Consider the following 56588-nt stretch of genomic DNA (forward strand, 5'->3'; position numbering starts at 1 on the left):
CCAAGTTCGAAGCCGAAGCCTACATCCTGACCAAGGAAGAAGGCGGTCGTCACACCCCGTTCTTTGCGAACTACCGTCCGCAGTTCTACTTCCGGACCACTGACGTCACCGGCACCGTGACCCTGGCGGCTGGCACCGAGATGGTTATGCCTGGCGACAACGTCGGCTTCACCGTCGAGCTGATCGCCCCGATCGCGATGGAAGATGGCCTGCGTTTCGCCATCCGCGAAGGCGGCCGCACCGTCGGCGCCGGCGTCGTGTCGAAAATCATCGAGTAGGGCGCGCTTGTCGCACCTGGTTGCGTCAGGCGATTTTCCACAGGAAAATCTGCCGAGACCAACACGGTGAAGAAATCAATAAAGGCCGTCCCAAACCGGGGCGGCCTTTTACGTTGGGAATTTCTGTCAGCGATACTGCGCTGGTTGATTATAATTTGGATGTCCTTTTGCGCCGCGCGCTCATCGCTCGCCCGTCCCGTATGCTTAGCGCCATCAATAGTAGGTTGGTTGCCCCAGCAATCAGCTCGATGACTTGCACGACATAAAAACTGGTATCGAATGAGCCCGCATTTGCTTTTGCGCTAAGATAAAAAGCAGCGGGCACCAGGATCAGGAGACCATTCGCAGCAATAATCGGCATCCGCTTCTTTTTGGCAATTGCTTGTGCGTCCTTTCGCCGTCGTCCCAATGACATGCCTGACGCACCTACAATCGCCATCGCCGGTACGAGAATAAGAAGACCGCTAAGGATCATGGATTTGACGGCTGCGACAGTCGCGTGGGTCTCAAACAGCTCGCTGTATAGGGTGGAAGTCCAGAATATGAGGATCGTCAAAAATCCAACTACTCCGGCTATTGGGTGGATGGTTCTCAACATGGTGCTGCTCCGGGTATCGAATTAGGCGACACAGTGGTTTTCGACGGCAAGCTTTCGAAAAAGATGGGGCCGTGCCACAGCGCTTTCAGGGTAATCGGTTATCCGTCGCTGGAACTCGGGGTGCGCAAAGGCGTCGCGAAAGCTTTTGACGTCCTGCCAGATCGCATAGTTCACGAACGTCGAACTTCCTGCGACGCCCTTATGAAGTTGGGTCGAGATATATCCCGGCTGGGATTTCATGAAGTCTGCATCATGCGCCCAGGCCTTTAGCAGAGCTTTTTCGTCTTTCGTTTCCACCGTAAACAGATTGATTAGCACAACCGGACCTTCTTCGGTCTGCATCTGGTCCGCGAGCGTGGTGATTGCATCCAGCTCTTCGATCTTAGCCATTACGTGTCCTTTCAGATAAAATAAGATAGCAAGCTATGTAATATTGCATAGCTTGCTATTCAAGTGTAATTTTTGGACATGAAATTCGAAAAAGACGACTCGGCCGGTTATCTGGTCAATCACATGGCGCGATTGTTTGCGAAAGAACTGCAGCACCGTATCGTACCTCTTGGCATCGTTATCGGCCAATTCCCTATCTTGCTGGAGCTTTGGATTAAGGATGGCGTTTCGCAGAAGGATTTGCTGAACAAGCTCGATGTCGAACAAGCGACATTGGCTAACACGCTCAACCGTATGGAACGTGATGGCCTGATCAAGCGAATGAAGAACCCTTCTGACGCCAGGGCTCAATTAATCTGGTTGACCGATAAGGCCACCGCACTTCGAGATGACGCTTATAGCTCTGCCCACAAAGTGAACGCCGAAGCACTGCATGTATTGAGCGAGACCGAACGCGCGCAATTCATGGACTATATGCGCCGTGTCATTAGCGGCTTGCGCTCACCATAACGCGCTTTGTTTTAACCACGCTTTGTGAGGTAAGTGGTTTTCCACTCTCGAGTTGGTAAACGCATCTATTCGGATTCGGGTGCCCAAGGCTTTCGACCCACCATCCGGTCCGCCTCGGCGGTGATGTCGTTCATGTGTTGCTCAAGGTTTAACCGCAACGCTTCAATCTGCTCTTCTGTTGCTTTTCGCGGGACGGTTTCGGTCCATTCACGGCACAAGAACACGCCTTCGTTGCGCCAGGGGCGTGGCATCAACAGGCGGTCCCAGGTACCAGCCTCACGACCGTGCCGGGTTGAATAGGTGATGCCAAAGACCCGTTTACCCGAAGTGCGCGCCCAGACCAGAGGAACGGTTGAAGACACCCGCTCGGGGCCGCGCGGACCGTCCGCCGCGATACCGATCGAAATGCCTTGTTTCATCTTGCCCAAAACCTCGCGTGACAGCGTAACATGACGTTTTCGGCTGGTCATTGCGATGGTATCCATACCGAACAGCTTTTGCACGCGCCCCACCATGCTGCCCGCACGTGCGGCCGAGGTGATCGAGCAGATGCGCCCTTTGTCCAACGGAAAGAAATAGGGCGATTGAGCCAAGCGCTGATGCCATAAAACAACGATGACCGGTTCGCCCTGTTCTACCAGCTTATCAAGTTCCTCATAGCCGATGCGTTGCCAGCGTGTGCCGCGGTGGGCCAGCCGGATATAGTTTGCAATGCGCCGGGCGAGCCAGTTCAACACGGCTTCGCTGTCGGCGATTTTCTTGCGGATGCTCAAGGGAGGTGTCCTTCTGCTGGCCGAGCCTTGTCTTAAAGAACTGCGCGTCAGGTGCAACTTTTTTGTCAAACGGCAAACTGTCGGAGAATGTGAAAAAGCCCCTTGAGTCCGCCGCGTCACTGGCATATCTGATGGCGAACCATAGGGGTATAGCTCAGTTGGTAGAGCGACGGTCTCCAAAACCGTAGGTCGCGGGTTCGAACCCTGCTGCCCCTGCCATTAAAATCAACCACTTAGATGCAGATATACTTGCCAACGCAAAAATTTTGTGCGGTTTTTGGTGCGTTATTCTAAAAAGTCCAGAACCTGATTCCATTGTGTTCAGACGCATGAAACGGTTTGCAGCTTGGGTACGCTGTTCTTCCGGCGCTAGTTGAGTATTGACACAAATAGAATCATCTAGTGCGTGAGCACAGGTATCTCGGCTTGCTTTCAAGATCCCTTACCTATCAGCAGCAGTATAACGAAACGCGAGCGACACAACAGCGTAGGCCTTAGCCACCTGGCGCTTCAGCATTGCCGCCAGTTTCTTCAGTAAATTGGGGCCATTGATATCGGGTGGTGCATCCAGATCGGCGGCAGTCAGATCACTACACCTGTTGGCTGCGAACTGTCTGGTCTCTGATTTTAGATATTTAGCGGTAAACGCCAGCTCGACCGCTTCGCTGGTTAGTTCTTGGCTGTCGCCGCCAGCATCTTCAACAGTGCGTTTCGGCGATGGATAATTTCTTGGTTGCTCTGGTGAATCTGTTCCTGTCCCGCGGTGATCGCCAAGAGTAGATCCCGAAGCGGGGTCTCGCTCGATTGCGAGATATGGATTTGTGTTGGATCTGAGGTCATGCAAATTCTCCCTTGTTTCCTCAATGAATGCGGCCACGTCTGCGGCACAAATTTCTAGTGTTCGATTGCAATTGTGGTCCTTTAGATCACCGGGCAATTCCAGACTGATGCGGCTGCGGCCTCGGCCTTCCGTGATTGCGTCTCGCAGCTCCAAACCTTCGCGGTCGTTCAGCTCCGCCAGTTTCTTAGGCTGCTGCTCGCGGTCCAGCTTGGCAATCTCTTTGAGCTGATGTCTGAGCTTGGGCAGATCGAAGCCGTTTCGCTTCGCTTGTTGGTGCTTATTCTGGTTGAAAGATGACCAGCTCACAGCCGTCATCTCGGCCACGCGGTCGGCGTAGTCATGGCGGCCGAGTTCACGCAGGCGTTTCTGGGCAAAATTGTCATGTCTTCCGCTAATCAGTTTGTGGCCGAATTCGAGTTCCAGAAAACGACAAACGGCCTCGTCCCTGCATTTAGACTGGAAAAGCTTATAGCTTTCGCCTGTCTTTGAATCTGCCGCTGGCCTGACGAGGTGATAGTGTTTCTGGATCGAGCGATCACCGCGTTTGCTTTCATGCATTGAAAGCGTTTCAGGATCGGCGGGGTTGTACCCAAATTCTGAGCGGATCGCCTTCAAGGTTTGTTTAAGCTCGCCGGGGGTCAGTTCTTTGCCGGGGCTGATGATCGTTTGAGAAAGGCCAGATTTTCGGCCTTTGAGCTGGGCGAATTGATCGGCCACCATGAGCTGAGCGTTGTTGTCCTTCAGGACAAGCACAACCTCATTGTCACCATGACTGACTGCTTAGCCGGTGAACCGACAAGGAGGCCGTTGCGGATGATCTGGCGAATGCTCTCCGTGGATATGGTGACCTGCACAATCTGCCTTGGCCGCTTGAAGAATGTAAGCCGAGTACAGAATCCGAAAGGTTTGAGCACCAGGATCTCAGTTGATTGAGCGCACAGTGTTATCAAGAATGAACGGCCTATTTTTGGATTAAGCCCATGAAGCGACCTTTGGCGCTGGATGTAGCGAATGACGACGAAGAGCCCATTTACGACATCAAAGCCTGACCACTTGTTGTAGCTTGCGATTAGCCGTGGTGATAGCGTGCGTCAAGAAATTGGACGTTAATCACGTGCGAAAACGGTGACTTATGATGAACCTATTTGATGAATTGCTTCCGGGTCGGCAGGTAACTCAGGTCTGCTTCGTCCACGATTATCTACAGGTTGTCTTTGGTGATATGTGCCTGATAATAAATAACAACTACGAGTTTATCGGAGCTGAGGGCAAAGACTTCATCGATGAAACAGTTGAAAAGACCCAAACTTCTGACGTTGCCTTCATTCTAGTTTTTTCAGGTGGTCGAAAGCTGAAGGTGGGCATTGCAGATGAAGATTACCACAGTCCAGAAGCAATGGTTCTTTCGTCGGACCAAATCCCCATGATTGTTTGGAACTGACGTCTTCTTTGTCCGCTCCAAGGACTTCCAAAGCTCAGTAATGCAAGTCCGGTTTGGTGCTATTGCAGGATGTCGGGTTGCGAGTGTTAAAGGTGGGGCATTCCCGCCTGCCTTATCGTCGTCGGGACGCTGGCGCTTGAACCAGTTCTGTCGCGCCATAAGTTGCCTGGGCTGGCTTTGCTGGGCGACGCCTCGTACGCATTGTACCTTAGCCGTTTGATGGTGATCGGGTCGTCGACCCAGGTATTGGATGGCATCCCTGATCGCGAAAACTGGCTTATGCTACTAGCCGTCTTCGTCATCTGTCAGGTGGTGGCTGTAGCGATCTACCTGATCTACGAAAAGCCGCTGCATCGGTGGGTGAAGGCTCGCAGGCGAAGCGCAGCTGCAGGTGGCTGACTGGCCTCTTAGTCAGGAGCGGCAAACCCATGGCGATTGTCGAGCGGTATCCTAGCCGCAGCGCCCATGACATCATGGCCCGTTTCGATCATTCGTCAGGAATTTCGATATCGAAATTAAAATCGGTGAGTCGAGTTAAATTCGGGGCTGAGGTTAGAGGGGCTGGCCGAGGGGGTTGTAACCAGCCCCTCTCGGGGATTTACGGTTCGAGAATAACGTTCCGTTGAAATCACTTTAGAGTTTCCACCGGTCTAGCGAAATTGGGGGAATCCCTTAACAGAGGTTTTTTTGGGACGCCGAAGTTCGTTTCAAAAACGAAAACAGTGAATTTCCCAATGAATCGTGGACACAATTTTGCCACAATGTCACTCTGACTTGGTGGGCGGCACGCCTTTATTTTAGCACATACTGGTTTTCAACTGGTTTTTAGAGGGGGTTACGAGTGCGCCGTGTCGCCCCACGAATCCCTTCCATTGTTGATTTGTTTCCCCGGCCGACGGCCGAATCCCATCTTTGCGCGGTGTGTTTTTGCCTATTTGCCTTAGTTTCGAGCGCTTCCGCTCTTTCAGTTCAGTGCTGCAACTGGGGTCAATTTCCCGTTTCTTGAAGGCGTCCTGTAACACTCAAACCACTTGACGTTCCAAGCAAGAAAGAAAAAGCTTGCCATGCAGTCGGCCTATGCACCAGTTGCTTCGTCAAAGCGGCTATTGCTAAACGGCTTTTACCGGAGACTGGCCTGCTCCGGCCAGGGACGGTAAGCCAGAGTCGGATGGGGACAGTGGGGGAAATGACGGAGATCGGCGTATTCTTAGAGAAGCTGGGGTTGGCGAAGTACGCGCCCGTTTTCTCGTCAAATGAAGTAACACTGTCCGATCTTGCACTTTTGTCCGAACACGATCTGATTGATATGGGTTTGCCTTTGGGACCAAGGCGACGACTGATGTCGGCCTTGGTCGATGCAGGAACCGCAGCCCCTGTGATCGGGCAAGGCAAGATCGTTGCCGAACGGCGGCAGTTGACGGTTATGTTCGTAGACCTGGTCGGATCTACCCCCATGTCCGAACGACTGGATCCCGAAGACTTGGGAGAGCTGGTCCGCCGGTTCAAGGAAACCTGTACCACCGCTGTCGCGCGGTACGGAGGTCATGTCGCCAGTTTCATGGGTGATGGGGCAATGATCTATTTCGGGTATCCTCATGCACTGGAAGACGCGGCCTCGCGCGCCATAAATGCGGGTCTGGAGATTTTGGACGGGCTAAAGCGCATCGAAGGGCAGGAAACTCTGCGCGTTCGGATTGGGGTGTCAACGGGGCTTGTGGTTGTAGGGACCATCCACGGCGAAGGGTTGAAAGAACATGACGTAGTCATGGGACGTACGCCCAATCTGGCCGCTCGGCTGCAGGCGCTGGCCGAGCCGGATACCCTGATCATCAGCCCCTCGACCCGAAGGTTGGTCGGCAATGCCTTTGAATTGGAAGACAAGGGACATTTCGCCCTTAAAGGTTTTTCCGAAAAGATCCAGGCGTGGACGGTCACCGGGCAGGCTCGCATTGAACGGCGTTTCGACATCATGCCCGATGCGGGCGCTGGTCGCCTTGTGGGCCGCCATTCCGAGTTTCAGGAACTATGCGACAAATGGAACGAGGCCAGTCAAGGTACCGGGCAATCTGTACTGATCTCTGGCGAGGCCGGTATCGGAAAGTCGCGTCTGATTGAAGGGCTCAGTCAGAAGTTGCAGGGGCAGGGCATTATTAGGCTGAACTTGCAATGCTCTCCTCTGCACGCCAACAGCGCATTGTTCCCCATTATTCAGCATCTGGAACGTACAGCTGGATTTGCTCCGGAAGACAGCGATGAGGAAAAGCTGACCAAGCTGACCCATATTCTGCAGGATCACCCGCCCGAGCATCTGCGTCTGATTGCCGATCTGCTGAGTGTCGAGGCGGACAGCACATTGGGGCCATTGGATTTGCCACCTCAGGTCAAACTTGAGAAGACTCTCGAGGCGGTAAAAGAACAACTGGCCGCTTTGGCGCGGAACAAGCCGGTTCTGGTGCTATTTGAAGACATTCACTGGGTCGACCCGACGACCTTGTCACTGACCAATCGGGTGATCGAATACATCCGGGACCTGCCGGTCCTGATCATCGTGACCGCCAGATCGGGGTTTGATCCGGGTTGGAGACATCATCACAACACGTTGCATATTCCGCTCAGGCGTTTAGCCAACCGGGATGTGGCCGAGATCGTCGCTGATGTAGCAGGTGGGAACTCGGTTCCAGCGCCAGTATGCGAGCTTATCGCGGCGAAGACCGACGGTATTCCGCTCTATGTGCAAGAGGTAACGCGCGCCCTGTTGGAATCGGGACAGCTGCAGCTGACAGACGAAGGCTATGCCCTCACCGGGCCCCTGCCATCGTTGTCGGTGCCTAACACACTCAAGGATTCGCTGATGGAGCGTCTGGACCGGTTGGGCATGGCCAAGGAAGTGGCGCAGACCGGGGCCGTGTTCGGGCGTCAGTTTTCGTTGGCACTGGTAGCGTCGGTATCGATTCTCTCACCCGCTGTGTTGCAGGCAGGGCTGGATCAGTTGTCTTCAGCGGGACTTATTCTCGAGGCGCCGAACGCAGGCGAAGGTGAGTTTATGTTCCGCCATGCGCTGATCCGCGATATGGCCTATGACAGTCTATTGCGAACCGAGCGTCAGGTTATGCACGACCGGGCAGCGGGTGCGCTGCTGGAAAACCAGCCGCAAATGGCGCAGACACAGCCTGAGGTTCTGGCGCAGCATTACACTTTGGCCAACCGCAAGGCCGAGGCTGTCGAACACTGGCAGAACGCCGGGCGACGTGCGATTGAACGTTCGGCCCTGAAAGAAGCACTGACGCATTTGTCCAAAGCACTGGACCAAGTGGCGGACTTGCCGAAAAGCCAGGAACGGGACCTGCGAGAAATCGACATTCAGATCCTTCGCGCTGGCATTTTGCGATCCACAAGTGGGATCCCAGGCGACGCCACCGGCGAAGCCTATAGCCGCCTGCGAGAGTTGTGTTATCGCGCCAACGAAACCGAGAGGCTGTTTCCGGTTCTGAACGGGCTTTACGCCTTCCATCTGGTTCGGGCCGAATACCGTTTGGCACAGGACGTGGCCACTCAAATCCTCGACCTCGCGGCGGATAGCGGCAGGACCGAGCATCAGATGGTTGGGCACCGCGCTATGGGGGCTGTTCAATTGCACCTGGGCAACCTGCCCGAAGCACAGGGGCATTTGGAACAAGCTTGGGCGATGTACGATTTTGATCAGCACGGCCAACTCGCCTATGTCTATGGCACGGACCACTCGGCTATCACATCGGCGTTTTTGGGGACATGTTACTGCCTGATGGGGCGGCAGGAAGAAGCCCTGAGTATCCAGCGCACGGCACTGGGGTCGGCGAAAGAGCTCAATCACGCCCACAGTATTGCGCAGACTCTGGTCTATATGTGCAAAGTCCATATGCTGTCCCGCGATACTCCGGCATTACGAAGGGATATCGAAGCCTTGGTTGAAATTGTGCAACAACATTCGTTGCCCTTGATGGCGACAATTGCGCGTTTTTGGGCCAGCTGGGCTGATGCAGCGACTGAACCCAACACCGAGAGCATTGAAAAGCTGCGCAAGGCGGCCAACGACTGGTGGTCTGTTGGGGCCGGGAATTACAAAAATTTCTTTCTGTCCCTCATTGCTGAATTACAGGTACAGGTCGGAGACTACGACGCTGCGCGGCAATCCCTGCATCAGGCGGGGCGTTTTCTGGTTGAGACCGAAGAGAAATGGGCAGAGGCAGAATATTTACGCATACAGGCCAAGTTAGCCGCTAATACAGGCGATGACCCGGAACCATTGTTGCTGCGTGCGATCGAAACAGCCCGAAAGCAGGGCGCGCATTTGTACGAGTTGCGTTCCGTCATCGCGCTGGCGCAATGGCGCCGAGACAACGATGTACCTGTCGGGGATGCCCTGAGTTCGGTTCTGACGCAGTTCGGGCAGGATGACGAGATACCCGATCTGAAGGAAGCGCGTTTGTTTCTGGAAACAATGACTTGACCGCATGAGCCGATTACTGCCAGCTTGGCTGCGGGCGGATATGGGCTGACAACTGGAAGTTGCCTTCAAAGCGCAGTTTCAGACCTTTCCGCGCATATGCCGTATCCGCATTTGAGGAGCGCCCATGCGCAAGATCAGCAAGACCCTTTTATCCAAAGACCGCATCGCCCACAGCCGCTCGGATCTAGCGCTTCAACGCTATCACCCGATCAAACCGAAACAGATTCGCAACTTTGAAAAAGGACTGATAGGTTCGGTCGTTTTGCCGACAGATCCTGATTACAACAACGATCGACAGGTTTGGAACCCGGCTTTTCAGGACTATCCCGAAATCATCGTCTACGCCGAAACCATCGAAGATGTACGCGCCAGCCTGGCCTTTGCGCGTCAGCATGATCTGTGGGTGGTTGCACGGTCCGGCCGACACAGTACGGCAGGGTATTCCGTCAACAACGCAATGGTTCTCGACACCAGCAGGATGCGCTATGTGACCGTCGACCCGGATGTGCCGATGGCCTATGTAGGGCCGGGCACACCGTTCAAGATGCTGAACTCGATCCTCAACTCCTATCACCTTCACGTGCCGGGTGGGGCCTGTCAGGACGTTTGTGTAGCCGGTTTCATGATGGGCGGTGGGTACGGTTTCACCTCGCGCCTGTTCGGAATGGCGTGTGACAACGTCTTGGGTGTAACCGTGATGCTGTGGGACGGCAGCATTGTCATTGCAGATGAAGAGACGAACCCGGATCTGTTTTGGGCGATCCGCGGCGGGACCGGCAATAATTTCGGCGTCTTGCTCGAAGTGCGCTACAAGCTTCAGAGGCTATACAAGGTCTGGGGATTCCACATCAAATGGCCGCTGAAAAAGGCGGCAAAGGCGTTGGAGTTCCTACAGGCCAACTATATGAGAGACGGTATCTCCGATAAGTTCGGCGCCTATATTTTTCTTGCATATCAGGGGGATGAAAAGGTCCTGCTGGTCTCTGGGCTGTATCACGGCAAGAAAAAAGACGGGATGGAAGTGATCCAGCCGTTGCTGGACAAACCCATCGGCGGTCTGCTGGAGAACCAGAAGGCCGGAACCTATCAGGAAATCAATTCGTGGCTATATGACGAAAAATACGACATCCCCGTGGTCCCCGATCAGGCCCGCGAGGACAAGCAGGCGGGCTACATTGATCGTCAGCTGAACCAGGCAGAATGGCAATTGGTCGTGGATTACCTCGACAGTACGCCCAACGCTTATGGTGCGGTAGCCATCGAGCCTTATGGCGGTGCGATCAACCAAGTGCCGGTTGGCAAGGACGGGAATGCCTTCATTCACCGCAATGCTTCGATGAATTTCTACGTTGATGTGTTCTGGCTGTCCGAAGAGGAAAAAGAAGTCGTTGTACCGTGGCTAGATGGGTTTATGAAATTGATGACCGACGAAGGGTTCTTTAACGGTCATTCTTATCAAAACTATCCGCGCCGGACACAGCTGAACTATCGCTGGCTGTACTGGGGCGATAACTTCAATTCACTGCTTTTCGTGAAGAAAAAATTCGATCCACACAACTTCTTCCACTATCAGCAGAGCATTTCTCCGGTCCCCAAGGACGCGCCGCGGGACATTATCCGGGACAAATCCAGGTCGTTCTTCAAGGACAAGAAAATCACTTACGAATTTTTTTCCAAGCCCTGAGCAAAGGGACAGCCAACGTCGAATTGGGGAGGGCCCAGCATGGACACGATTCAGGAGATCTTTTTTCTGCCACCCATGGCGGTCGCCCGGTTGGGGCCTGGAGAAACGCCGCTGGAAAGCTATGAGTGGCAGCAGGACATGGACGCGCATGGCAATAACAAGACAGTCATCCGGTCGAACGTGACATTGCGTGAGAATGAGGATGGCAGCGTCTCGGCTTATCTGCCCGATCCGAATTCAATCCGGTTTCGTGACGAAGGTGGCGCGCTGCGCCCTGTCGCGCCCTTCTTTGAGTTGTGGGCCCGAATGCATGACGCGGAAACCGGAGAAGAATACGAAACCCCTGTCACTCTGGACTTTTTGGATGGACAGGGTCTGTCTCTGCAGCATGTCCGGTATACCGTCGCGGTCGGCAACCAGAAGGCTGAACGCCGGACCGGAGACGCCGCCTGCGGATTCCGCGCGCGGGTCGAGATTGCTGGTAAGGATTTCACGCCCAAACCCCTGCTGGCTTTCAGCCCTCATACATCGGAACAGCAACCGATGGTGTATGAACACAACCCGATCCCGTTGGGATCTGTGCGTGTGATCCACCCGGTACGCGGCTATGACAAGCCGGTCCAAGATCAGCCCGTGGACCGAAGTATCCTGCGTCTGCGCTTTACCCCGCCAAAGGGAGAAGTCTATGGACCACCGGACGCTGCTTATGGCCCGGCAACGCTGGCGGTGCCAGGGTACGAGAACGACCCTCCGAAATCCGAATACGGGCGTATCCATGAAATTGTTCCCGAACAGAACCGGATTCTAAATCCGGATACCCCATGGTCGAAATGGATTATGATGAGCGGGACATCGGATGACCCCGAACCGCATGACAGCTATGACGGTGCACGCGTCGGTAATGATCAGTCTTGGGGCGTGGCTGATGATACCAGCGACGGTATCATCGAGGCCACACTGTCTGTTCGCGGTGAGCGTCTGACGGCGCGGGCAAACATAATGACCGGGCCACCTGATTTTGCGCCTGATTGCCGGCCTTTCTACAGCCTCGAAGACGATCTGGCCGATCGCGATCTTTCCTTGGTGTCAGTAACCAATGGCAATTACCTGCAGGCCAAGGCTGAAGTCGTCGACATTTTCCGCCGCGCATTCGAGACCAACAGCCTGATCAATCTCGACGATATCCGTGCACAGGGTCTGAAAGACAATGCCAAGCTTCAGGCGAAGACGAAGATACAGCCGACAGAGGGCCTACCTTCGACGGATGCAGCTTCGATGACAGAAGAAGACGCCCGCCCGCCGGACAAGATTCCCGACCTGATCCGACCGCAGCCTGTTTCCGCGTTTTCAGTTTCCGTTCCGAATGAGCGGCTGCCTTATACGGTGGCGACCAAATTCGTCCATGAACAGCTGATTGACGAGGAAAACCTGCTGGATTTCCTGCGCCGCCGCCCGGATTTCGTGAAAACTCTGCTACGTCCGCCTTATGGCATTCTGACACAGCTTGAAACCGATCCGAACCCGGATCAGACACCGAACCCGGATTTCCGTGATCCGCGGATCGTGCGTGACATGATGCATGACGCCCGGATGCCGCCCTATATGCGCGATTCCAACTATTACCCGCTATCTCTATCGAGACGGCAGTATCATCTGGTGATCTCGTTCATCGACTATCTCGTGTCGCAGTTGTCCTCTCAGAAAACGGAGGTCACTGATGTCTGATCGCCCTGATCAAATCCGCATTAAACCGCGCAACCTGACCGCACGAGCGGCATACAAAGTGCCTGGCAACCCTGACAACACGCGCATGGACGGATCAGTAGGCAACTGTTTCCCCGGTCTGGAGATGGACGTCCGAAACCTCGACCGGCGGTTTTTTCCCGGTCTGGTATTCAATGCGGTCAGAGTGCCTCTGAGCCCGGTGCCCGAGGCGCCGAAGAACACCCAAGGCTTCCATCTGGTTTTTGTCGATTATTTCTATGATCCGATGTTGCCTGACGATAGCCCTGAAGATTGGGTGCAAACCCTGTTGGCTGACTACAGCGGCGCTGTTGGTGAAAGGCTCAGCCAGGGCCGATGGTTTCTGGCCTGGGTGGAGCAGGGTGGCAAACGGATCCGTTTCACTGACGACGCGGGTGCGCCCTATGATGGGCTGATGGTGTGGCGTTTCATCCGCAGTCTGGAATGTGGCGACGATAGCCCGGTGACTATTGCGCTGGAGCGCCGCAATCACGAAGGCATCGTCGATGCGAAACAGGTGATCTTGCACGGCTATCGCCGCCAGTACCGAACCGATGCGGGCGTATTCAGCAATGCTTACGATCCCGGAGAGTTGACGCAAAGCCTGTGCAACCCGTGGTCCCATGATTTTCGCGACTGTGGTTGCCACTACTGGCCCTCGAACCACCCAGATGTGGTCATGGCCGAAGTACCGCACGATGCCGCGCTGCCCACCGGGCAATCCGACAATCCAATCGCTGCTGAAACATACTTGGACTGGCTGCGTTCAGACAAATCGCCATCCGGAAATGTGGCTGCGATGAATACTGTGGAACAGAACCGCCCCTATCAGATCGACCACTATCAGGTGAACCAGATGTGGAGCGAACTTCCCATCGTCGTGGAAGGCCGTGAAACCGGTGAGGTCTACGAAGTTGATCCGGAATTGCCCGATGTTGACCCCTATGGTTCGACCGACGACATGATCAAGGATCTGCAAGAGCGGCTGGCGCCGATGGAGATGACGCTGAGCTTGCAATATCTTTATGCCTATTTTTCGCTGGCCGATCCCGAGATGGTGGATACCAGACGTTGGCCGACACTGAAGGACGACTTGATCTTTGCACGCCGCGCGTTAGTGGAAGTCGCGATAGGAGAGATGACCCATATGCGCTTGGCCAACCAGTTGCTATGGGAGCTGCAAGGCGACGCGTACAAGCCTGTCTTGACCCCTGCCAAAACGTTGCGGTTTGGGCCGGGTTACGGAAAGGTCTACCCCCGTTCGTTGCGACCTCTGACACAGGAGGCAATCGACGATTTCATCGAAATCGAACGCCCCGGCGGATATATCGACCGCGCTTATGCGCAATGTGTGAAAACGTTGGAACAGAAAACTTTCACCGACCGTCGTCTCTATGCTCTGGCCGTGCGGATCGACAGTGATGGCGACGAGCATTTTCTGCGTTTCCGCCAAATGAAAGAGGTTCTTGCCAAATACGATATCGGGCAGGGTACGCCTGCTTATCTGCGTCCGATTCAGGTGGGCACAGAGACGCAGGCCAAGGACGCGCTTGCGCAGTTTGAACAGGTCAAAGATGGCCTGCGCAATGCCTATACTCTGGAGGCCCGGGAACAATACGAGCAAGCACAGGACTACATCCAACAAGTGCGCGACATCATGAAACTGCTCCGTGTCGAAGGCGAAAAGCTGGCCGCCGAAGGGATCGGTATCCCGTTCTGGCCGGAGGATTGAGTTTGATCCCGCCCAAGGCGCAAGTGCATTTCTTTGAATCCGACCACGGCCACCACGTGCTGGCCGTGGATGGGTCGCGGGTTTTTGACGTGCCACCTGGTACTGCAGAGCGGTTTGCGGCGTCCGATGCCGCCGCTCAGCGCGACTACCTCGCGTCGTTGGGCTTAGACAATGTTCCCTTTATCGACGACAAACCACCCGAAGACATGCCTGTGCGATCTCTGTCTTTGGCCGTGGCGCAGAAATGCAATCTGGCCTGCACCTATTGCTATGCCTCGGGCGGAGAGTTCGGAGGCTCCGCGCGGAACATGGAATGGGAAGTCGCCAAAGAGTCCGTTGATCGTTTGATATCGGAGGCCGAACCGGGTGTGCGCATCAATCTGGCCTATCTCGGTGGAGAACCGCTGATCAATCGCGACCTGATCCGCCAGGCAACTGAATATGCGGCGAACCGCGCTCAGGCGCACGGGTTGCAGGTTGGGTTTTCGGTCACCACCAACGGTACTTTGCTGCAGCCCGAGGATGCCGAATTCTTTGAAACGTATGGGTTTGCAGTCACGATCAGCCTGGACGGGGTAGGGGCAACGCATGACAAGCTGCGACCCAATCGTGGAGGGCGCGGTAGCTATGAAGCGATCCTGAAAAGATTAGTGCCGCTGTTGGCGCGGCAGCGTAAAATGCAAGTGGGGGCTCGTGTGACCGTGACCCCACAGAACATGAATCTACCGGAAACGCTGGAACAGTTTGTAGACATGGGGTTTCATTCCGTGGGGTTCTCTCCGATGCTTGCTTCGCCGAATGGCCGTCATGAGCTAAACCGAGCCGATCTGGACGACATGCTGGCGCAGATGATCCTTTGCGGACAAGCGTTTGAGGCCGCGGTGATCCAAGGCCGACGCTACCCATTCTCGAACATGTCCGCCGCGATGCAAGAAATTCACCGGGGCACGCACCGCCCGTATGCCTGTGGCGCGGGAGCCGGGTATTTCGGCGTCTCCGCCGAAGGTGGACTATTCGCCTGCCACCGCTTTGTCGAGGATGAGGCCGGCGCCATGGGGGATGTTTTCAGTGGCCCGGATCTGCGTCGGGATCATTGGTTGAAAGATCGGCACGTGCATGGTCAATCCCCCTGCAACATGTGTTGGGCGCGCTACCTGTGCGGCGGCGGATGCCATCACGAAGTCATTCACCGTGGCCGTCCGGCCTGTGATTACATTCGCGGCTGGCTGCATTACTGCCTGCAAGCTTATGTCCGTCTGTCCGAAGCGCGGCCGGATTACTTTGGTGAAGCGGCAATGGCCGCAACTGCCTGATCGATGCCTAAAGATATCGAAACTGAAATCTGCGTAATTGGCGGTGGCCCGGCCGGGTCGGCGCTTGCCCTTCGGTTGGCTCAGCTTGGTCGGCAGGTTTGTCTATTGGAACGAGCAACCTTTCCACGCGCCCATGTGGGAGAGTCCCTGCCCTCCTCGATCTGGCCGGTTCTGCATCTTTTGGGTTTGTCAGACAAAGTTGAACAGGCAGGGTTTCTGAGATCAACCGGGTCAATTCTTCATTGGGGCGGCGAATTTGATCGTCGTGGACCGGCCGCTGATCGGGCCGGGTTGTTAGTCGACCGTGGTCAATTCGATGCACTGGTTCTTGATGCCGCGCGCGCCGCTGGGGTGAGTGTGCTGAACGCCGCCCGAGGGTATCGGCCTCGGCGTCTAGAGACTGGATGGGAAATTCCGGTGCACTTATCAGAAAGCGTGCTGCGCGTCCGCGCTCGGGTCTTGGTGGATGCGGCCGGTCGGCATGCGGGTTTGGGGCGCAAGTTTCGGCCAGCGTCGCAGCCACTGCTGGCGCTTTTTGCTTATTGGCAAGCGCCCCGGGGATTTGGTGCGCAGGCACGGGTCGAGGCTGGTGCCAGACACTGGTATTGGGGGGCAATGCTGCCCGGCGAATCTGTGAATGCAATGGTCTTTGTTGATCCTGCCGATTGCAAGGGCCTGTCTCCGGCAGATCGCCGCGATCTTTACCTGAACCTTCTTGCGCAATCGACATTGCTGTCGCCCTGTCTGGAACAGCGACGTATCGGACCCGTCCGACGCAGCGACGCCACCAGTCAGGTCGAAATTACACCTCCTGCGCCTGACTTGATCCGGGTAGGAGAAGCAAGTTTCTCGGTCGACCCGTTGTCGTCACAAGGTGTGCAAATGGCCATGGGGCAGGCGGTCCAAGCCGCTGCGGTCGTGAACACTGTTCTGACACGCCCTGAACACACCGAACTGGCGCTGTCGTTTTATCGTGACCGACAGACCGAAAGGGTTCAGGCCCACGCCACGCTGGCAGCTGAATACTACGCCCGCCAAAACCTTGTTTCCCCCGCCAATTTTTGGTCAATGCGCGCCGACCCGATGGCATGGATGTCGCGGGTACTGGACGAACCGGAGATGGCGGACATACCAGAGGGGATACCCCTGCAGATGTCGCCAGATGCCAGAGTTTCCGTGTCAGGACTTCAGACCGCTACCCATATAGAACCTTCAGCCGTTCTCCGGCACCCAACCTTGCAGCGCCCGGTGGCTAATCTTGAAGGTACTCCGCTGGTTCCGTTGATACGGCAACTTGATTGCCCGCTAACCGCGGCTGGTATTCTTGAACTGTGGTCAAATAGCCTGGGCGCGGACCACGCAAGGCGAATTCTGCAGTGGCTCTGGCAAAACCGGATTCTGATCGGGTAATCCCGGTTTCCTCTGCCGTGCGTATGCCCTAATGTCCCCGCACGTCGCCAACAGCCGAAAAGAGGTCACATGTCGCGTTTCGATGGGTATTTCCTGCGGCAATTGCTGGTTCTGTTCGGCTTCTTTACCCTTGTTCTCGTCGGGGTTTTCTGGATCACCCGCTCGGTCAGCTTGTTTGACAGTGTGATCAGCGGCGGGCAGTCTGCGATGGTGTTCTTGGAGTTCACTGCCCTGACCCTTCCTACATTGATCCGAACGGTGATGCCCATGGCGATTTTCGCCGCCGCGGTTTACGCCACCAATCGCCTGAGTCGTGAAAGCGAGATGACTGTGATGCTGGCCACCGGCTCCAGTCCCTGGCGGCTTTCTCGTGCAGTCGTGCTGTTTGGTGTGATTGCGGGTCTGATGATGGCTGTTATCAGCGTTTTTCTACGTCCAGCGTCAATCGAGCAGTTGGAACAGCGGCAGGCCGAGGTCGCCGGTGATGTGACCGCGCAACTTCTCAACGAAGGTGAATTCATGCACCCTGCAGAAGGCGTGACAGTTTACATCGGTCGGGTTGATTTGGACGGCACATTGCATGAAGTGTTTGTTTCCGACAGCCGGGACGCCAAGAACCCAGTCAGTTATTCCAGTACAACGGCTTACCTCGTCAACGACGACACGGGAATTCACCTCGTGATGGTAGACGGCATTGCGCTCAGGCTGAATGCCGAGGGCAAAACGTTGTCCTCAACCTTATTTGACGATGCTTCCTACAACATCACGGAATTGACCAGAAAATCCGAAATGGGTCAGCGCAGTATTGGGGCAATTTCAACAGTTGATCTGATCAAGAACCGCGAAGTTGTCTCTGTAACCGATGGGCACAGTCAGGGACGTTTGATCGAAGAGCTGCATCAACGTTTTTCCTGGGTTGCCATTTGTATCGCTGTGGCGTTGGTCGGGTATGCCACTTTGACATTAGGCAGTTTCTCCCGTTTTGGGCTTTGGCCGCAGATACTGGGCGCGTTCATGATCCTGGTTCTGCTGGAAGGTGTGCGGGGCTTGATCTCGCCGGTTGTGATCGAAGATCCGGATACGTGGATACTGCTGTATTTGCCGGCGATCATGGGCATCCTGGTCTCGTGCCTGTTCCTGTTGTTGGCAGGACGTCCACTGCTGCGCGCTCGGCCCAAAGGTGTAAACGGCACGGTTTCTGCAACTTAACCTGATCCTCGTAGGTCAATCAGGCAACCAAGCACATCGTCAAAGGCTGTGCTGTCCCTGCGGGCGACCAGATACAGCGGCAACATCAAATCTACGGCCCCGGCAACAAGCGACAGTTCACCTGCGGACAGCTGATCCTGAATAACATATTGCGGGAAGTACCCGGATCCTCCTCGCTGCAAGACATAACGCAGGGCCATCATGCAATTTCCCAGAAAAATCGTTTGCCCCGAAGCCTGTCGCGCGGTCGAGCGCACGTGGTCCTGATAAACCTCTCCCAATTCGAGGTTCACGAAGACCGGATCTTCCCCTGTGTCTGGGGTTTCAACCAGCAAAAGGCGTTCTGGAGTCAGTTCGTGAAGCGATACACGCGGGTCCGATGGCTTTTCGTGGGTCAGTGCCGCATCCAGAACATGGGTTGCGACGGCCTCGACCATATTCAGGTCATGGTCGTAATTGAGCGTTAGCAATAGCTGGCCAAGGCGCTGCTCGTACAAGACTGCCAAATCAACCAAAAGCGGGTCCCAGACACTCAGTTGCGCCCCAAGGCGCAACGCGACCCGGTTCTGCGATTGCGCCGGTAAATCGCGGGACGCAAAGGACCAGAGCGACAGCATCTCTTCAGCATATGGTCGGAACTGTCGCCCAAAATCCGTCAATCTCGTGCCCCCTGCGCCGCGGGTAAACAAGGGTTTGCCAGTTTCTTCTTCAATCAGACGTATGCGGGCGCTGACGGCAGTTTGGGTCACATTCAGTTTTCGGGCCGCGGCGTGGAACCCGCCCAACTCGGCGACGCTGAGAAATGTTTCGAGTGCTTTGATCTGCATGATGAAAGTAATTTTTGATCAGAGTGATAAAATCAATTTATTTTTTTACTCGCTGTGGATTTGGTAGGCTGTGTGCAGGTCATTAACCAAAGGACGCGCCATGCTGGACAAGAGCCACAAACCCACCTGGACCAGTTTCGAAAACGCCACCAAAGAAGATTTTCTGGCGGTGATGGACTACGAGGACGCTTATAACGCGGCTCTACCGGATCGTATTCTGGACGCTATCCGTTCGCTGGATGAAGAATGGACGCCATATCCGATCAACCGATATCAGCACTGTCTGCAGGCCGCGACACGCGCGTATGAGGACGGTGCAGATGAGGAGATTGTGATCGCGGCCCTCGTGCACGACGTGGGCGATATCCTGTCTCCGTACAACCACGGTGAGTTGTCGGCAGCCATGATGAAACCCTATGTCAGCGAGCGCACTTACTGGATTCTGAAGCACCACTGTGTGTTTCAGGGGTACTATTACAATCACTTCCTGGGAGGCGATAGCAATGCGCGCGACAAGTATCGCGACAGTCCCTATTGGGAAGATTGCCGGTATTTTTGCCACGAGTATGATCAATGCGCTTTTGATCCGGAATACCCGACCAAGCCGCTCGAATTCTTCGAACCCATGTTGCGCCGAATTCTAGACAAGAGCGAAGGCCACATGGAACTGAACGAAACTGCAGATGATGGTAATACAGACTAATGGAGGTTTAGGGCGGGCCGATTTGGCCCGCCTTACCCATATGCCTTTTCAGCAGCTTGCCATCAGGCGATAGACGATCTGGGCCGCGGTAAAATCCCAGGCGGCATTGCCGTCCGGTGCCAGTTCAACGACGTCGAATCCAACACATTTGCGGCCCTTGAGCGCGTGCTCGACCAGCCGAAGTGCTTGGTAGTAGCCAAGGCCGCCGGGTACCGGCGTGCCAGTGGCGGGCATCAATGACGGGTCCAGACCATCAACATCAAAGCTGACATAGACCAACTCGGGGAAGTCCTCGGGCAGGTCAACGGCGTGGATGTTGCCGGTGACCAGATCCTCGGCGTCCACGTGAAAGACATGGTTTTTCAGACGGCTCTTAGCTTCTTCGGTTGAAAAGGCACGCACGCCGAACTGGGCCAGCCGGATGCCTTCCTCGGCTAGCAAGTGCATGACCGATGCGTGGGAGTGTTTTTCGCCTTGGTAGGCATGACGCAGGTCGGCATGCGCATCAACCTGGACGATTCCGATCGGTTGCCCCAGCGCGCGTGCGACGCCCATCACTGCACCGTAGCTGAGCGAGTGTTCGCCCCCTAAAACGACGGGTACCTTGCCCGCGCGTACCGCGGCCTCGGTTCGCTGGGCCAGACGCTCCATAATCTCGGGTAGGGCAGCATCACAATCCAGCTCGGCCTCGGTAAAGATACCCTCGACGCAAGGTTCCGCGTGGCCGGTGATACGTTCCAGTTCATTGCTGGCCTCAATGATAGCTTCAGGACCCTTTGCAGTGCCCGAACCATAGGATACGGTCCGCTCCAGCGGGACTGGGATCACGCGGAACCGGGCATCTTCGGTACGCTCGGATGCGGTCAGTTCGCTGTCGAGGAAAATGCTCATGAGAGTCTCTCTTTGAAGTCGTCATATCCGAACTGCTTGATGATTTTCAGTTCGTCCGTTTCGCTATTCCACAGCGCGATAGTGGGTAGGGGGACGCCGTTGAAGGTGTTGGTTTTGACCATCGAATAATGCGCCTGATCGAGAAAGGCAAAGCGCTGACCGATCTCAAGCGGTTTGTCCCATGTGTAGTCGCCGATCACATCACCTGCGAGGCAGGAGGGGCCACCAAGCCGGTAGGTATGGCCCGCGTCGGCCTCGTCCATCAGGGCGGGGCGATAGGGGGCCTCGATCACATCGGGCATGTGGCAGGTGGCTGAGATATCGGTGATGGCGAGGTTCATGCCATTCACGGGTAGGTCGAGAATTTCGCCGATCAGAATGCCAGCGTCCAGTGCCACCGCTTCGCCGGGTTCGAGATAGACGTCGATGCCGTATGTTTCGTGGATAGTCTTGATGAACGCCACCAGCCCTTCACGATCATAGTCCTCGCGGGTGATGTGATGGCCACCACCGAAGTTCAGCCATTTGAGCTGATCGATGTGTGGCGCAATTTTCGGCGCGACAGCCGCCCAGGTACGTCGCAACGGTTCGAAGCCTTGCTCGCACAGCGTGTGCATATGCAGGCCATCGACTCCGGCCAACGCTTCTTGGGACAGTTGGCTGACCGGGGTACCCAAACGTGAGCAAGGCGCGCAGGGATCGTATTTGGGAACCTCGCCCTCAGAGTGTTCGGGATTGATGCGCAGGCCGACCTGAACGCCTGCGGCTAGTGCTTTGGCAAGGAACCGGTCCTTTTGTGCCGGAGAGTTGAAGATGATGTGGTCGGACAGAGACAGGATTTCGTCGATATCGGCGTCCTTGTATCCGGCGCAGAAGGTTGCGACCTCACCGCCATATTCTTCGCGGCCGAGCCGTGCCTCGTAGATACCGCTGGCGCAGGTGCCGCCGAGATACTGGCGCACCAGCGGGGCGAGTGAGAACATCGAGAAGGCTTTGAGCGCACTCAGGACATGCGCGCCCGAGCGTGTACCGATATCGGCGAGGATGCCCAGGTTCCGTTCGACGGCCTTTTCGTCCACCACGAAACAAGGTGTTGGGACGCGGTTAAGGTCGAAATTACGGAAGGCTCCGGCGTCTCCGGCCTGCGTGGTCATCATGTCGGTCATGTCCGGCGTCTCCTGAATGTGGAGAGGCCGGGGGCGCTGCCCCCGGACCCCCGCCGTATTGGTGAACAAGAAGAAGTTCTGGGGATCAGAAGTCGACCGGCCCGTCCAGTTCATGAACCTGCCACGGGAGGCCGTGTTCGTTCAGCATGTCCATGAAGTTGTCGGGGTCGAGCTGCTCCATATTCCAGACGCCCGGCTCGGACCAGTTGCCTTTCAGCACCTGCGCGGCGCCGATCATGGCGGGGACGCCGGTGGTATAGCTGACAGCCTGGCTGCCGACCTCGGCATAGCATTCTTCGTGGTCGCAGATGTTGTAGATGTAATAGGTCTTCTCGCCCGAGCCGTCCTTGGCCTGACCCGTGGCGATGTCGCCGATGCAGGCCTTGCCCTTGGTTTCGGCACCCAGATCACCGGGATCGGGCAGCAGGGTTTTCAGGAACTGGATAGGGATGATTTCTTTGCCGTCATGCATCACCGGGTCGATGCGGGTCATGCCGACGTTTTCCAACACCTTGGCGTGGGTGATGTAGGCGTCACCGAAGGTCATCCAGAAGCGCGCGCGCTCAATCTCGGGGAAGTGGGTCGAGAGCGACTCTAGTTCCTCGTGATACATCAGGTACATGTTTTTCTGGCCGATGGCGGGGAAGTCGAATTCGACCTTGTGGGTCATCGCCGGGCTGTGCTTCCACTCGCCACCTTCCCAGTGACGCACTTCGGCCAGCACTTCGCGCAGGTTGATCTCGGGGTTGAAGTTGGTGGCGAACTCCTGCTCGTTCGAGCCGCCATTGGCGTCCAGCACGTCGATTTGGCGGATGGTGTCCAGCTTGTGTTTTTTTAGCCATGTGGCAAACACGCTGGTCACACCCGGATCGAAGCCCGAGCCGAGGATGGCAGTCAGACCGGCCTCCTTGAACCGCTCCTGATAGGCCCATTGCCAGTGGTACTCGAATTTGGCTTCATCCTCGGGCTCATAATTCGCGGTGTCGAGATAGTGGATACCTGCCTCGAGACAGGCGTCCATTAGCACCAGATCCTGATAGGGCAGGGCGAGATTTACGAGGATCTCGGCACCGGTTTCCTTGATCAGCTTGACTGTATCTTCAACCTTGTAGGCGTCCAGTTCGGCTGTCGCGATATCAACGCCCACACGCTCTTTCACCGCTTTGGCGATGGCGTCGCATTTTGATTTGGTGCGGCTGGCCAGAGTGATTTCGGTGAAGATGTCCGAATTCATTGCCATCTTATGCACGGCAGCGTGTGATACGCCGCCCGCGCCGACAACCAGTGTTTTGCCACTCAAAGTACCCATGGGGGTGATCTCCTCTCACAGGGGGTTATTCGTAATAGGTGTAGCCGTTGATCGAGTCGCGGTAGGCGCTCATCAGGGTCTTGCGGTCTTTTGCCATCAGAGTACCGGTCGAGATCGCCTCGTCCACCATTTTGCGGAAGGCGGCGACGCAATCGTTGGGGTCGAATTCGACATAGGACAAGACCTGGCTGATCGTGTCGCCCTCTTGTTCGTGCAGCAGGTCAAAGCCGCCATCAGGACGCAGGTCGATGGTGACGACGTTAGTGTCGCCGAACAGGTTGTGCAGATCACCCAGCGTTTCCTGATAGGCGCCGACAAAGAAGACGCCCATAAGGTATTCGTGATCTTCGGGCAGGGAATGCACCGGCAGGCTGGGTGAAACACCGTCAGCCAGAATGAACCGGTCTATCTTGCCGTCGCTGTCGCACGTGATGTCGGACAGGACCGCACGGCGGTCCGGTGTCTGGTTCAGGCCCTGCAACGGCACGATCGGGTGCAGCTGGTCGATGGCCCAGACGTCCGGCAAGGATTGGAAAAGCGAGAAGTTGCAGTGGTAGATGTCGGCCACTTTCTCAAGTTGATCGTCTACATCCGTGTCCAAATCATCACTGGCCGCCAGTGCCTTGAGGCGGGCCATCAGTGACAGGTAAATCCGCTCGGCCCGGGCCATCTGGCGCAGATCGACATAGCCACGGCGGAACAGGGCACGCAATTCGTTGCGATAGAAGGTGGCGTCGTTCCAGCATTCCTGCAGGCGGTCGGTGCTGAGATAACTATGAACGGCGGCAAGGTCCGAGACGAGGTGGTGATCGTCAGCATCGACTTCGGGGCCGTTGGGCGCATCGTAGAGCGTGCTCTCCAGCACGTTGAACACCAGCATCGAGGATGTCGCCACCACCGCACGCCCGCTTTCGGTGACCAGTGTGGGGTGGTTCACCTCAGCTTCATCCATTGCATAGGCTACAGTCTCCACGACATTGGCGCAGTATTCCTCGACCGTGTAGTTGATCGAGTTCTCGGCAGCCTTCTTCTCGCCCGTATAATCCACACCCATGCCGCCGCCGAGGTCCAGATGGGTCAGCGGTACGCCCTCGCGCGTGAGTTCGGTGTAATAGCGGCACGCCTCGCCCACGGCGCGGCGCACATCGTTCACGTCCTGCACCTGTGAGCCCAGATGCGAATGTTGCAGTTTCAGGCAGTGTAAAAGCCCGGCATCGCGCAACTTATCCACCACGGCAACCAGCTGATCGGTGTTCATGCCAAAGGCCGACCGGTCGCCCGAGCTTTCCTCCCACTTGCCACTGATCTGGTTGGTCAATTTGACCCGTACGCCGATCAGAGGTTCGATGCCCAGCTCGTTATAGACAGCGATGACGGTGTCGGCTTCTTTAGGGCTTTCCAGAACGATGACGGTGTTGAACCCGATCTTGCGGCTGAGGATGGCAAGCTGAATGAACTCGGCGTCCTTGACGCCGTTGCAGACGATCAACGCCTCGCGCGCCAGACGATGCGCAAGTGCAACCACCAGTTCGGGTTTCGACCCGGCCTCAAGCCCATAGTTGTATTTCTGGCCAAACTCGACAATGCGGTCGATCACCTGCGCCTGCTGGTTCACCTTGATCGGGAAAACACCGCGATAGCTGCCCTTGTAACCGGTACGCGCAATGGCATCGCGGAAACTTTCGTTGATGTGGGCGATCTCGTTTTCCAGATAGGAGCTGATGCGCAGGATCATCGGAGACTTGATGCCGCGCTGATCCAGATCATGCAGGATGCCCGGCAGGCTGATCGCATCCGTTTCGGGCGCCATTGGATTGCGCAGACCGATCTCGCCCCGTTCTGTCACCTCGATGAGGCCTTTGCCCCATTTCTCAACCCCGTAGATGGAATGCGGTGCGTCAGGCGTCTGTTTCAATCAAGTCAGTCCTTGCGGTTCGGGTGCCAGTTTCGCGCCCGCCAATACGGCAGGAGTTTGATTCTTCCAAGTGTAATCTATGCGACTGGCTTTTCCGAACTTTACCGAGACCTGCTGATCGGGATCAGATGGTTATCCCATTGGCAGTCCAGTTGGGCGGCAACCCTTGGGCTGTTGCGACCCAAAGTCCCGAACTGGCCGGTGCCGGTGGTAAAGACCAACCCTTCCGAACCCGCGCCGAGGCCGCAGACATCCTCCAACCGGAACGCGCCGGTAAATGCGCTGCTTGCCACATCAAACCGGTGCAGCGCATTGCCGCGCGGGCAGGTGATAGCAATCGTGCCTCCGTCCGCGGAAAAGGCGATGCTACCCGCATAGCCTTGCAGAGTGTTTTGTTCGATTTCGGGCGCCGTCAAAAGGCGAGGTGCCCCGCCCCGGCTGTGAAGGCCTAGCAGGGGCGGGTGCTGGTTTTGACTGCCCTGCCATTGCATTGCAAACCCCACCAGACCGTCACGGCGTACGGCAAGATGGCGGATCGAGTCCTTGTGTAATTCGGATGGCAACTCAACCTGCTCTCGCACGGTGCCTGACAGATCCGTATAGGTCAGGTTTGGTTGCATCGTAGGCAGGTTCAGCTTGGTGCGGCCGGTGTCAGGGTGTGTTTCGATGCCACCGTTTGCAATAACCAGAATGTCGCCGTCCGGCATCAGCCGCATGTCATGGGGGCCGATGCCGCCGGACGAGAACTCACCCAGCCGCTCAAAGGTAGCGGTGTCCCAGACGCCGATCACTCCGGTTCCGACGTCAAAGTCGTTTTCCGTAGTGTAGAACCGGGCGCCATCGGACGAGAAAACGCCATGACCAAAGAAATGGCGCCCATTGGGCGCATGAATCTGCTCAACCGCTTGTCCGGCGACGCAGTCGATAACCAGAGCGAATGTTCCCGGACGGCGAGCAAACGCTACAGCCAGTGCCCGATACGGATGGGCCGCTGCGGCGTGCCCTCGGGCGGGTAGGGGTAGAGAGAACAGGATCGTCCCGGCGGCATCCAACCCGGCCAGCCGGTATGATCCGTCAGGAAACAGGCCCGCAGCCAGAAAATCGGGTGCGCCGACCGCTCCCCATCCGGGGGCAGGGGCAAGCGTGGCGGCGGCAAGGCCAGCCAGGAAATGGCGACGGGTGGTCATGGCTCAGTCTCCATCGAGAGAATTGAAACCAGCGCTTATTCCGAGGGTTGGTCCAAGGTCACTGGCTACAATTGCGCGGATATCGTTGATCGACTGCTGCAGCGCCTCGACGCGCAGTCGCCCTTGCGGAGTCGCGACGCCCGCAAACGACGGGTCGTCCAGCGACCGGGCACGATCGACCGCTTTTCCGAAGGCGGTATCCAGATTACCTGCGATTTCAGGGTGATCGAAGGACAGCCGCGCCGCCAGATCTCGCAGTGAGATCAAAGACAGCTCAACGTGACGCGCAGAGCGCTCGGAACGCCGTGCCTCGGCTCTTTTTGGACGCGGCCGATCGTATGTGCCCAGAGGACGGCCAAGCCGCGTTTCCGCCGTGAATTGCAGCCCGCTGTTCAGGGCTTTGAACAGCTCCTGCAAGGACTCCTCTTCTGACCGATAAGGGCTGCCTGATCCGGGCTGCATCAGCATCGGCGCATAGGATTGCCAATCGTCGTTCATGGCTGTGGCATTGCGATCGATATCATTCGTAATGGCGCGGATCAGATCGCAACGGTATTCGTCACTCCCTTTGGTCGCAAAAGCCGGATCGAACAACATGAGTTCCAGCGCGAAAAACCCACGACTTGCGATCGATGTGGCGGCGAAGCTTTCGGGATCACCCACAGCTACATCTTCGTCGTCGATGAGTTGCGACAGTGACTTTGGTGTAAACCCCTTGGTGTCGGGCCAAAACGCCAGCGCAAAGGCACGGTCATCGGTTTCAGTCGGGCCAAAGCGTAGATGGCTGGCGAATATCCAGCCATCAAAAGCAGTATCATATGCTGCGTGCAACCCGGCCGAACCCGGTGCGCAATCGTTCTCGGCTGCGGATTTCAGCATTCCCGCAACATCGGCAAGTTCCGCAAACTTCGGCAAAACGTGCGCTTCGGTGACATCGTTCAAGATCGGCGCGCGATCTTGTGCCGTGACGGACAAAGGCAGCAGACAGGCGGTGACAAGGCTAAGAATGCGCATGAGTCAGAGGCTCTCGAGAAATCGGATCAGAGCGTCGCGGTCAGCCTTTGGCATCGAAACCACTGTATCGCGTGCGGCTTGCGCTTCACCTCCGTGCCATAGAATTGCTTCGAGCAAGGACCGGGCGCGACCGTCATGAAGGAACTGCGTGTGCCCTGACACACGTTCTGTCAGACCGATACCCCACAGAGGAGGTGTGCGCCATTCCTGCCCTGTTGCACGAGCTTCCGGGCGGTTGTCGGCCAGACTCTCACCCATGTCGTGCAGCAACAGGTCAGTGTAGGGCCAGATCAGTTGAAAACTGTGCTCCGGACGATCGGGCATCCGATGCGTGACAAAAGCCGGAGTATGGCATCCAGAACAATCCGCTGCGTTAAACACTTCTTTGCCGCGTAGGACCTGTGGGTCGTCCACATCCCGCCGCGCCGGGACACCGAGGTTGCGGCTGTAAAACGCCACAAGTTCCATGCCAATCTCATCGATTTCGAATACGCGCGCGTCCTGATCCCCATGGGGGGCGTTTACACAGTCGACCTGTGCAGTAGTGCAGTCTCCTTGCGGGTCCGGATAGAGTGGGCTGGAGATTCCGATGTCTCCGGCAAATGCGGCAGAGGATTGCTCCATCACTGTGGGCATCCCTGCTTTGTGGCCAAAGCGGCCCATCATGGGTTGGTCGAATTCGGTGGACCACACGATATTGGCTCGACCCGAGATTCCGTCTCCGTCGACGTCATCAGGATCAGCATTGGCCAGCAGATCTTCGACCGGGATGGACTCAAGCAAACCCAGACCGATCATCTGAGGCGCCACGCGCGGGCTGAGCATAGCGTCAGGATGCAGCGGCCCATAACCCAAGTTCGCCGCTGTGTAGCTCGGGCGGCGCAAAAAGGCCGTTTCACCGTCAGAAAGCTCAACCGGGATTTCTTCGTAGGTGATTTCCAGTCGATATTCGGCGGGGTGCCCGGCCAGGGCGAAATCTTGCATCTGGCCGCCGTAATTTGGGTCAGGCAGAGTGGCGATATAGTCTTCGATTTCGGCGTAGCCATCCTTGGGCGTGCCGGGAATCGAGACCCTCAGAAACATTGAGACAGCGGTGTCGTCCGCCCCGTTCGGAGTATGACCGCGCCCGTCCTTGATGTGGCACCGCTGGCACGAGCGCGCGTTATACAGTGGGCCAAGCCCGTCTGACGCCTTTGTGGAAGACGGGGACGACACCCAGATCTTTTTGAACAACCCGTTACCGATCTTGAAATCCAGCTCTTGCTCAAAGCTGATATTGGCCGATGGTTGCGAAAACGATTCCGCGTCGGTTCGCACACGCACTGTCGCGGCCCCCGCCGAAAGCTCCTCGAAGCTCTGCGGCGCGGAAAAGTCGTCAGGCACGGCTGTTGCGGCCGATACTCGGGCGCGTTCGTTTTCTGTGCGGGGAAGGGTGTTCAGGTGGAGGTCCTGCAGCTCGGCTGACAGGGCGGGGGTGGCCGCATGTGCGGCCACCAGCATTAGAAGGCTACTCGCCCTCGTCCATTTTCGATGCGTTGAGTTGCGCATAGTTGGCTTCGCCAATCCTTTCATAGAGGTCGAGCTGCGTTTCGAGGAAGTCGATATGCCCCTCTTCGTCGCGTATCAATTGCTCGAACAGAGACATTGAGGCGTAGTCAGCGGCCTCGCGGCAATATTCGCGAGCCTCGACATAGAGGGCACGCGCATCATTCTCGGCAGCTAGATCACATTCCAGCGTTTCCTTTGGTGTCTGCCCGATCCTTAACGGGTCCAGCTTCTGAAGATTCGGATGGCCTTCGAGGAAAATGATCCGCTCGATCAACTTGTCGGCGTGGCCCATTTCCTCGATGGATTCCTCGCGACTTTTCTTGGCCATGTGACCAAGGCCCCAGTCTTCCTGTAGCCGATAATGTAGCCAGTACTGGCTGACGGCTGTCAGCTCATGCCGCAGAGATTTGTTTAGATATTCTAATACCTTGGGATCGCCCTTCATTGACACTCTCCTGTGTTACTGCGGTGCGCAGAGCGCGCAGTTGCATTGGCACTTCCAGATTATCATTTGACTTCATCGTGTCTAGAAAAAGGGGCATGCATCCGCCACAATCCGCTGATTTTCCAAGGGCGTGGTAGATTTTCCCGGGCGTGATTATAGCCTGAGAATCCGACGTCCGCATCCAATCAATGGCGGCGCGAATGTCGTGATCCGAGATGTTGGTGCAGTGGCAAACGATCATGGCGATTCGACCAGTTTCACATATCTTACCTAAATACTAGGTTATTGAGGTAAGGTCCAGCTTGATGATGCAGATCTTTATGATTTGCGAGGTTGGAGGCGCGAAGGAGCGCGCCTCCGATGCGACCGGGAGGGGGAACCGGCCGTCGCGGTTTATTGGAAAACAGCGCTGGGGTCATCCAGACTGTCAGAACCTTCGAAATCGATCTGATCCAAGTCCAGCGTGTTAACAATACGCTCGATGGTCTTGGTTTGATCGACCAGACCGTCAACGCCACCCATGATCAGTGCTTCGCCACCGACATTGCCGCGCTCGAGCATCTGGTCATAGGCAAACCCAGCCTCGGCCGTCGACTTGATGCGACCCAGTGCCTGCATTGTTGTCGCCAGCTTTGCTTTCATCTCGGTGTCCAGCGCCGGGTCGGCTGCAACCACCAGATCCGAGAGCGAGGCACCGGAAACCGGAGTGCCGTCGATGCGTGTGTAGCTACCAAGATAGACGTTCTGGATGCCCAGGCCGTCATAGTAATGACTGTTGTGAGTGTTGTCGGCAAAGCAATCATGCTCTTCTTCGGGGTCGTTCAGCATCAGGCCCAGTCGCATCCGCTCACCCGCCTGTTCACCGTAGGAAAGCGAGCCCATTCCGGTAAGGATCGCGGCGACACCTGCGTCTTCGTTCGCGGTCAGGGTAGCGCGTGCTTCGCCGCCTTCCTGCCACTGAGCCGCCATCCACTCCAGGTCACTTACCAGCAGGTCCGTTGCGGCGCTCAGATACTGAGCACGACGGTCACAGTTGCCACCAGTGCAGTCGTCGCCTTTGGCGTAATCGGTCCAGGGGCGATTGCCGGCACCGGTGCCGTGGCCGTTCAGGTCTTGGCCCCACAGAAGGAACTCGATGGCGTGATAGCCTGTGGCAACGTTTGCCTCGATCCCATCCGCCTCGTGCAGAGTGTCGGACAGCAATTCCGGAGAGATTTCGCTGGCGTCAATGGTTTCGCCGGAAAGCTCAAAGCTTGGGTTTGCTATGACGTTCAGAATCGAGAATTCGTTTTCGTCGCTTGGACCGCCATAAGACGCATCAACATAGTCGATCAAACCTTCGTCCAACGGCCAGGCATTCACTTTACCTTCCCAGTCGTCGACGATGGCATTGCCAAAGCGATAAACTTCAGTTTGCTGATACGGCACGCGGGCTGCAATCCATGCTGCGCGCGCTTGATTCAGAGTGGCATCAGACGGGTCGGCAATCAGAGCGTTTACCGCCGATTTCAGTACTTTTGCAGCCATCAGGCTGTCGCCATACTTGGCCTCGGCAATGTTGGCATAGGTGCTCAGCACGTCCGCTTTGGACGGGGTTTCAGCCAAGGCGGCAGTTGCGATGCACAGCGTCAGGGCACTGGTTGCCGCGAAAAACTTAGTCATTAGGTTTGTTCTTTCTGGTCAAATCGGAATTCGGTTCCCGCGATGTGTCGGGGACTGGCGCGTTGATTTCTGAGCGAAACACTCAACTATGTCAACCTGAGTTTTTTTATCGGATTAATTTTAAGTCAACTTTCCCGAATTCGGTATCGGGCTGTCGGCAAAGGAAACCCCGATTCAACGCCTGTATCACAAATGGGAAAAACTCGGGAACCGCTACGGTGACCTTATTGACGAAAACAACGCGCTGACGGCCCGCTGGAAGGCCGAAGACAACCCGGATCGGCACGACCTGACCGAGGATCACTATTCGCAGTTTGTCGAGCCGGTCTGTGACGAGTTTTTAGAGGTCGAGGTTGAATTGATGAAAATCCCGGCGCAGGACTTCAAAGACGTTGCTATCAAGGCCCGCGTTTCGGCTCGTCAGGACGGTGTGATTGACAATGAGTTTAACAGGCTGATCCGAGAGGACGCGGATAGACTGTTTGGGCACGTGAATATCTGAAACATCCTAGGCCGAGACACCCAAGAGACCGCCCCTTGAACCGGGCGGTTTCCTTGCTCATGTAGATAGGAAGTCGTCTGCACCGGAACGCAGGCGCGATAGGGTTCAGGCCCTGTTGGTCAAGGTAAGGTAAGTTTCGGCGTGGTCTCTTTCCCCGGCAACGTGCCGGATCATCAATTGGAGAATGACCATGAAAGCCTATAGCGAAACCACACTGCGCCGGAAACTGGATCAACTCGGTTACCGGCTATCCAAGAAAAACGGCAGTTACATGATTGCCAACCACAGCCACGGCGGGGCGATACACCTCATATCCCAGATAACGCCATTCTGCCTGGATTTGGATGACGTGAATGATTGGTATCGCGAACTAAGCTGAATGCCCCAGCTTGCAGCCGCCCCAGCTTTGGGGCGGTTGTTTTGCAGAATACACCGACACGCAGCCCCGCGCTCCAGAAAGAACGGAAGGGTATCCATACCGTGGACCCCTTTCCGCTATGCTGGAAAGAATTGTCGCGGTTTTCACGCTGCGCGGAGAAACGCTGAGCATTTCAGCAGCCTGTTGGTGGTTGGGCAAATTTGCCCCACCTGTGTGCTGATTGTCGCCGCGCTCCATTTTCGCCAACTTCGCCGCCACCATTGAGCGTTGGCTTTGAGCCCTTAACTGCCGTTTTCGGAGGTCTGAGGTGCCGCAACCGCATTGGTCCAGTATAGCCCCTTTTGGACGTTGGATTCCTGCGGGCGGGACGGGACCTGATATTCGCTGCGGCAAGCACCGACGACCTCTACGCGACAATCATTCGTTTCCCACTATTTCCCGAAAACTTGTTTGGCGAGCAAATATACCGCACAATAGGGAGTATTTTAGATTGGAGTTTTTGAGGTCGTGATATGCTTGCCAACGAGATTGCCGACGCCATTGTTCCCCCTGAATTGCCTGAATTGAAACTCAGCATTTTGGCAGAGCAACGCCTTGAGCGCGATAGTTCAGGCGGAGAAGTCGATCCACTCGCCAAACGCATTCTGTATTGGAATGACTTGTTACAACAAATCCTATTTAATAACCGTGCCAAAATCCTTGATCGAATGGGGCTTAGCATTTTTGAGGAGCGCTTTGGTCCCGTTTCTATTTCCTCCGGTTTTGTAAAGGTACCGGAACGCCTCTATGCCGACGAAATTATCCACGAGGCGCGCAAAAATACGCCCTATGTCTTCGGCGTATCCCTCATCGGATTGGAATATGTCGAGGCTTTTTTGGAATCGCCACATGTACTGGATATGGGAGAGTTCAACGAGCAACTGAGCGGCGTTCCCTTAGTGGTCGAACAGGGCAGCATGCAGTATTTTTCCGCGCCGAACCTCGCGAACGCGACCTCCACCTGTTGGGCGCTATGCAACCAACAATGGAGTGTTCTCACTGCTGCACACACGTTCAACTGGCTGAACCAGAGTCAAAACGTTTGGTTTCAAGGCGGTATAATGGGTCGTCTCGCAAACATTGCACCCTACCCAATTGACGGTGCAATTGTCGACATAAATCGGGTTCCGACAGAACAAGCTATACAACTCCTTCCCGAGCCCAACCCGCAACCGAATGAGGACTTCGAATTCGATGGGATGATGTCACAACGTGTTTGCGGCAAGGTCACAACCGTAAGCGCTTTGCAAGGCGTGACCGACCCAATGGAGCCGGCGCGCATCCGCTTGGACACCGGTGGGCAACCGGGCGACAGCGGTGCGCTTGTACGCAGCCTTAAGACGGGACTAGGTTTAGGCATTTATTCGGGCATCATCGATACCGGCGCTCGGAAATACAATATTTCGCAAGGCCTTGAGCAGGTAGCTAACGTATTTGGTATTCAATTATGGGAGTAACTCATGTCAGACGAATTTAAGCTATATGTCATAGATCCCGAAACAGAGCAGGCTCTCGGTCCCGGCGCTCCGGCACCAAGCGGCCAATTCCAAGGTCACATGCTCAAGCTCTTTCGCCGCAACAAAGAAATCGACCCTGCTGCCCTGCAACAAAGCTGGCAGAATACTAACACAGTGGTTATTAACATGATCAAGGACGCTGAGGCCAAAGAAACAGACACAACCATGCGCCTGAACGAAATTGAAGTCACCTTGTCTATTAGCGGTGAAGGTACAGTAGGTTTTGTGTCAGGTAAGGCTGAAGCGGGTATCGTACTCAAATTTGCTCGTAGTGAATAGTCAAACATCGCTGCAAGGGCTGTCTCGGGTGCCCGCGTATTATAGCTTAGGCACCAAGAATTTACGTTTGTCCGGGAAATCGTACAAAATTGTCCAGAAACTGCCGCCGCGCTACATAAGGCTTTCTGCCATCTATTTGTGGGGATAAGGGGCTATCCTTAATTTGAGGACAGGCCAGAACCTCCCAAGGCCTCACATTCGGCTGACCATTTTGTTATGGTGAGAAATGGATGCTGACCGTCCGATTCACGCACTTTTTCCGAAAAACGCACAAAAAAACGCACAAAATTGTGCGCGGCGTGGGTGCTGTTTGTATGTAAGCTGTTGATTTTACTGGTAGCGGAGGAGGGACTTGAACCCCCGACACGCGGATTATGATTCCGCTGCTCTAACCAACTGAGCTACTCCGCCACGAGTGAAAGGCGATTTAAGGGAGGGGCGCAGGAGGGTCAAGAGGGAAATGCACGGGATGCGTGGGAATCTTTTGTCCTTTAGGTGCCGGACTGATTTGAGGGTTGGCGATCAGACAAAGCGGCTTCTGATACCTTTCGGATAAAGGCCGCGCAAGCTTGCGGTGCGGTTATTGGAATCATATGACCCCGGCCTTCCAACTTCTCAAAACTCAGCCCGAATTGGGTCATCGTGTTCCCGTGTATGTCACGACGCAGAACCGGATCTTCAGCTCCAAAGAGGATCCCGCCCGGGACCTGAAGACCCGGGTATCTGAGACTCAGTGCTTCGATGCTTGCTTCGGCTCCGATGACATCCTGAGACGCGGTGATGAAGGCAGATGGACGCAAGCCCAGAGCGCCTCCGGCTCGTTCCAGGAAGTCACTCGGGGCAGGTTCCGGGGCGAAGACGTCTTTCAGAACCAACGGTGCGGTCTTGCGCGCCAATGGCACCGCGATCGTATGACCGATCAGGCGGCGTAGCCATTCGGCGCGAATTTCCAGCGGCTTGAAAACTGGAGGAGTGGAAGGCATTTTTTGCGTCAACGGGGCCAATAGCGCCAACGCAGTTGTGTTCGCAGGATAGCTCAGCGCCATAGCCAGGGCGACTGCGCCTCCCAGCGAATGCCCTACCAGAGTCGCATGCAGAATGCCCTTTTCCTGCAAGAATTCATGAATCATGCGCGCCTGTTCAGGAAGCGTGGCCATCGCAGCGGAGTCACGGATGGAATAGCCGCAGCCGGGGCGGTCGACAGCCACAAGGTGGTACTCGTTCGCCAAGTCGTCCATCAGCGCGTATGTGAAATGCTGCAACTGACCAGACAGCCCATGGATCATCACGATAGTCGGGTTGGCCGGATCTCCCTTTTCGACATAATGGATGCTTCCACCCTGGACCGGTAATATCTGCCCCAGTTGCGGCACAACCTGGATTCCTTGGCGTGTCAGGCGGCGCGTCCAAAGGTTCATGCCCAGCAGGAAGAGGACAATAACGGCGAGTATCGTCAAAATTACCGCCATGTCAGGGGTCTCCGTTCGAGGATCGGGTGATGGGATGGTATTGTTCCAGTCCGGATTGCGCCATGCGTTTCTGGAACTCTGATACGGTGCCGGGCCAAAGCGTCGTGTTGCGCCCGCTTGCATCCTGGTACCACGAAGTGCATCCGCCCGTCTGCCAGACACTGTCCCTGTGCCGGTTCTGCATTTCTTGTGTGAACACAGCTTGCTTTGCCGGATCAGGCGTGACGCCATGGAATCCTTGGTCCTGCACGTTCGCCAGAATGCGGCCGATATGTGCGACCTGCGCCTCGATCATCAAAACTACCGAATTGTGACCCAAACCAGTATGCGGGCCGAGCAGGATGAAGAAATTCGGAAAACCTGCGATGGCCGTTCCCAGGTTGGCCTGCATCCCATTCGCCCACGCTTTTTGAATAGTCATTCCACCGGCGCCTGTTATTTCCAACCGCTCGACAGCGTCGGTGACGTGAAACCCAGTTCCCCAGATCAATACGTCCGCCCGATGTTGTGAACCATCATATGCCTTGATCAGGTTGTTCTTGATCGATGCGACACCATGCGGAATTACTTCGACATTGTCTCGCGCCAGAGTTGGATACCAGTCGTTTGAACTGAGAATTCGTTTGCAGCCGATCCGATAGTCGGGTGTCAGGATTTTACGCAGGCTGGAATCCGAAATGGCCTTGTCCAACGCTTTCCGCCACATCTTCATGGCCAAACCGACTGCGCGCGGTTCGCCTTGAAAGACGCGGTGGCGAAATTCAAACAGGGTATAGATCAGGCGACGACGTATCCGAGGCAGCAACGGTAGCCGACGATACATTCGGCGCACCCAAGGCGCGATGGGCCCGTCCGGGCGCGGCAGCACATAAGGCGCGCTGCGTTGGAATATCGTGACCTGACCTGCGGACTTGGCGATCTCGGGTACGAATTGCACCGCAGATGCCCCAGTTCCAATTACGGCGATCCTTTTTCCGTTCAGGGGGATATCGTGGTTCCACTCGGCCGAGTGAAAGCTGGGGCCGGAAAAGCTGCTGGCGCCGGGGATGTCGGGAACACGCGGGATATGCAGCGCACCGATTGCCGAAACCAGAAACCGAGCAGACCATTGGCGCCTGTCTCGGGTTTCAATTCGCCAGCGTGAGCCATCCCAGCGAGCGGACTTCAACTCCTGATGAAACCTGCAGAAATCGTAGAGACCTTCGGTCCGGGCAACGCGTTGAAGGTAGGACTGAATTTCTGCGCCACAAGCATATGCGCGGCTCCAGTCCGGATTCAGATGCGTCGCCATCGAATAGAGATGAGAGGGTATATCACAGGCCACGCCGGGGTAAGTGTTTTCGCGCCACGTTCCGCCGATGTCACTGGCTTTTTCCAGAATGGTGATGTCTCTGATCCCGCGCTTGCGGGCCTCTATGGCCATGATCAGGCCCGAAAAGCCTGCACCGATGATCAGCATGTCCGCTTCAGTCACGTGCGCCTCACTTCGCTACTGCAAGGTTACCCGGTTTCAAATTAGGCTGTTTGGCAGGCCTGTGAACAGTCTGCTTTTGGGATCACGCAGTGCTGTTCAGGAAATTCAGCGCCGGGCGCGGTAAGGTGTCCAGCAGTTCGAACACGGCATTCCGACATTCCGGACCGGTCCAGTCGGACGGATAAAACTCGGCAGGCAGATCCGGTTGACGCAAAACAACCCGCCGCCAGCGATGTACCAGCAACGTGCGCAGTGTTGCGCTTTGGGCAGGAGTCGCCGCCCAATCCGCCGGGCGCGAGAGGGCAGCCTGTCGCACATCCTCCAGTAGCGATCGGCACGCCAGTCGCAGATCCGCCGGGCAAAGCCGATCCTGAACCCACTGCGGTGCGGTGTGCGCAGAGACTTCGAACGCCAGCAACCCTTCGGTCTGCTTGGGCACGGGACCCGGGCCCAGCGCCACGTTGCGGGCTATCGGCGTGCAGTCGTAGCTGAGCATCAATTCGTCCAAAACTTGCGAACCGCCTCCATCCTCGGCGATCAAAAGATGCCATTGGCGGTTTGGATCAGTGCTGCGGGCATAGATGCGCGGCGTGACTGCCGCGGATTGTGAACGCCCGTAGTCAGTCAGGAAATGTCTCGACACGCGCCCGATGCGGTCACTTTCGATCCAGCCATCCTTGCGCAACCTGTGCAAGGCTACGCGGATGGCCTCGGGTTTGATGCCAATGGGTTCGATGACACGGGTTAGGGCGCCGCCGGAAATCTGGGCGCCTGGCTCTTGCGCCAAATCTCCGAAAAGAGACACGATAATCGACCACACCCGCTGATCCCGCGGGTCCGCCAATTCGGCAACGGCCGTTTCGAACCACGTGTCCTGGCTGATCATACAGCCAGTTTAACCCTTTCGGGGAAATAAGAAAATCACATTTCCCGATCGCAGAAAGTTAGTGGGCGCACATCGTCAGAAGTTCATACTCGGCAACCTGCTCGTCATCCTGATTGGTGACCGTTACGTGCCAGCGCACTTCACCGTATTCAGCGTTGCGCAGAGTCTTCTGCTTGACCGTCAGACGCACTTTGATGCTGTCTCCCGGAACGACTGGCTTCATAAAGCGCAGCCCGTCCAGACCGGTATTGGCCAGAACAGGGCCTTCGTTCGGTTCAACGAACAGACCGGCAGCGAAGCTCAGCAGCAGGTAGCCATGCGCTACTCGACCTGGGAAGAAGGGGTTACGGGCGGCGGCGTCTTCGTTCATATGGGCATAGAACGTGTCGCCGGTGAATTTGGCAAAGTGCTCGATATCCTCCAGCGAAATGGTGCGCGGTGCGGTGTGCAGGGTTTCCCCGATGCTCAAATCGCCAAACTTGCGCGTGAAAGGATGCGCGGGACCGGTAATCTCGGGCGCGCCGGGGATCCATTTGTCTCCGATTGCCGACAGCATCCGGGGTGAGCCCTGAAGGGCCGTGCGCTGCATGTAATGCATGACGCCACGCACACCGCCCATCTCTTCGCCGCCGCCTGCGCGGCCTGGTCCGCCGTGCACCATATGCGGCAGAGGTGAGCCATGGCCGGTGGATTCAGCCATCGAGTCGCGGTCATTGATATAGATACGCCCGTTGTAGGCCGCAGCACCCAGAACAACGTTACGCGCGACGTCCGGATCGTGCGTGATCAGCGACGTTACAAGCGAACCTTGTCCACGATTGGCCAGTGTCACCGCATGATCCAGGTCACGATACCCCATGATTGTAGAAACCGGGCCGAATGCCTCGGTATCATGGACGCGCTGGGCATTGTCCGGATCGGCGCAGTGGAACAGCATCGGCGGCACAAAGGCACCGGTATCGGGTCCTTCGACATCGAACGTCTCAGGGTCGCCAAACACCCGCGTTGCCTCGGTCCCAATAAGTTCGGCCTTGGCAAGCACATCCGCCTTTTGATCATTGGATACCAGCGCTCCCATCCGCGTTGTGTCCAGCCGCGGGTCGCCAATCGTGACTTGCGCCAACCGTGTGGACAGTGCATCGATCACGGCCTGAGTTTGCGTGTCCGGCACGATGATCCGGCGGATGGCGGTGCATTTCTGCCCCGCCTTTGTGGTCATCTCACGGGTGACTTCCTTGACGAATAGATCAAATTCCGGTGTTCCAGCCACCGCGTCCGGTCCAAGGATCGAAGCGTTGAGGCTGTCCTGCTCCGCCACAAACCGAACCGAGTTTTGCACGATAGCCGGTGTTTGCCGCAGTTTCAGCGCCGTATCCGCCGAGCCGGTGAAACTGACCACATCCTGACAGCCCAGACGATCCAGCATGTCGCCAAGGCCACCTGTCACCAATTGCAGCGCACCATCGGGCAGGATGCCGCTGTCCAGCATGATCCGCACCGCCAGTTCGGTGACGTAGCAGCTGTTGGTCGCTGGCTTCACGATCGCGGGCACTCCGGCCAGTAGGGTAGGGGCCAGTTTCTCCAACATGCCCCAGACGGGGAAGTTGAAGGCGTTGATGTGCACCGCCACGCCTTTCAGCGGGGTGCAGACATGTTGCCCAAGGAACGTTCCATTGCGCGACAGCTGTTCGACATCTCCGTCAAGATAGACATGCGCGTCCGGCATCTCTCGTCGACCTTTTGAGGCAAAGACGAACACGGTGCCGATCCCGCCGTCGATATCGATCAGGTGATCCTTTTGAGTGGCACCTGTCTCGAAGCTGAGGTCATAGAGCGCCTGTTTGTGTTCCGATAGTGCCTGCGCCAATGCCTTCAGCATGCGGGCGCGCTGATGAAAAGTCATGGCGCGCAGGGCAGGGCCGCCGGTGTTGCGGGCGTAGTCCAGCATCGCCTGCACGTCGAGTTCGGCATTGCCTGCCGTGGCAAAGGGGGCGCCGGTGATGGCCGAAGCGATAGTTCGTGCGCCGGAACCGGGCGCAATCCAAGCGCCAGCGGCAAAGCTGGAGATCTGATGCAGGGACATGTACGTCCTCCTATTGAATTTCGTTCGGCCGGGGCTCAGTGCCCCAATGCGCCCATCTGTTGTGGCAGGTACAGAACCACGATGGGCACCAGCACGATCAGTGCCAGCCGGAAGATGTCGGCGATCCAGAACGGAGTAACGCCGCGAAAGATGGTGCCGGTTGAGACGTCTCCGACCACACCCTTCAGGATGAACACGTTCAAACCGACAGGTGGCGTGATCAGCGAAATTTCTGTGACGACCACAACAACGATGCCGAACCAGATCGGGTCGTAACCCAGTGATGTGACCAGCGGGAAAAAGATCGGCACGGTCAGCAGCAGCATCGATAGGGACTCGAAGACGCAACCCAGAATGATGTAGATGCCAAGGATCATCAGGATCACGACAAACGGTGACACGTCATAGGCGGTGACCAGAGCAATCAGTGCTTCGGGCAGGCCGGCCAAGTTGATGAAGTTCGAAAAGATCTGCGCGCCGATCAGAACGGCGAACAGGGCGGATGCCGTAAAACAGGTCTCTTTCAAAACTTCGAACGTTGATCCCAGTGTCAGCCCGCCCCGGAAAAGCGCGATCAGAAACGCTCCGGCGGCGCCCATGCCTGCGGCTTCGGTTGGTGAAAAGGTCAAGTTCAACGGCTCAAAGTCAAACGCGCCGTAAAGCCCGCCAATCACCAGAAAGAACAGCAGCAAAACGGCCCAGACTGACCCGAGTGCCCGCAAGCGTTGAGACCAGCTGGAGCGCTCGCCTGCAGGGCCGGATTCGGGGTTACGCCAGACGGTCCAGCGCACGGCGAAAAGATAGAACAGGATGCCGAGGATGCCGGGGATGATACCTGCCATGAACAGCTTGCCGATCGAGGTTTCCGTCAGCAGCCCGTAGATGACCAGAATGACCGACGGCGGGATCAGGATGCCCAGCGTGCCGCCGGCAGCGATAGATGCGGTGGACAGCTCATCCGAATAGCCATAGCGGCGCATTTGCGGCATAGCGACCTTGGACATGGTGGCGGCTGTGGCCAGCGATGATCCGCAGATGGCCGAGAACCCTCCGCAGGCGGCAACTGTCGCCATGGCGATACCGCCGCGCATATGACCCATAAAGGCGTTGGATACGGCGTAGAGTTCGCGGGCCATTCCACCTTTGTTGACGAACAGGCCCATCAGAATGAACAGCGGGACAACAGACAAACCATAATCCTGCGCGGTGTCGGTGATCTGACGTCCAACCATGGACATGGCGGCCTTCAGTCCCCGTTCGTCGAAAATGGACCCGCCGCGCTCATAGGCAAAGCCCAGCGTTCCAACCAGACCCATGGCAAAGACGATGGGCAAGCGCATCAGGACGAGGATCAGGACAATCGCAAATCCGATCAGTGCGGCGGTCATCAATTAGTCTCCGAAAGGATGTGAGGGGCAAAGAACCGCAGCAGGCCGGTGGCGATCATCACCACGGCAGTCACGGCAACGGACAATGTGATGAACCAGCCGATCAGATAGGTCGGGATCGAGAGGTACTCGGTCACATCCCCGTAGTCTCGCGCTCGCTCGGCCAGAATCCAGACGCGCTGAACCGGCCAATAGAGCATCACTCCGCTGACTAGGTAAATGACCAGATCGCGCACGCGGGACAGGTGCAGGCGATTGAAAATGCCGTCGGTCAGGTCCACAGCGATATGACCGTTCGTGGTCGACACGATGGGCAGAACGGAAAACACCAAAATGGCCATCAGAATGCGGGTCAGCTCGGTCGCAGCTTCAATAGGTGCATTCAAAACCGACCGCAAAATGACGTCGCAGAAGGTCATGATCATCAGGATGAAGAGCGCAACGCTGGCCACAACCACCGGAAGGATGCTGGCACGGCGTATAAACTGGATTAGGGGGGACATCGGCACCTCGGGCAGTGGTTCGGGGCGGACTTGGCATCCGCCCCGATGCATGGATCAGTTGGAGGACAACTCCGAATTGATCATGTCATAAGCGGCTTGTGCGTCGATACCTGTCGCGTCGACTTCGACGATGACTTTGCCGCGGATATCTTCTGCAATGACCGAGAACTTCTCGAGATCTGCGTCACTGGCTTCGTAGATGGCGTTGCCCTCTGTGGCTTCGGTCTCCTCACGGCCAATTGCGTCAATCTCATCCCAGATTTTGCCGATTTCACGGCTGAGCGGTTCACCAAAGACGTTTTCATCGAGCGCCTTTTGAAGGTCTTCGGGCAGATCGGCAAAAGTGTCTTCGTTCATGATGAATGCGAACGAACCGCGATATAGGCCGCCCGGCAGTTCATATACGTTTTGTGCCACTTCGGTCAGTTTGAAGCCCTTGCGGGATTCAAATGGCATGACCACGCCGTCTGCCGCTTTGGATGCCAAGGTCTCATAAACTTTGGGGGCCGGTACCTGAATGCCTGTCGCACCAAGGGCTGTACCAACGTCGCCACCAACGCCTCCGGGGATACGGACCTTGAGGCCGGAAACCTCATCCAATGTGGTCACAGGAGAGCTGGAATGCAGCTGCGCGGGCCCATGAGTATGCAAGGCGATGACCTTCACGCCGCGATGCTCGTCTGCGGCCTTGAGGTGCGCGTCGTAGGCGCGCCAGTAGGCGACGGATGCCTCTTCAGCGGTTCCTTCGTAACCCGGTAGTTCGATCAGCTTGGTGGTGACAAAGCGGCCCGGCTGATAGCCGTGGAAAATGATCGAAGCGTCTGCCGCACCGTCCATGATCAGGTCCATCTGCGCCGGGGGCGGGGCGATGCCCAGTTTCAGCTCGGCGGTAACCTGCCCCTCGGTGGCCTCTTCGACCATTTCGACAAATTTGGGCCACATCTTTGCGTTGATGCCATGTGTCGGCGGTGCCCAGCTGGAGATTGTCAGGGTGTAGTCGGCAGCAAACGCAACTGTGCCTGATACCGCCAGTGCTGCTGAGGCCAGCAGCGTGGTGAGCTTGGAAAATTTCATGACCGGGTCTCCTCCTCAAAAGCGCAAGTCGTGAACATGTTAATAGTACGTTTTGTAACTATCAACGACGTCAAGGCGGGCCGGGTTTGTTGGCCCAGGGCCTTTTTCCGTGGTCGAGTCACAATCGTCTTAGAATTTATTGACCAACCGTTCGGTTTATGCAAGAAGTTTGTTGAAACTAATGCAAAGAGAATTGGGTATGTCTGATACGATTCTTTCGCACGATAACGGTAATTGGGTCGAAATCACCCTGAACCGTCCGGATCGCCTGAACAGCTTTACCGATGAAATGCATCTGGCATTGCGGGCAGAGCTTGAGTCCGCCCGCGATCGCGGCGCGCGTGCTGTCCTTTTGACCGGGGCGGGGCGCGGGTTTTGTGCTGGTCAGGATCTGGGGGATCGCAACCCTGCCACGATGGATGGACCACCTGATCTGGGCTACACCGTTCGCACGTTTTACGCACCGCTTGTGCGGCTGCTTCGGTCTCTGAACTTTCCCGTCGTCTGTGCCGTTAACGGAGTGGCTGCCGGGGCTGGTGCCAATATCGCCTTAGCGTGTGACGTGGTGCTGGCCGCCGAATCCGCCAAATTCATCCAATCGTTTTCCAAGGTTGGTCTGATCCCGGATACCGGTGGCAGCTGGCATTTGCCGCACCTGTTGGGCGAGGCGCGCGCCAAAGGATTGGCATTGACAGGCCAGCCTTTGACGGCGGTGCAAGCTGAACAATGGGGGTTGATCTGGAAAACGATCCCGGATGCCAATTTGATGAGCAAGGCCCGTGCCCTTACCGAGCAATTCGCCAATGGGCCAACCCTGGGTCTTGGGTTGACGAAACAGACTATTCAGGCGGCGGCGACGAATTCCCTGACCGAGCATTTGGAGCTTGAGGCAGACGCCATGAAAACTTGCGGCGAAAGCGCGGACTATGCCGAAGGCGTGACGGCATTTCTGGAAAAACGCGCACCGGTTTTTCAGGGGGAATAAGATGACGCCGAAGGATCGAGCTGAAAAGGCAGCCGCTGCCATGTGGGGGCGGGATAACGCATCAAAATGGGCAGGGATGGAGCTGGCTCACGTTGATGAGGGAACGGCGACACTGACCTTGGACGTTCAGGATCATCACTGCAACGGCCACGGCATCTGCCATGGTGGTGTGACTTTCATGCTGGCCGACAGCGCTTTTGCCTTTGCCTGCAACAGCCGCAACCAGTCCACCGTGGCCCAGCACAACGTGATGAGCTATGTCGCTTCCGCCCGTTCCGGGGACAGCCTGACGGCACTGGCCGCCGAGCAGAGCCTGACAGGGCGCAGCGGAATCTACGACGTGACCATAACCAATCAAGACGGCCAGAAGATTGCCGAGTTCCGGGGCTTTTCCCGCTCGGTCGGCGGTGCGGTCTTTGATGAAACCAAAGATTAGGGGGATAGCATGAAGGATCTTACTCCGAACAAGGCGGATCTCGATCCGATTGAGATCGCCTCGGTTGACGAAATCCGGTCACTGCAACTGGACCGGTTGAAGTGGTCGCTTCGCCATGCCTATGACAACGTACCCATGTATCGTCAGCGGTGCGACGAAGCAGGTGTCCATCCTGACGACCTGCAATCGCTGAGTGATCTGAGCCGTTTCCCGTTCACATACAAAAATGATCTGCGCGACAATTATCCGTTCGGCTTGTTTGCCGTTCCACGTGAACAGATCATCCGCTTGCACGCTTCGTCGGGGACAACCGGCAAGCCCACTGTCGTGGGATACACGCAGGGCGATATCGACAATTGGGCAGATTTGGTGGCCCGGTCCCTACGGGCCAGTGGATTGCGCCGTGGGGATATGGTGCACAACGCGTACGGCTATGGCCTTTTCACTGGTGGGCTGGGCGCGCATTACGGGATCGAACGCCTAGGTGCCACGGTCGTACCAATGAGTGGCGGCCAGACGTCCAAGCAGGTCAATCTGATCACCGATTTCAAACCGGATGGGATTATGGTGACACCGTCCTATATGCTCAATATTCTCGAGCAATATCATAAGATTGGAATCGACCCGCGCAGCTGCTCTTTGTCAGTAGGGGTTTTCGGGGCCGAGCCCTGGACGGATTCGATGCGAGCCGAGGTTGAGCAAGCCTTCGACATGCACGCGGTTGATATTTACGGGCTGTCCGAAATCATGGGTCCGGGCGTGGCCAATGAATGCGTCGAAACCAAGGATGGTCCGGTCATCTGGGAGGATCATTTCTACCCCGAGATCATCGATCCCCAGACAGGTGAAGTGCTGCCAGATGGCGAAATGGGTGAGCTGGTGTTTACCACGCTGACCAAGGAAGGCCTGCCGATGATCCGGTACCGCACGCGCGACCTTACACGGTTGTTGCCGGGCACAGCACGGTCGATGCGGCGGATGGAAAAAATTACAGGACGGTCAGACGACATGATCATCCTACGCGGCGTGAATGTATTCCCAAGCCAGATCGAGGAACAGGTTCTGGCTACGGGTGGACTTGCACCTTATTACCAGATCGAACTCTACCGGGCGGGCCGTATGGACGCGATGCGCATTCACGTCGAGGCCACACCGGATGCCGCGGATGAGCTGAGCAAAACCGCCGCTGTGCGCATGCTGACGCGTCGGATCAAGGATGTCGTTGGCATTTCGACCGAGATCAATATAGGCGACCCGGGTGAGGTCGAACGCAGCCAGGGCAAGGCCCGGCGCGTCATCGACAACCGGAATGAATGAAGCAGAGGCGGAGATCACGAATTGGCCCGTACGATAGCAAAAGACCACGACCACAAGCGCGAACGAATTCTGAAGTCGGCCGCGCGCGTCTTTGCGCGTGAAGGCTTCGACAGGGCCTCGATGTCGCAACTGGCGACTGAGTGCGGGATATCCAAGGCCAATATCTACCATTACTACGACAGCAAGGATGCCATCCTGTTCGACATGCTGGAAACTTACCTTCGGCAATTACGAGACGGGATTTGCGGGCTGGACATGCAAGGGCTCAGTGCGCCGGACCGGCTGCGTAAGGCGGTCCGGGAAATCCTGCTGGCATACCAAGGCGTGGATGATGAACACCGGGTGCAGGCCACGGGTCTATCGGCCCTGCCTGCGGACCAGCAAAAGCTGCTGCGCGGTTACCAGCGCGATCTGGTCGTATTTCTGAGTGACATTATCGCCGACATCGCGCCTGACGTATTCAACGATAACGCGGCCAAATTGCAGGCGACGACCATGTCCGTTTTCGGAATGCTGAACTGGTTTTACATGTGGAACAAGGGCGCAGGCTCTGAAGTCCGCAGGGACTACGCTGCGCTTGTGAGTGATTTGACGCTGGACGGTTTGAATGGCCTCTAGGGGCTGAAGTAGTCACCTCATTGCACGGATGTGATTTGGTTTTCCCTGCCTTTCGGGGTTCAATAGGGCAGGAGGACGGACACTCATGCGCACGCCCGAACGTTTCGACAAGTTCTATTTCGCAAAAGTCGGCCTTGGTGAAGCCTGTGGCTGTGCCGAAAAGGTCATCGACGTCTATGAATTCAACCGACAGGGGGGATCGCCGGTAAAACGTGGGGTGCAGCAGAAAAGACCCAAGCGCCGCTCGCTCAGATCTTTGGCATTGAAATACGGGCTGATCAGCCGCAGCCGCACGGGCTGACCATTCAGGGGGCGTTCAAGCCCAGCTGTTGCACAGTGCGGGTTGCCTCTGCCGTCCAGCGGGCTTTCAACTCAGAACCGGTCAGGCGGCGCAACCCCAGTTTCCGCAGGGCCTCGGTTTTATCCGGACCGCCGGTGCCAAAGCTGGCTGCCACGCGCGGCCACCAGTAATCAACAGATTCCTGCATCTGCCCGGTATCGCCCTGTTCGGCCAGTTTCGTAGCACCCTCCAATGCCAGCTCACCATGGTGTGCTTCAATCGGGGCGATGGACCGGAATGCTTCGGCCAACGGCTGGTAAGAAATCGTCGAGAATTCGGCCAGTTGCTCGGCCACCGCGCGGCTCATCAACAGGTTCATGATCACTGCGTCCGTCCATCCAACGATCGGATAGTTGAAGACTGCAAGTCGCATGTCATGTTCGCTGCGGGTCGCACCGATATCTGCATCCCGGCTCAGGCGGGCGGTCCAGGGATGATGGGTGGCGTATCGCTGTGTATCGGCACCGAATTCGCCCATGATCTTCAGGACGCGATCCGCGTTGTCGATTTTCTCAAGCACGATCTTGGCGGCGGCAATACGTTCTTTGATGCCAGGACCCTGGTTGATGATATCGGCAAATCCGGCCGCACCGGCAAGTTCGCTGTCGACAAAAGTCGCCATCAGCTTCATCAGCTCGGCACGATAGCGGGGCGGGACATTGGTCGGGTTGGTCAATACGCCGCCAGCCGCCAGATAGCTGTCGAGTGTCATGTCTTCGGCCATTGGTCCTCTCCCTTTACTGATCGTAGTCGACGATAATGCGGTCGGTCACGGCGTAGGCCTGACAGCTCAGGACATACCCTTTTTCAACCTCGTAGTCTTCAAGCGCGTGGTTGGCGACCATTTCGACTTCACCCTCGATCACCCGGCAGCGACAGGTCGAGCAGACCCCGGCCTTGCAGGCATAGGGCGCGTCCATCGCGTTTTCCAGGGCGGCCTCCAGTATGGATTGATCTTTGGGCAGCGTAATCGTCTGGGTCGATCCATCCAGGGTAATGGACGCCTTCGTCTGATTGGCCTGTGTCCCCGCGTCTGCTGCAATCGCTGTGCGCTTGGCACGGCCGGGTTGGGCGCTTGCGAAGAGTTCGAATTTGATCTGATTATCACCCAGCCCGTGTTCCCGCAGGGCTGCCGCAATACCCAGCATCATCGGTTCGGGGCCGCAGATAAAGGCGGTGTCCACGTTCTTGATGTCGATCCAGTGCTTGAATAGTTCAGCACATTTTTCCTGTGTGACCAGCCCGGTAAACAGGTCGATTTCCTGTGCGTCGGTTTCCAGAATATGGATTACGTTCAGACGCCCCATATAGAGGTTTTTCAGATCCTCCAGTTCCTCACGGAACATGATCGTGTTGATGCCCTTGTTGGCATAGATCAGTGTGAATTGAGAATTGGGTTCGCGCGCCAGCGTCGTTCTCAGAATGGACAGTACCGGCGTGATGCCCGATCCTCCGGCGAAGCCCAGATATTGCTTTTCGGACAATGGGTCGATTGGTGTGTGGAAACTGCCCATCGGCGGCATGGCCTGCACAACGTCGCCGACTTTGAGATCCGAGTTGGCCCAGCTTGAAAAGGCTCCGCCATCTACCCGTTTGATCCCGACTTGCAGAACGCCGTCGTCCTTACCTGCGCAAATCGAATATGAACGGCGCAGTTCTTCGCCGTCAAAGTGCCTGCGGAAGGTCAGGTATTGGCCGGCGACGAAATCAAACTGATCCGCAGTCCCGTTTTCCGGTTTCAGGGTCACGACCACCGCATCGCGGATAGTCTTGTGGATGTCGGTAACTTTCAGGTCATGGAAGCGTGCCATCCGGTGCTCCTCCTCAGATGCACTTGAAATAGTCAAAAGGTTCTAGGCAGTCGGTGCAGCGCCAGTGCGCTTTGCACGGGGTCGAGCCGAATTGGCTGACCTTTTCAACCGCCTTGCTGCCGCAGCGCGGGCAACGGCTTGGTCCACCCGCAGGCTGCGGGGGGGCGATGCCGAATTCTTCCAGCTTTTCACGGCCCTTGTCGCTCAGCCAATCGGTCGTCCAGGCGGGCGAGATACTGGTCTTGATGCGGATATCGTCAATGCCATGACTGCGCAGAGCCGTTTCGATATCCATACTGATGACGGATGTTGCCGGGCAGCCGGAGTAGGTCGGCGTAACCGTGACCATCAATGTGCCGTCATTCCACTGCACATCGCGCACAATACCCAGATCGACGACCGAGATCACCGGGATCTCAGGGTCAGGAACGGCGTCCAGCCATTCCCAGACCTGATTTGTCGATGCGCGCGACATCTGCCGTTACCACGTTGCGCCGGGATAGGCGCGCTGCAACCACTGCATCTGGGTCAGCAGGTGGCCCAGATGTTCGGTGTGCATCCGCCCATCACGCCCGCCTTTGTGGGCGAAGCGGCTATCCGGGATGGTCAGGGTCGCCTCGGTCAAAACCCGTTCGATCAGAGCGTCATACTCTTCGCGCAGATCGGCCGGATTCGGCGCAATACCCGCTGCAACCATTTCAGCATCGACGTCGTCGCTCGCAAACATCTCGCCCACATAAGGCCAGAGGTAGTCCAGCGCCTCTTGCATCCTGGCGTGGCTTTCTTCGGTTCCGTCACCGAGCCCAACGACCGTGTCACCCGAGCGTTCGAGGTGGTAGGCAACCTCTTTGCTAGCTTTCGCTGCGATGGCCGCGACGCGTTCGTCCGAGGAAGTCATCAGATGCCCCAGCATGACTGAATGCCACGCATCGAACAGGAATTGACGCATCAACGTGCGGCCAAAGTCGCCATTAGGAACCTCGACCAGCAAGGCATTGCGGAAATCCCAGGCGTCGCGCAGAAACGCCAGATCATCGGCGCTTTTGCCGCCCTCGATCTCACCCGCAAGGCCCAGCCACATCTGTGTCTGACCGATCAGATCCAGTGCGGTGTTGGCAAGCGCGATGTCCTCCTCCAACACGGGTGAGTGACCGCACCACTCGCTGACGCGATGGCCGAGGATCAGAGTGTTGTCCCCCATTCTCAGCAGAAACTGCAGGAAAGCCTCGTCGCGGGTCATCACATCGCCCCCACTTCGTCAGGGATGTCGAAGAATGTCGGATGGCGGTACACCTTGCTTTCGCTGGGTTCGTACAGCGGACCCTTGTCGCTGGGTGATGAAGCCGCGATGTTGTTGGCCTCGACGACCCAAATCGACACGCCTTCGTTGCGACGCGTATAGACATCGCGAGCGTTCTTGATGGCCATTTCGGCGTCAGGTGCGTGCAGCGAACCGACGTGGCGGTGGCTCATACCGTGCTGACCGCGGATAAAGATTTCCCACAGGGGCCATTCGTTTTTCATGCGTGTTCCTCCTCAGGGTAGGCTTACTCTGCAGCCATGTTTCCGGTGCGTTTCTTGCGGGCGTGGGCCAGCAGTCCGTCACGGACCCATTTGCCGTCGTCCCAGGCCTTGTTGCGCGCCGCCAGTCGGTCGACGTTGCAGGGGCCGTTGCCCTTTATGACGTCGAAAAATTCTGACCAGTCGGGGTCGGTATAGTCGTAGTGTCCGCGCTCCTCGTTCCATTTCAGGTCGGGATCGGGGATCGTCAGACCCAGATATTCAGCTTGTGGCACGGTCTGATCTACGAACTTCTGACGTAGTTCGTCATTGGTGTTGATCTTGATCTTCCAAGCCATGGATTGCGCCGAATGGACACTTTCCTTGTCGGATGGTCCGAACATCATCAGGGACGGATACCACAGCCGGTTCATCGCATCCTGCGCCATCTTCTTCTGTTCTGGCGTGCCTTCAGCCATTTTGCGGATCGCGTCATAACCCTGCCGTTGATGAAAGCTCTCTTCTTTGCAGATCCGGATCATGGCGCGGGAGTATGGTCCGAAGGATGTCCGCTGCAGCGGAACCTGGTTCATGATTGCCGCACCATCGACCAACCATCCAACTGCACCAATGTCCGCCCAGTTCAGTGTCGGATAGTTGAAGATCGACGAGTATTTCATGCGACCATCCAGCAGCATCTCGGTGATCTCGTCGCGGCTGACGCCCAGAGTTTCCGCCGCGCAATAAAGGTAGAGCCCGTGTCCGGCCTCGTCCTGGACCTTGGCCAGCAGGATCGCCTTGCGCTCCAAAGTGGGCGCGCGGGTGATCCAGTTTCCCTCGGGCAGTTGCCCGACGATCTCGGAATGCGCGTGCTGGCCGATCTGGCGGATCAGCGTCGCGCGGTAATCGTCAGGCATCCAGTCTTTGGGCTCGATTTTGATATCAGCGTCGATCTTGTCCTGAAAGGCACGTTCCTGCTCGGTCATTTCCTCGCGGGATTTCACGCCTGTTCCGGCCGTTTTGATCATCTGAGCATACATGTCGGGTCTCCTCCCTTACACGCGTTCAAGAATAAGTGCGGCACCTTGGCCTACGCCCACGCACATGGTGCACAGCGCATAGCGACCACCGGTGCGGCGCAACTGATAAGCTGCTGTCATCACCAGCCGAGCGCCGGACATGCCAAGCGGGTGACCGATGGCAATCGCTCCGCCATTCGGGTTCACATGAGGTGCGTCGTCAGGCACACCCAATTCGCGCAGCGTGGCCAGACCTTGCGAGGCAAATGCCTCGTTCAATTCTACCACATCCATCTGTTCTATGCTTAACCCGGCGCGCTCCAACACCTTGCGGCTGGCCGGGACCGGACCAATCCCCATAATACGGGGTTCGACGCCTGCGACGGACATACCTACGACGCGTGCAATCGGGGCAAGTCCATTCTTGGCCGCAGTGGCTTCGTTTGCCAGAAGGAGGGCCGCCGCACCATCATTTACACCCGATGCGTTTCCGGCGGTGACCGTCTTGTCCGGGCCGTTGATCGCTTTGAGTCCGGAGAGCTTTGCGGCGGTCGTACCCGGGCGGGGATGCTCGTCTGTATCTACGACGATCGGGTCACCCTTGCGTTGGGGGATTGTGACCGGGGTGATCTCCTCCTGAAACACCCCGGTCTGGTGCGCCGCGGCCCAGCGGGCCTGGCTGCGTTCGGCAAAAGCATCCTGATCTTCGCGGCTGATGCCATAAGCTTCCGCTACGTTATCTGCGGTTTCGGGCATCGAGTCGATACCAAATTTCCGCTGCATCTCAGGGTTCACGAACCGCCAGCCAATTGTGGTGTCGTATACGGCGTTTGCCCGCGAAAACGCCGACGTTGCCTTTGGCATTACAAACGGCGCGCGCGACATGCTTTCGACGCCGCCCGCGATAGCCATGTCGTAGTCTCCGGCCTTGATTGCCCGCGCAGCCATGCCAACGGCATCCATACCGCTGGCGCAAAGCCTGTTAAGTGTTGTTCCCGGTACTTCCACCGGCAGCCCGGCCAGCAGTGCGGCCATACGTGCTACATTGCGGTTGCTTTCACCCGCCTGATTGGCGTCGCCATAGATGACATCGTCCAAGCTTGCCCAATCGACCTGCGGGTTCCGCGCCATCAGGGCGGCCATCGGAATGGCGGCCAGATCATCGGTTCGAACCGTGCTTAGGTTGCCGCCGTATCGCCCGATGGGCGTCCGCTGAGCGTCGCAGATAAAGGCATCCATGGATCGAACTCTCCTCTATTGTGTCAGCAACAATAATTGACCGATGGGTCGGTTAATAGACTCGCGTGCGATTCGTGGCAAGAAAAATGTAACGAGAATTAATCGACCAGAGGAAAGCTGTAACATATTACGGCGGTCAAAGAAAAAGCCCGCGAAATTGCGGGCCTGTCACGACGATCAGATAATTGAGGCGATTTCAGGCCAACCCGGTCAGAGGTGCCTTAGCACAGAACTTAGATTACGTCGGCCATAACGAGACGAATGATGTCTTTTCGATCTATGCCGCGCGTGGCCAGATCAGCATCGCTCAGGGACCACAGCATTTGCACTTTGCGCGTCTTGACGCGAGCCTCACCAATCTCGGCCAATGCGGCGCAAATGCCTTTGGCAATGTCTGCGACAACTGCGATCAGCGACTGTAGGGCAGGGCGTTGGCTTGTGGACTGGCGCATTGATCCATCTTTCCATCGAGGATTTCATCACACGCGTTTATTACGCAAGTTGGCAGCTCTCAGCCATACAGTTTTCGGCATAGCCGTTGTGCAGCCAGCGCAAATCGGAAAAGGGCTGACCCAAGGGTCGACAGTCATGCATTGGGCATCTCTTCAAACCATCGCGAAGATGCGGGCTGATCTGCCCGACCCGCCGGCGTGTGGGCGCCCCTACGATCAGAGTGGCACGGCTGGATGAAACCTTGTCTAGATTTGCCAGATTCTCGATCCCCGGTTGACCAAAGTAGGTCGGGAAGTCGGCGTCGTAGACGTGGGTCGTGTCCATGAACGCTCCGCGGCCACCGCAGCCCCGGCTTTGAAGAATGACCTGCGAGACAGCATGTGGTCTTTCACTGAATTTATGACGCAGATATCGCACATGGTATTTCCCCCTGTTTGTTTCTCGGCGAAACAGACAGTTCAACCCTGACCCCAAAAGGCTGTAACTTACTTGACCTGGTCCAGATCAATTTAAGGCGTATGCGCTAGGTCACGGATAAAATATTTTCCAATTCTCGGTGTTTATCGAAAAACCGAACGTTTAGTCGGTAAATGGGCTTGAATACGGTCGAGACCCGGTTAGTCTTCGGGCGCGCTTCCTTTCAAGGCATTGAATGGGCGCGCCGAATGCATCAATCGAGTGGGAGGATGAACCGGATGTCCCAGGTAGTCGGATATGAAAAGGTCGGGGACATCGCTGTTCTTGCAGCGCAGAACCCGCCGGTAAACGCACTGGGTGTTGATGTGCGGCGGGGCCTGTTGGCTGGCATCGAACGCGCCGAAGCCGAGGAAGCGCGCGCTGTGCTGATTTATGGAACCGGCCGGACATATTTCGCGGGCGCCGACATCCGCGAATTTGGCAAACCTCCGCAAGACCCGTGGCTTCCCGCGCTGTGCGACCGTATCGAGGCATCGCCCCTGTTGATTGTCTCGGCGATGCATGGAACCGCGCTGGGAGGGGGGCTCGAGGTCGCATTGTCCTGTCATTACCGCATTGCCGTGCCCTCGGCCAAAATTGGACTGCCCGAGGTGAACTTGGGTATTATCCCTGGCGCCGGCGGGACCCAACGCCTGCCGCGCGTAACTGGTGTTCAGGCAGCGTTGGACATGATCACGACAGGCCGCCATGTATCCGCGTCTGAGGCGTTGAAAATGGGGGTGTTGGATAAGGTTCAGGAGGGTGATCCGCGCCAGATCGGCCTGGAATACGTGACGGAGTTGCTGGGAAACAAAGCACCGCGCCGCCCGATTTGCGATATGCCTAGTCCGGAACCAATTGACTTTGATGCGGCCTATGATGGCGTGCTGAAAAAGGGGCGTGGTCAGCTCTCTCCGGCTATTGCCGTGCGGGCGGTGCAGGCTGCGAGCGAGTCGGATAGCTTTGCGGCGGGTCTGGCGCGTGAGCGTGAACTGTTCATGGAGCTGATGGCGTCCGACCAACGTAAGGGTCTGATCCATGCCTTTTTTGCGGAACGCGCGGTTTCGAAGCTGCCAGAACTGAAGGACGTTGAAGCTAGGGAACTGCATCAGGTCGGCGTTGTGGGCGGCGGCACGATGGGTGCTGGAATTGCTACATCTGCCCTTTTGGCCGGGTTGCAGGTGATACTGCTAGAGATGTCTGAGGATGCCGCTCAGGTAGCAAAGAACCGGATTGCCTTAAATCTCGGCGGGGCGGTCAAGCGCGGTAAACTGAGCCAGAGTGAGCAGGATGAAATTCTTGGCAGCAAGTTGACGCTCGCGACTGATTTTGAAGCATTGAGTACTGCCGATCTGGTGATCGAAGCTGTGTTCGAAGACATGGAGGTCAAAAAGCAGGTCTTTGTCAGTCTGGATGCAGTCTGCAAAGACGGTGCGATTCTGGCGACCAACACTTCCTATCTGGACATCAACGAGATCGCGAATGCGACCCGGCGTCCCGGCGATGTGATCGGATTGCATTTTTTCTCTCCTGCCCATGTGATGAAACTGCTCGAAATTGTTGTGGCCGATCAAACCCTGCCCGATGTGGTTGCGACGGGTTTTGCACTGGGGCGCAGACTGAGAAAGGTGTCCGTGCGGGCCGGCGTGTGCGACGGCTTCATCGGGAACCGCATCCTGAACGCTTACCGCTCCTGCGCCGATCACATAGTGCTGGACGGAGCAAGCCCCTTTCAGATTGACAAGGCCCTGACCGATTTCGGATTTGCGATGGGGCCATTTGCGGTATCGGATCTGGCCGGGTTGGACATCGGCTGGGCGGCGCGCAAACGCAAGCGAGCTGCAGGGCTTGATGCCCGGGCGCGCGACAGCTCATACGCGGATAAGCTGTGTGAGGCCGGGCATTTCGGGCAGAAGACCGGCAAAGGTTACTACATATACGAGCCGGGCAGGCGTGGAGGAGTGCCAAACCCCGAAGTTATGCCTTTGGTCGAAGCTGACCGTGCGGCGCAAGGGATAACTCCGCGCGTTTTCTCGGACGAAGAGATTGTGCGCCGCTACATGACCGCGATGGCTAATGAAGCAGCCAAAGTGGTTGGCGAAGGTATCGCCCGCCGCCCATTGGATGTGGATGTGGTTCTACTCTATGGTTACGGGTTCCCGCGGTATTGGGGCGGGCCACTGAAATGGGCGGATATTCGCGGCTTGCCAGAGGTTCTGTCCGATATTCGGGCGTGGTCAGAGGAGGACGATTATTTCTGGCAGCCTGCACCGATGCTCGAAAAGTTGGTCGCCGAGGGTCGCTGTTTCGAAGATCTGAACAGATAGCCCAAGCGTCAGTTTTAAACGGACTGCATCAAGCAAAATAGCTTTGCCTCCGCGCGACATCGGCTTTGCCAATACGGCTAGCGGCTTTGAGCCCGGCATCGCGCGCAACGCGATGCCGGGCTCAACGGGAGGAAGTGTTACAGTAGGAACACTGACGACTAGTGACAGCGTTTTAGTTAGGTCAACGCGCCCTCGGCCGCCTCACGAACTGCGCAGATGTTTTCACCATAGACTTCAGGGTTGCCCACGGATCCGCCTTTGAAGACAGCCGAGCCTGCGACCAGCACATCTGCTCCGGCTGCGGCGACCAAGGGCGCAGTTTTGGGGTCCACGCCGCCATCGATCTCAATATGGATAGGGCGATCCCCAATCATCTGACGCAGGCGGCGAATTTTGCTTGTCATGTCGATGAATTTCTGACCGCCAAATCCGGGGTTCACGGTCATCACGCAGACCAGATCGGCCAAATCAAGCAGATGCTCGACTGCCTCAGCCGGAGTGCCCGGGTTCAGTGCGACACCGGCCTTCATTCCAGCAGCGCGGATCGCTTGCAGAGTTCGGTGGGTGTGTGGCCCTGCCTCGACATGGGCTGTCAGGATGTCGGCACCTGCATCAGCATACGCCTGAATGTAGGGATCGACCGGCGTGATCATCAGGTGCACGTCCATCACGGTTTTGACATGCGGGCGGAAGGCTTTGACCGCCGGAGGGCCAAAAGTGAGGTTTGGCACAAAATGCCCGTCCATCACGTCCACATGAACCCAATCCGCCCCTTGTGCCTCGATGGCCTGAATCTCCTGTCCGAAGTTGGCGAAATCGGCAGAAAGGATTGAAGGGGCGATCTTGATCTTGCGGTCAAAGCTCATGGCTGGCCTCATATGAGAAACACTGTTGAGGCGCATATATCCGCGACGCGCGGCAAAGTGTAGGCCCTATGGTCTACCCGTGCACGTTTACAAAACTTTCACTGAACCGACACACAGCCGTTGAACGGCTTCTGTAGCTGACCGCCAACAAGAAGTGGGGGTGGTACGTGCTGCGCGTAGATAAGCTAACCAAACGATTTGGGGAAAACGTGGCCGTGGATGCCGCGACACTGGATGTCGATAAACCCTGCATGATCGGCATCATTGGCCGTTCGGGCGCAGGCAAATCGACACTCTTGCGAATGATCAACCGCCTGACGGATTCGAGCAACGGTAAGATCCTGTATGAAAATCGCGACGTGACCCAGCTCAAAGGTCGGGACAAACGCGCTTGGCAGGCGGATTGCGCGATGATTTTTCAGCAGTTCAATCTGGTGCCGCGTATGGATGTGGTATCGAACGTGCTGCATGGCACGCTGAACCGTCACTCGACCCTGGCCACCATGTTCAACCTGTTCCCGATGGAGGACATCCATCGGGCCATCGATATTCT

55 protein-coding genes and 2 tRNA genes (1 of these 57 running past the window's edge) are annotated in these 56588 nt (G+C 56.7%); 24 read left to right on the top strand and 33 right to left on the bottom strand.

Features of this window, described 5'->3' with window-relative positions; translation table 11 throughout:
• Positions 1–278, top strand: a 278-nt coding sequence (locus tag AC2TDA_RS00005) for an EF-Tu C-terminal domain-related protein (RefSeq protein ID WP_480896842.1), incomplete at its 5' end; no start/stop codon positions are given.
• 148 nt (positions 279–426) lie between these two features.
• Here AC2TDA_RS00005 and AC2TDA_RS00010 read toward each other — a convergent pair.
• Both AC2TDA_RS00010 and AC2TDA_RS00015 read right to left on the bottom strand, forming a co-directional pair.
• Positions 427–876 carry a hypothetical protein gene (locus tag AC2TDA_RS00010; protein WP_480878129.1) on the bottom strand — a complete coding sequence of 150 codons (450 nt, stop codon included), beginning with the start codon at positions 874–876 and terminating at the stop codon, positions 427–429.
• Between the two features lie 21 nt (positions 877–897).
• Positions 898–1266, bottom strand: a complete 369-nt coding sequence (locus tag AC2TDA_RS00015) for an antibiotic biosynthesis monooxygenase family protein (protein WP_480878131.1) — start codon at positions 1264–1266, stop codon at positions 898–900.
• 78 nt (positions 1267–1344) lie between these two features.
• Between AC2TDA_RS00015 and AC2TDA_RS00020 the strand changes: the two genes are divergently transcribed.
• On the top strand, positions 1345–1776 hold the full coding sequence (locus AC2TDA_RS00020; RefSeq protein ID WP_480847861.1) for a MarR family winged helix-turn-helix transcriptional regulator: 432 nt from the start codon (positions 1345–1347) through the stop codon (positions 1774–1776).
• A 65-nt stretch (positions 1777–1841) separates the two neighbouring features.
• Here AC2TDA_RS00020 and AC2TDA_RS00025 read toward each other — a convergent pair whose 3' ends face one another.
• Complete coding sequence (locus tag AC2TDA_RS00025; RefSeq protein WP_480847860.1) at positions 1842–2549, bottom strand: lysophospholipid acyltransferase family protein; 708 nt, start codon at positions 2547–2549, stop codon at positions 1842–1844.
• Positions 2550–2692: 143 nt separating this feature from the next.
• Between AC2TDA_RS00025 and AC2TDA_RS00030 the strand changes: the two genes are divergently transcribed.
• Positions 2693–2768, top strand: a tRNA-Trp gene (locus tag AC2TDA_RS00030).
• Between the two features lie 223 nt (positions 2769–2991).
• Here AC2TDA_RS00030 and AC2TDA_RS00035 read toward each other — a convergent pair.
• On the bottom strand, positions 2992–4143 hold the full coding sequence (locus AC2TDA_RS00035; protein WP_480878132.1) for a hypothetical protein: 1152 nt from the start codon (positions 4141–4143) through the stop codon (positions 2992–2994).
• A gap of 382 nt (positions 4144–4525) precedes the next feature.
• Between AC2TDA_RS00035 and AC2TDA_RS00040 the strand changes: the two genes are divergently transcribed.
• The 9 genes from AC2TDA_RS00040 (at position 4526) to lptF (ending at position 18408) form a co-directional block, all read left to right on the top strand.
• Positions 4526–4831, top strand: coding sequence for a hypothetical protein (locus AC2TDA_RS00040; protein ID WP_480878133.1), 306 nt, complete (start codon positions 4526–4528; stop codon positions 4829–4831).
• Positions 4832–4993: 162 nt separating this feature from the next.
• Complete coding sequence (locus AC2TDA_RS00045; RefSeq protein ID WP_480878135.1) at positions 4994–5230, top strand: hypothetical protein; 237 nt, start codon at positions 4994–4996, stop codon at positions 5228–5230.
• Between the two features lie 787 nt (positions 5231–6017).
• The gene (locus tag AC2TDA_RS00050) at positions 6018–9317 is read left to right on the top strand and encodes an adenylate/guanylate cyclase domain-containing protein (RefSeq protein WP_480878136.1); all 3300 of its coding nucleotides are present in this window, start codon (positions 6018–6020) and stop codon (positions 9315–9317) included.
• A 124-nt stretch (positions 9318–9441) separates the two neighbouring features.
• Positions 9442–11001 (top strand): FAD-binding oxidoreductase, encoded by a 1560-nt coding sequence (locus AC2TDA_RS00055; protein ID WP_480878138.1) that lies wholly within the window; start codon positions 9442–9444, stop codon positions 10999–11001.
• Positions 11002–11040: 39 nt separating this feature from the next.
• A complete protein-coding gene (locus tag AC2TDA_RS00060) occupies positions 11041–12726 on the top strand; it encodes a hypothetical protein (RefSeq protein WP_480878140.1) in 1686 nt (561 codons plus the stop codon).
• Positions 12719–14476, top strand: coding sequence for a ferritin-like domain-containing protein (locus tag AC2TDA_RS00065; RefSeq protein WP_480878141.1), 1758 nt, complete (start codon positions 12719–12721; stop codon positions 14474–14476). Before AC2TDA_RS00060 ends, AC2TDA_RS00065 begins: the two co-directional genes overlap by 8 nt.
• A 2-nt stretch (positions 14477–14478) precedes the next feature.
• A complete protein-coding gene (locus AC2TDA_RS00070; RefSeq protein ID WP_480878143.1) occupies positions 14479–15789 on the top strand; it encodes a radical SAM protein in 1311 nt (436 codons plus the stop codon).
• 3 nt (positions 15790–15792) lie between these two features.
• Positions 15793–17199, top strand: coding sequence for a flavin-dependent monooxygenase QhpG (qhpG, locus tag AC2TDA_RS00075; protein ID WP_480878145.1), 1407 nt, complete (start codon positions 15793–15795; stop codon positions 17197–17199).
• Between the two features lie 69 nt (positions 17200–17268).
• Positions 17269–18408 carry an LPS export ABC transporter permease LptF gene (lptF, locus tag AC2TDA_RS00080; protein WP_480878146.1) on the top strand — a complete coding sequence of 380 codons (1140 nt, stop codon included), beginning with the start codon at positions 17269–17271 and terminating at the stop codon, positions 18406–18408.
• Here the strand turns inward: lptF and AC2TDA_RS00085 are convergent.
• The gene (locus AC2TDA_RS00085; RefSeq protein WP_480847849.1) at positions 18405–19235 is read right to left on the bottom strand and encodes a LysR family transcriptional regulator; all 831 of its coding nucleotides are present in this window, start codon (positions 19233–19235) and stop codon (positions 18405–18407) included. The genes lptF and AC2TDA_RS00085 overlap by 4 nt on opposite strands.
• A 100-nt stretch (positions 19236–19335) precedes the next feature.
• On the opposite strand from AC2TDA_RS00085, the gene AC2TDA_RS00090 reads away from it, so the two are divergent.
• Positions 19336–19938, top strand: coding sequence for an HD domain-containing protein (locus AC2TDA_RS00090; protein ID WP_480878148.1), 603 nt, complete (start codon positions 19336–19338; stop codon positions 19936–19938).
• Positions 19939–19986: 48 nt separating this feature from the next.
• Here AC2TDA_RS00090 and speB read toward each other — a convergent pair whose 3' ends face one another.
• The 10 genes from speB to AC2TDA_RS00140 all read right to left on the bottom strand — a co-directional run bounded on the left by speB (position 19987) and on the right by AC2TDA_RS00140 (position 31075).
• Positions 19987–20829 carry an agmatinase gene (speB, locus tag AC2TDA_RS00095; protein ID WP_480878150.1) on the bottom strand — a complete coding sequence of 281 codons (843 nt, stop codon included), beginning with the start codon at positions 20827–20829 and terminating at the stop codon, positions 19987–19989.
• Positions 20826–21995: a carboxynorspermidine decarboxylase gene (gene nspC / locus AC2TDA_RS00100; protein WP_480878153.1), complete on the bottom strand. Its 1170-nt coding sequence runs from the start codon at positions 21993–21995 to the stop codon at positions 20826–20828. Before nspC ends, speB begins: the two co-directional genes overlap by 4 nt.
• Positions 21996–22080: 85 nt before the next feature.
• Complete coding sequence (locus AC2TDA_RS00105) at positions 22081–23304, bottom strand: saccharopine dehydrogenase family protein (RefSeq protein ID WP_480878154.1); 1224 nt, start codon at positions 23302–23304, stop codon at positions 22081–22083.
• 25 nt (positions 23305–23329) lie between these two features.
• Positions 23330–25219: a biosynthetic arginine decarboxylase gene (gene speA / locus AC2TDA_RS00110; RefSeq protein ID WP_480847844.1), complete on the bottom strand. Its 1890-nt coding sequence runs from the start codon at positions 25217–25219 to the stop codon at positions 23330–23332.
• A gap of 101 nt (positions 25220–25320) precedes the next feature.
• Complete coding sequence (locus tag AC2TDA_RS00115; protein WP_480878156.1) at positions 25321–26406, bottom strand: DUF1513 domain-containing protein; 1086 nt, start codon at positions 26404–26406, stop codon at positions 25321–25323.
• 3 nt (positions 26407–26409) lie between these two features.
• A complete protein-coding gene (locus AC2TDA_RS00120; protein WP_480878157.1) occupies positions 26410–27420 on the bottom strand; it encodes an imelysin family protein in 1011 nt (336 codons plus the stop codon).
• Positions 27421–27423: 3 nt separating this feature from the next.
• Positions 27424–28920 carry a di-heme oxidoreductase family protein gene (locus AC2TDA_RS00125; protein ID WP_480878159.1) on the bottom strand — a complete coding sequence of 499 codons (1497 nt, stop codon included), beginning with the start codon at positions 28918–28920 and terminating at the stop codon, positions 27424–27426.
• Between the two features lie 7 nt (positions 28921–28927).
• Entirely contained in the window at positions 28928–29413 is a 486-nt protein-coding gene (gene bfr, locus AC2TDA_RS00130) for a bacterioferritin (protein ID WP_480847840.1), read from the bottom strand.
• Entirely contained in the window at positions 29361–29654 is a 294-nt protein-coding gene (locus tag AC2TDA_RS00135) for a (2Fe-2S)-binding protein (protein ID WP_480878161.1), read from the bottom strand. Before AC2TDA_RS00135 ends, bfr begins: the two co-directional genes overlap by 53 nt.
• A 152-nt stretch (positions 29655–29806) precedes the next feature.
• Positions 29807–31075, bottom strand: coding sequence for an imelysin family protein (locus AC2TDA_RS00140; RefSeq protein WP_480847838.1), 1269 nt, complete (start codon positions 31073–31075; stop codon positions 29807–29809).
• Positions 31076–31436: 361 nt separating this feature from the next.
• On the opposite strand from AC2TDA_RS00140, the gene AC2TDA_RS00145 reads away from it, so the two are divergent.
• From AC2TDA_RS00145 to AC2TDA_RS00160, 4 genes are all read left to right on the top strand, one after another.
• The gene (locus AC2TDA_RS00145) at positions 31437–31577 is read left to right on the top strand and encodes a hypothetical protein (protein ID WP_480847837.1); all 141 of its coding nucleotides are present in this window, start codon (positions 31437–31439) and stop codon (positions 31575–31577) included.
• A 190-nt stretch (positions 31578–31767) separates the two neighbouring features.
• Positions 31768–31956, top strand: a complete 189-nt coding sequence (locus AC2TDA_RS00150; RefSeq protein WP_480847836.1) for a hypothetical protein — start codon at positions 31768–31770, stop codon at positions 31954–31956.
• A gap of 512 nt (positions 31957–32468) precedes the next feature.
• Positions 32469–33452, top strand: coding sequence for a hypothetical protein (locus tag AC2TDA_RS00155; RefSeq protein WP_480878163.1), 984 nt, complete (start codon positions 32469–32471; stop codon positions 33450–33452).
• 3 nt (positions 33453–33455) lie between these two features.
• The gene (locus AC2TDA_RS00160) at positions 33456–33791 is read left to right on the top strand and encodes a Pepco domain-containing protein (protein WP_480847834.1); all 336 of its coding nucleotides are present in this window, start codon (positions 33456–33458) and stop codon (positions 33789–33791) included.
• Positions 33792–34125: 334 nt separating this feature from the next.
• Here AC2TDA_RS00160 and AC2TDA_RS00165 read toward each other — a convergent pair.
• From AC2TDA_RS00165 to AC2TDA_RS00200, 8 genes are all read right to left on the bottom strand, one after another.
• Positions 34126–34202 (bottom strand) — tRNA-Met (locus AC2TDA_RS00165).
• 80 nt (positions 34203–34282) lie between these two features.
• Positions 34283–35260: an alpha/beta fold hydrolase gene (locus tag AC2TDA_RS00170; RefSeq protein ID WP_480878165.1), complete on the bottom strand. Its 978-nt coding sequence runs from the start codon at positions 35258–35260 to the stop codon at positions 34283–34285.
• 1 nt (position 35261) lies between these two features.
• Positions 35262–36734, bottom strand: a complete 1473-nt coding sequence (locus tag AC2TDA_RS00175; protein WP_480878167.1) for a flavin-containing monooxygenase — start codon at positions 36732–36734, stop codon at positions 35262–35264.
• 82 nt (positions 36735–36816) lie between these two features.
• Positions 36817–37620: a PaaX family transcriptional regulator C-terminal domain-containing protein gene (locus tag AC2TDA_RS00180; RefSeq protein WP_480878169.1), complete on the bottom strand. Its 804-nt coding sequence runs from the start codon at positions 37618–37620 to the stop codon at positions 36817–36819.
• A gap of 58 nt (positions 37621–37678) precedes the next feature.
• Positions 37679–39703 carry a phenylacetic acid degradation bifunctional protein PaaZ gene (gene paaZ, locus AC2TDA_RS00185; RefSeq protein WP_480878171.1) on the bottom strand — a complete coding sequence of 675 codons (2025 nt, stop codon included), beginning with the start codon at positions 39701–39703 and terminating at the stop codon, positions 37679–37681.
• Positions 39704–39738: 35 nt separating this feature from the next.
• Positions 39739–41091 carry a TRAP transporter large permease gene (locus AC2TDA_RS00190; protein ID WP_480878173.1) on the bottom strand — a complete coding sequence of 451 codons (1353 nt, stop codon included), beginning with the start codon at positions 41089–41091 and terminating at the stop codon, positions 39739–39741.
• The gene (locus AC2TDA_RS00195; RefSeq protein WP_480878176.1) at positions 41091–41594 is read right to left on the bottom strand and encodes a TRAP transporter small permease; all 504 of its coding nucleotides are present in this window, start codon (positions 41592–41594) and stop codon (positions 41091–41093) included. Before AC2TDA_RS00195 ends, AC2TDA_RS00190 begins: the two co-directional genes overlap by 1 nt.
• A gap of 54 nt (positions 41595–41648) precedes the next feature.
• On the bottom strand, positions 41649–42668 hold the full coding sequence (locus AC2TDA_RS00200) for a TRAP transporter substrate-binding protein (RefSeq protein WP_480878178.1): 1020 nt from the start codon (positions 42666–42668) through the stop codon (positions 41649–41651).
• A gap of 199 nt (positions 42669–42867) precedes the next feature.
• Here AC2TDA_RS00200 and paaG point away from each other — a divergent pair, with 199 nt between their 5' ends.
• The 5 genes from paaG (at position 42868) to AC2TDA_RS00225 (ending at position 46325) form a co-directional block, all read left to right on the top strand.
• Positions 42868–43653, top strand: a complete 786-nt coding sequence (paaG, locus tag AC2TDA_RS00205; RefSeq protein WP_480847826.1) for a 2-(1,2-epoxy-1,2-dihydrophenyl)acetyl-CoA isomerase PaaG — start codon at positions 42868–42870, stop codon at positions 43651–43653.
• A gap of 1 nt (position 43654) precedes the next feature.
• Positions 43655–44089, top strand: a complete 435-nt coding sequence (paaI, locus tag AC2TDA_RS00210; protein ID WP_480878180.1) for a hydroxyphenylacetyl-CoA thioesterase PaaI — start codon at positions 43655–43657, stop codon at positions 44087–44089.
• Between the two features lie 9 nt (positions 44090–44098).
• Entirely contained in the window at positions 44099–45406 is a 1308-nt protein-coding gene (gene paaK / locus AC2TDA_RS00215) for a phenylacetate--CoA ligase PaaK (protein ID WP_480847824.1), read from the top strand.
• Between the two features lie 21 nt (positions 45407–45427).
• The gene (locus AC2TDA_RS00220) at positions 45428–46024 is read left to right on the top strand and encodes a TetR/AcrR family transcriptional regulator (RefSeq protein WP_480878182.1); all 597 of its coding nucleotides are present in this window, start codon (positions 45428–45430) and stop codon (positions 46022–46024) included.
• Positions 46025–46109: 85 nt separating this feature from the next.
• Positions 46110–46325 (top strand): hypothetical protein, encoded by a 216-nt coding sequence (locus AC2TDA_RS00225; protein WP_480878184.1) that lies wholly within the window; start codon positions 46110–46112, stop codon positions 46323–46325.
• Positions 46326–46329: 4 nt separating this feature from the next.
• Here the strand turns inward: AC2TDA_RS00225 and AC2TDA_RS00230 are convergent, their stop codons facing one another.
• The 9 genes from AC2TDA_RS00230 to AC2TDA_RS00270 all read right to left on the bottom strand — a co-directional run bounded on the left by AC2TDA_RS00230 (position 46330) and on the right by AC2TDA_RS00270 (position 52710).
• A complete protein-coding gene (locus tag AC2TDA_RS00230; RefSeq protein WP_480878186.1) occupies positions 46330–47088 on the bottom strand; it encodes a Phenylacetic acid catabolic protein in 759 nt (252 codons plus the stop codon).
• A gap of 13 nt (positions 47089–47101) precedes the next feature.
• Positions 47102–48175, bottom strand: coding sequence for a 2Fe-2S iron-sulfur cluster-binding protein (locus tag AC2TDA_RS00235; RefSeq protein WP_480878188.1), 1074 nt, complete (start codon positions 48173–48175; stop codon positions 47102–47104).
• A gap of 13 nt (positions 48176–48188) precedes the next feature.
• Entirely contained in the window at positions 48189–48650 is a 462-nt protein-coding gene (gene paaD / locus AC2TDA_RS00240; RefSeq protein WP_480878190.1) for a 1,2-phenylacetyl-CoA epoxidase subunit PaaD, read from the bottom strand.
• Between the two features lie 6 nt (positions 48651–48656).
• Positions 48657–49415 carry a 1,2-phenylacetyl-CoA epoxidase subunit PaaC gene (gene paaC / locus AC2TDA_RS00245; protein ID WP_480878192.1) on the bottom strand — a complete coding sequence of 253 codons (759 nt, stop codon included), beginning with the start codon at positions 49413–49415 and terminating at the stop codon, positions 48657–48659.
• A complete protein-coding gene (gene paaB, locus AC2TDA_RS00250) occupies positions 49415–49699 on the bottom strand; it encodes a 1,2-phenylacetyl-CoA epoxidase subunit PaaB (RefSeq protein ID WP_054459917.1) in 285 nt (94 codons plus the stop codon). The genes paaC and paaB overlap by 1 nt, the downstream gene beginning before the upstream one ends.
• A gap of 23 nt (positions 49700–49722) precedes the next feature.
• A complete protein-coding gene (gene paaA / locus AC2TDA_RS00255; protein WP_480847817.1) occupies positions 49723–50715 on the bottom strand; it encodes a 1,2-phenylacetyl-CoA epoxidase subunit PaaA in 993 nt (330 codons plus the stop codon).
• A 15-nt stretch (positions 50716–50730) separates the two neighbouring features.
• Positions 50731–51933, bottom strand: coding sequence for a 3-oxoadipyl-CoA thiolase (pcaF, locus tag AC2TDA_RS00260; RefSeq protein ID WP_480878193.1), 1203 nt, complete (start codon positions 51931–51933; stop codon positions 50731–50733).
• 233 nt (positions 51934–52166) lie between these two features.
• Positions 52167–52385: a hypothetical protein gene (locus AC2TDA_RS00265; protein ID WP_480847815.1), complete on the bottom strand. Its 219-nt coding sequence runs from the start codon at positions 52383–52385 to the stop codon at positions 52167–52169.
• Positions 52386–52425: 40 nt separating this feature from the next.
• Positions 52426–52710: a hypothetical protein gene (locus AC2TDA_RS00270; RefSeq protein ID WP_480878195.1), complete on the bottom strand. Its 285-nt coding sequence runs from the start codon at positions 52708–52710 to the stop codon at positions 52426–52428.
• Positions 52711–53081: 371 nt separating this feature from the next.
• Between AC2TDA_RS00270 and AC2TDA_RS00275 the strand changes: the two genes are divergently transcribed.
• The gene (locus AC2TDA_RS00275; RefSeq protein WP_480878197.1) at positions 53082–55169 is read left to right on the top strand and encodes a 3-hydroxyacyl-CoA dehydrogenase NAD-binding domain-containing protein; all 2088 of its coding nucleotides are present in this window, start codon (positions 53082–53084) and stop codon (positions 55167–55169) included.
• Between the two features lie 176 nt (positions 55170–55345).
• On the opposite strand, the gene rpe is transcribed toward AC2TDA_RS00275, so the two are convergent.
• Entirely contained in the window at positions 55346–56035 is a 690-nt protein-coding gene (gene rpe / locus AC2TDA_RS00280; RefSeq protein ID WP_480878199.1) for a ribulose-phosphate 3-epimerase, read from the bottom strand.
• A gap of 167 nt (positions 56036–56202) precedes the next feature.
• Between rpe and phnC the strand changes: the two genes are divergently transcribed.
• Positions 56203–56588 carry the beginning of a phosphonate ABC transporter ATP-binding protein gene (gene phnC, locus AC2TDA_RS00285; RefSeq protein WP_480878201.1) on the top strand. Its footprint extends 436 nt past the window's final position, so 386 of the gene's 822 nt are visible here — the first part of the coding sequence; it begins with the start codon at positions 56203–56205; its stop codon lies off the right edge, out of view.

Source organism: Ruegeria sp. HKCCD6426, from assembly GCF_057221115.1.

What these genes read in the sequence shown, in the direction of transcription:
- AC2TDA_RS00010 (WP_480878129.1), bottom strand. Translation starts at nt 876, where the DNA reads ATGTTGAGAACCATCCACCCAATAGCCGGAGTAGTTGGATTTTTGACG.
- AC2TDA_RS00015 (WP_480878131.1), bottom strand. Translation starts at nt 1,266, where the DNA reads ATGGCTAAGATCGAAGAGCTGGATGCAATCACCACGCTCGCGGACCAG.
- AC2TDA_RS00020 (WP_480847861.1), top strand. Translation starts at nt 1,345, where the DNA reads ATGAAATTCGAAAAAGACGACTCGGCCGGTTATCTGGTCAATCACATG.
- AC2TDA_RS00040 (WP_480878133.1), top strand. Translation starts at nt 4,526, where the DNA reads ATGAACCTATTTGATGAATTGCTTCCGGGTCGGCAGGTAACTCAGGTC.
- AC2TDA_RS00050 (WP_480878136.1), top strand. Translation starts at nt 6,018, where the DNA reads ATGACGGAGATCGGCGTATTCTTAGAGAAGCTGGGGTTGGCGAAGTAC.
- AC2TDA_RS00055 (WP_480878138.1), top strand. Translation starts at nt 9,442, where the DNA reads ATGCGCAAGATCAGCAAGACCCTTTTATCCAAAGACCGCATCGCCCAC.
- AC2TDA_RS00060 (WP_480878140.1), top strand. Translation starts at nt 11,041, where the DNA reads ATGGACACGATTCAGGAGATCTTTTTTCTGCCACCCATGGCGGTCGCC.
- AC2TDA_RS00065 (WP_480878141.1), top strand. Translation starts at nt 12,719, where the DNA reads ATGTCTGATCGCCCTGATCAAATCCGCATTAAACCGCGCAACCTGACC.
- qhpG (WP_480878145.1), top strand. Translation starts at nt 15,793, where the DNA reads ATGCCTAAAGATATCGAAACTGAAATCTGCGTAATTGGCGGTGGCCCG.
- lptF (WP_480878146.1), top strand. Translation starts at nt 17,269, where the DNA reads ATGTCGCGTTTCGATGGGTATTTCCTGCGGCAATTGCTGGTTCTGTTC.
- AC2TDA_RS00085 (WP_480847849.1), bottom strand. Translation starts at nt 19,235, where the DNA reads ATGCAGATCAAAGCACTCGAAACATTTCTCAGCGTCGCCGAGTTGGGC.
- AC2TDA_RS00090 (WP_480878148.1), top strand. Translation starts at nt 19,336, where the DNA reads ATGCTGGACAAGAGCCACAAACCCACCTGGACCAGTTTCGAAAACGCC.
- speB (WP_480878150.1), bottom strand. Translation starts at nt 20,829, where the DNA reads ATGAGCATTTTCCTCGACAGCGAACTGACCGCATCCGAGCGTACCGAA.
- nspC (WP_480878153.1), bottom strand. Translation starts at nt 21,995, where the DNA reads ATGACCGACATGATGACCACGCAGGCCGGAGACGCCGGAGCCTTCCGT.
- AC2TDA_RS00105 (WP_480878154.1), bottom strand. Translation starts at nt 23,304, where the DNA reads ATGGGTACTTTGAGTGGCAAAACACTGGTTGTCGGCGCGGGCGGCGTA.
- AC2TDA_RS00115 (WP_480878156.1), bottom strand. Translation starts at nt 26,406, where the DNA reads ATGACCACCCGTCGCCATTTCCTGGCTGGCCTTGCCGCCGCCACGCTT.
- AC2TDA_RS00120 (WP_480878157.1), bottom strand. Translation starts at nt 27,420, where the DNA reads ATGCGCATTCTTAGCCTTGTCACCGCCTGTCTGCTGCCTTTGTCCGTC.
- AC2TDA_RS00125 (WP_480878159.1), bottom strand. Translation starts at nt 28,920, where the DNA reads ATGCTGGTGGCCGCACATGCGGCCACCCCCGCCCTGTCAGCCGAGCTG.
- bfr (WP_480847840.1), bottom strand. Translation starts at nt 29,413, where the DNA reads ATGAAGGGCGATCCCAAGGTATTAGAATATCTAAACAAATCTCTGCGG.
- AC2TDA_RS00135 (WP_480878161.1), bottom strand. Translation starts at nt 29,654, where the DNA reads ATGATCGTTTGCCACTGCACCAACATCTCGGATCACGACATTCGCGCC.
- AC2TDA_RS00140 (WP_480847838.1), bottom strand. Translation starts at nt 31,075, where the DNA reads ATGACTAAGTTTTTCGCGGCAACCAGTGCCCTGACGCTGTGCATCGCA.
- AC2TDA_RS00145 (WP_480847837.1), top strand. Translation starts at nt 31,437, where the DNA reads ATGAAAATCCCGGCGCAGGACTTCAAAGACGTTGCTATCAAGGCCCGC.
- AC2TDA_RS00150 (WP_480847836.1), top strand. Translation starts at nt 31,768, where the DNA reads ATGAAAGCCTATAGCGAAACCACACTGCGCCGGAAACTGGATCAACTC.
- AC2TDA_RS00155 (WP_480878163.1), top strand. Translation starts at nt 32,469, where the DNA reads ATGCTTGCCAACGAGATTGCCGACGCCATTGTTCCCCCTGAATTGCCT.
- AC2TDA_RS00160 (WP_480847834.1), top strand. Translation starts at nt 33,456, where the DNA reads ATGTCAGACGAATTTAAGCTATATGTCATAGATCCCGAAACAGAGCAG.
- AC2TDA_RS00170 (WP_480878165.1), bottom strand. Translation starts at nt 35,260, where the DNA reads ATGGCGGTAATTTTGACGATACTCGCCGTTATTGTCCTCTTCCTGCTG.
- AC2TDA_RS00180 (WP_480878169.1), bottom strand. Translation starts at nt 37,620, where the DNA reads ATGATCAGCCAGGACACGTGGTTCGAAACGGCCGTTGCCGAATTGGCG.
- paaZ (WP_480878171.1), bottom strand. Translation starts at nt 39,703, where the DNA reads ATGTCCCTGCATCAGATCTCCAGCTTTGCCGCTGGCGCTTGGATTGCG.
- AC2TDA_RS00190 (WP_480878173.1), bottom strand. Translation starts at nt 41,091, where the DNA reads ATGACCGCCGCACTGATCGGATTTGCGATTGTCCTGATCCTCGTCCTG.
- AC2TDA_RS00195 (WP_480878176.1), bottom strand. Translation starts at nt 41,594, where the DNA reads ATGTCCCCCCTAATCCAGTTTATACGCCGTGCCAGCATCCTTCCGGTG.
- AC2TDA_RS00200 (WP_480878178.1), bottom strand. Translation starts at nt 42,668, where the DNA reads ATGAAATTTTCCAAGCTCACCACGCTGCTGGCCTCAGCAGCACTGGCG.
- paaG (WP_480847826.1), top strand. Translation starts at nt 42,868, where the DNA reads ATGTCTGATACGATTCTTTCGCACGATAACGGTAATTGGGTCGAAATC.
- paaI (WP_480878180.1), top strand. Translation starts at nt 43,655, where the DNA reads ATGACGCCGAAGGATCGAGCTGAAAAGGCAGCCGCTGCCATGTGGGGG.
- paaK (WP_480847824.1), top strand. Translation starts at nt 44,099, where the DNA reads ATGAAGGATCTTACTCCGAACAAGGCGGATCTCGATCCGATTGAGATC.
- AC2TDA_RS00225 (WP_480878184.1), top strand. Translation starts at nt 46,110, where the DNA reads ATGCGCACGCCCGAACGTTTCGACAAGTTCTATTTCGCAAAAGTCGGC.
- AC2TDA_RS00230 (WP_480878186.1), bottom strand. Translation starts at nt 47,088, where the DNA reads ATGGCCGAAGACATGACACTCGACAGCTATCTGGCGGCTGGCGGCGTA.
- AC2TDA_RS00235 (WP_480878188.1), bottom strand. Translation starts at nt 48,175, where the DNA reads ATGGCACGCTTCCATGACCTGAAAGTTACCGACATCCACAAGACTATC.
- paaD (WP_480878190.1), bottom strand. Translation starts at nt 48,650, where the DNA reads ATGTCGCGCGCATCGACAAATCAGGTCTGGGAATGGCTGGACGCCGTT.
- paaC (WP_480878192.1), bottom strand. Translation starts at nt 49,415, where the DNA reads ATGACCCGCGACGAGGCTTTCCTGCAGTTTCTGCTGAGAATGGGGGAC.
- paaB (WP_054459917.1), bottom strand. Translation starts at nt 49,699, where the DNA reads ATGAAAAACGAATGGCCCCTGTGGGAAATCTTTATCCGCGGTCAGCAC.
- paaA (WP_480847817.1), bottom strand. Translation starts at nt 50,715, where the DNA reads ATGTATGCTCAGATGATCAAAACGGCCGGAACAGGCGTGAAATCCCGC.
- pcaF (WP_480878193.1), bottom strand. Translation starts at nt 51,933, where the DNA reads ATGGATGCCTTTATCTGCGACGCTCAGCGGACGCCCATCGGGCGATAC.
- AC2TDA_RS00265 (WP_480847815.1), bottom strand. Translation starts at nt 52,385, where the DNA reads ATGCGCCAGTCCACAAGCCAACGCCCTGCCCTACAGTCGCTGATCGCA.
- AC2TDA_RS00270 (WP_480878195.1), bottom strand. Translation starts at nt 52,710, where the DNA reads ATGGACACGACCCACGTCTACGACGCCGACTTCCCGACCTACTTTGGT.
- AC2TDA_RS00275 (WP_480878197.1), top strand. Translation starts at nt 53,082, where the DNA reads ATGTCCCAGGTAGTCGGATATGAAAAGGTCGGGGACATCGCTGTTCTT.
- rpe (WP_480878199.1), bottom strand. Translation starts at nt 56,035, where the DNA reads ATGAGCTTTGACCGCAAGATCAAGATCGCCCCTTCAATCCTTTCTGCC.